The organism is Algoriphagus sp. (assembly GCF_029254265.1).
Lineage (GTDB): Bacteria > Bacteroidota > Bacteroidia > Cytophagales > Cyclobacteriaceae > Algoriphagus.
Genome location: NZ_JAQWXX010000090.1, coordinates 1 through 57,671, shown reverse-complemented (window position 1 = coordinate 57,671; position 57,671 = coordinate 1). Strand labels below are relative to the sequence as shown.

Below are 57,671 nucleotides of genomic sequence, written 5' to 3'. Positions count from 1 at the left end.
ATGCCAAGCGACTCCAAAATCACAATATCGAAGCTGATATTGATTTTTGTTTGACTTTGGACTTATTTGGTTTAATCGGAATTGTCCAAAACGATGTTTTGAAAGGGATTGAAGTATAAAAAAACAAGCAAACTGACTTTTGTCAGGAATTGATACAGGAAATGACTTTATTATTGTCTTGAAATAAAATTTAAAGACAATGATCCAAAAACATCAATTAATCGAAGAATTTCCAGAGCACGCTGATAGAATCCATGAATTGAAAGAGAAGAACTCTCATTTCAAAAAATTATTTGACGAATACGATGATCTCGATCATGAAATCTATCGAATAGAAACTGATTCTGAGCCAGCATCAGATGAAACGCTTAATAAACTCCGTGCTGAGCGGGTGAAGTTGAAAGACGAACTTTATCAAATGCTATTAACCCTATAAAAAATGAGCCTGAGGATCTCCTCAGGCCCATTTTTTTATTTCCTCACTCTTCTCGCGCCCATCTAAATAGGTAGATATTTTAAAACTTATTAAAGCCCGACCTTAAAATTTAGGCTTTCAAAGTGCCTCCATTTTGATTCTTATTTCTTTGCCAAAGGTCTGAGCTCCACTTTTCTGAAAAATATCTCCGCACCCTCAGATTGAATTTGAATGCGACCTCTACTTGGTTTCACATTGGATGCATGATTTACCAATATTCCATTGAGGTATATCGTAATCTCGTCTCCATCAACAATACATTCCACTTTATTCCACTCACCCACCGGTTTCTCCACGTCCTGAGAACCTCGAAAATCAATCACATCTTTCCAGTTTGGATCACGTCCATACCAATTGATCCGGCCGCGATTTATAGTTGCGAGTTCACCTTTGGGTTGAAAAACATAAGAACTTCCCTGCTTTTCCGGTGCTACCGGACTCGTAATGCTAAAATTTTCACTTCCATCTCCGACCACAATAAAATCGCCAGTTCCACCCTCAATCAGCTGGCATTCGATGGAATGCATCCAGATCCCATCCGATGCCCCATCCTCTCCAATTGAATGCAAGAGAATTCCAGAATCGCGGGCATTTTCCAATCTCGGAGCAAAGGTTTTTCCACCCAATTTGAACTCTACTATTAGCCGATAATTCTCATATTCCTCATTGGAAGTAATTCCTCCCCATTCCTCTCCAGAAATCCTGATCATTCCATTCTGGACAGTGAATACATTTTTCGGATCAATATCCCTTACTCGATTTTGCACAAAAGTGTACCAGCCATCGAGGTTTCTACCATTAAAAAGAATGACCTTATTTTTAACATATGTGTTTGATCTGCCTTGAGAAAAGACCACCGAAGTCACAATCAACAAAATCGATAAGAGAACAACTTTTTTCATTTGGAATTTTTGGTTTGAAAGGAAAAGTCAATTACTGTATTAAGTAGGGAGAGTTTTTTGATTCATAGTTACTACTTCACTAAAATTCCACCATCAATTGGATATGCCGAACCGGTAATCCAAGATGCCTCGTCGGAAACCAGAAACAAAGCCAAAGACGCAATATCTTCTGGGCGTCCAAGGCGTTTCATAAGTGTATTATTGGCAGTTTGCTGCACGATGCTGTCAGGATCTTCAAAGGCTTTGGCAGAATCCCAGATCAAAGGAGTATCGACAGGACCTGGACAAATCGTATTGACCCGGATTGTTGGCCCGTAATCCAACGCCATTTCTTTAACCAATGCCACCAAAGCAGCTTTGCTTGCGCAATAGGCGGCATGGTTGGGAAAGCTTTTAAACGCTGCTATTGAACTATTGGCAAGGATTACCCCTTTACCATTTTTTTGCATCTCAGGTATCGCAAATCTGCTCAGATAAAATACAGAATTCAGATTTGCGCCTATGGTTTCATTCCATTCTTCAAAGGAAATATCCGTCACCGATCCCAATCCTAACTTTCCGGCATTAGTCACGACGATATCAAGTTTCCCAAAATTATGAATCGCTTCTCTGACGAGCGTTTCGTTTACAGCTATTTGAGAAATATCTCCTGCAACAAAAACGGCTTTTCCTCCTTGCTGGATTAGATTTTTTTCCAATTCCTTCCCTCGGAACTCATCGCGACCGCTTAAAATTACGGAAGCTCCCTCTTGGACAAATCTTTCTGCTGTGGCTTTTCCCATTCCACTAGTAGCTCCGGTTATGATGGCTGTTTTTCCCTGCAATCTCATTTTTTGGCATTTATTTAGAATTGACTTTTTATTTTGAAGTCGTATGTTAATACCAGCATTATCTTCTTGCTGATATATCTAGTTTAAATGTTTATCCGCTTTTTTAACGCTAGATAGAAATAGCCCTCAGAAAATCAGGGTAAGACCTGAATTTGGTCAGCATCGGTCATCGGTCTTCCGTCTAGAAAAGCAATGAACATAAGGTTGCCGGCATCATTGCGCATAATCATATTAATTTACTTCAGTTTCTCATTATTCTTATGTCTATCAATATCCCGGATATTTTTCTTTTCAAAGTTTTTTTTCATTGCTTCCGTAAGATCCACTCCAGTCTGATTCGCTAAACATATCAGCACCCAAAGTACGTCAGCCATTTCATCTCCGAGGTCTTTCCCCTTATCAGATTCTTTAAAAGATTGCTCACCATAGGTGCGGGACATGATCCGTGCAAGCTCACCTACTTCCTCCATCAAAATCGTCATATTGGTGAGTTCGTTGAAGTATCGAACGCCCACTGTTTTAATCCATTCATCCACTTGAGCCTGCGCTTCGGCTAATGTTATTTCCTTATTCATTTTGTGATTTTTCAAATCAAATTTATCCTAATATCTTCTCTATAGCTTTTAAAAGTGATTCAATTTCCGATTTCGAATTGTAAATATGAGTGGATACCCTGATCGCATTCACCCCACTTTCGGGAACTTGACGGATCCTGAATCCATTTTTTGCCAGTTCATTTCCCAGCTCTTTAAAATCCTTTAATTCAGATTTAAAAGAAATCATGGCAATTCGGGATTCTTTTTCAGCAGGCGTCAAGATTTGAATCTTAGAACCCAAATCCTGAAGACCGAGATATAAATACTCATTTAAATCCTTAATTCTAGCTTCCACTTTATCCTTTCCGATTTCCAAATGATATTTCGCAGCGGCAGCAGCACCCACATATAGTGCCCGACTTTGTGTCCCATAATCATAGCGATGTGCAGTTGGATTCAAACCATAAAGTGCCGGTGGATTACTCGTCATATCCCAACCGTCATCCGAATAGCCACCAACTTGAATCGCTTGAAGTTCATCGAGTAGTTCTTTTTTCACATACAAAAACCCCGTCCCAACTGGCCCTAGTAACCACTTATGAAAACAGCCTGCATAAAAATCACAACCCAATTCTGAAATATTCAAGTTAAAAGTTCCTGCTCCATGTGCTCCATCAATAGCAGAATAAATCCCTTTCGACCTGGCTAAATCAGCAATTTCCTTAATTGGAAAAACCACTCCGGTAGTACAAGTCACGTGAGGAACTGCAATCACGCGGGTCTTAGTATTGATCAGATTTTTGATTGCTTCAAGATTTTTCGCTTGTGTGTCCTGAGGCTCAAAGGTCTTGATGATGATCCCATCAAGCTTAGCTCTATTCAGCCAAGGGAGTCCATTCCCGACATGTTCATGAGTGGTAAGAATAACTTCATCGCCTTTATTCAGCGGAAGTCCCCAAACCATGATGTTTATCCCTTCAGTAGTATTATGTGTCAGGCTGAGTTCATCAGTCTCGACTCCTAAAAAACCTGCAAGTTGAGCTCTCTCCTGATCAAAGTGGCCATATTCCCCTGAGCTATTGATTTCTTCCAAACAGGCATTCATTGCTTGACTGACAGCATATGGTGCTGGTCCGAATGTTCCATTATTTAGGTAAACTCTTTTTCGAGTTAATGGAAAGCCATTTCGGATTTCTTCCCAGAAATCAGCTTCAGATAACGTATGATCAATCTTTGACTTCGAAAAAGCAGCTGATGAATTGCCAATAAACATCCCAGAAGCAAGAAAACTTGCACTTAGCTTTCGCAGAAACCGTCTTCGGTTAGACATGATTATTTGTTATTTGGGAATATCAATTGATCCTTTAATACTTCAATAGTGAGTTTCAAATTACGACTAGTACCTAGATTTCCGATGGTAAATTCATGAAAAATTTAGATTAAATTGATTTTTATAATAACCCGTTTTGTGCGCAAACAATGAAAACCAAAAACGCTAATCACTTAAAATTCTTTCTATTGATCGGGGTTTTCTTTGGGAATATATGTTCCCCTTTTGCACAACAGATAAATGACGAGCTTCCAAATGTGGTTCTACTCTTAGGCGATGACCATGGCTGGGATGAAACCGGCTACAATGGACATCCTTATCTGAAAACTCCAGTTTTGGATGAGTTGGCAGAGGTAGGGGTTCGTATGAATCGCTTCTATTCCGCATCCCCAGTTTGCTCACCTACACGTGGAAGTATTTTGACGGGGAGGCATCCTAACCGCTACGGAACTTTTACTCCGGGCTATTCGATTCGCCCAGAAGAAATAAGTATTGCTTCCTTGATGCAGCAAAAAGGATATGCAACTGCGCATTTTGGAAAATGGCATCTAGGTCCAGTAAAAGCAGAATCACCGACCAACCCTGGAGCGATGGGCTTTGACGAATGGCTTTCACACGATAATTTCTTTGAGCTGAACCCCTATTTATCAAAAAACGGAGCGGATCCAGAACTATTCGAGGGAGAGAGTTCGGAAATCTTAGTACGGGAGGCCATGGACTTTATTGAAAAAGCAAAGGCGGCAGGAAAACCATTTTTTGTGGTGATTTGGTATGGTTCTCCTCATGAACCCTATAGTGGATTACCGGAGGATATGGCGCTTTACTCTAATTTACCGGAGACATTTGCAACTAAGGAAGTTCGGCTAACTTCCAACGAAACAGGACTGCCTGTCACCAGACTTCAAAGAGATGTATTGCAGGAGCGATTTGCCGAAATCACTGCAATGGACCGAAGTATAGGAGAATTAAGAAATTATCTTGACGCCAAAGAACTCAAGTCAAACACCTTATTATGGTATTTTGGAGACAATGGCACTCCACAAGAAGCAAATGCAACCGTTCCCTTCCGGGAGCAAAAAGGGAGTATTTACGAAGGGGGAATCCGGGTGCCGAGTGTTTTGGAATGGCCCGCAGGTCTCCCATCTGCACTAGAAAGTAATGTGATTATGAATAGTGAAGATGTCTTTCCAACGCTAGCTTTCCTCATTGGAGAGGAATTACCAAATCGACCCATCGACGGAATCAATCTTATGCCTTTCCTTTCCGGAGAAAAGCTGGAAAGGCCCAGTCCAATGATGTTTTGGAATGGCAGTCCAAGAGATTTGCCACTTAAGGATCAGAAACCTTATTTGGATCCAAAGCTGCAAGAAGGCACCTCTCCTATGGTCAAATTGATGAATGGAAAGGCTACTCGTGATTTTAGAAACTATATTCAAACTGATATTATTACCTCAGATTTCCAAGGGGATCGGGCGATTATCGACAATCGATACAAATTGGTTTTAACCGAAAGCAAAAGTGGGGAAACCCAATTCGAATTGTTTGATTTGCTGCAAGATCCCGCGGAAACAAACGATCTAAAAGAACTTTATCCAGAACTCACTAAAAAGATGAACAATCAGCTTCGCATTTGGCAAGAATCTGTCTTAAACAGTTTATTGGGAAATGATTACAAAATGAATAAATGAAAGCACTCCTCTATGAATCCTTCCAATCCCAACCCATCATTACCCAAGTTCCTGATCCAAGTCCAAGCAAATCGGGAGTAGTCATCGATGTAAAAGCCACCGGACTTTGCCGATCTGATTGGCATGGTTGGATGGGTCATGATGAAGACATTGAGCTTCCTCATGTTCCCGGACATGAATTTGCAGGAATAATCCAGGCTGTCGGTAGTGAAGTGAAAAATTGGAAAGTAGGCGATCGAGTCACTGTTCCTTTTGTTTCAGGATGCGGCAAGTGTCCGGAATGTGCATCTGGAAATCATCAGGTTTGCGACGATCAGTTTCAGCCAGGATTTACACATTGGGGTTCTTTTGCGGAATTTGTTGCCATCGATCGGGCAGATATTAATTTGGTAATGCTTCCGGAAACCATGACTTTCCAAACTGCGGCAAGCCTAGGCTGTAGATTTGCGACCTCATTTCGAGCTGTAGTAGATCAAGGGAAAGTAATAGGCGGCCAATGGGTTGCCATTCACGGATGCGGTGGAGTCGGACTTTCGGCGATTATGATTGCAAATGCTCTAGGAGCTCAGGTTATTGCAATTGATATTGACCAAGAGAAATTGAAATTGGCCCGAAAAATCGGAGCGGTAGCCACGATTGATGCCAGCAATTCGAATGTGATAGAAGTGGTTCGGGAAATTTCCAAAGGTGGAGTCCATGTATCGGTTGATGCACTTGGAAGCCCAGTGACCCTTTTCAATTCTGTGTCTTGTCTGCGAAAGCGTGGAAAACATATTCAAGTAGGCCTTTTACTTGCCGATCAAAAAAACAGTGCAATCCCAATGAATTTGGTGCTTTCCAAAGAATTAGAAATCTATGGAAGTCATGGAATGCAGGCGTGGCGATATCCCGAGATGGTTCAAATGATTACAGCGGGAAAAATGAACCCGAAATTATTGATTGGCAATTCCATAACTCTGGAGGCAGCAGCAATTGCTTTAACAGAAATGAATGAATTTCGGGGACAGGGATTGACAATAATTGATCAATTTTAACTCAAGAAATCATGTACAAAAAAGCCTCATCTGTGGAAGAATACTTCAGTTGGCAAACGGAAGCCAATCAACAAAAACTTCAATCTATCCGAGAGACGATCTCAGCAGCCCTACCGGAGGCAAAAGAGGTGATAAGTTATCATATGCCAGCATTTAAGACTACCGAGATATTGGTCTATTATGCTGCGATGAAAAATCACATTGGATTTTATCCCAAAGCCGAAGCAATTATTGAATTCAAAAAAGAACTAGCAACGTACAACACCTCAAAAGGGACCATTCAATTCCCATTGGACCAACCCCTCCCTTTGGATTTGATCAGAGACATTGCAATTTTTAGAAATGAGCGGGTGAAAATTCAGAAATCTAATATTTAAGTCAACTCAAAAACACGATCAATTTTAAAAAAATAAAAGCAGAGTACCTTTGGTAATTAATGGGACATCATGAATAATCACTACAGGACAATCACCTGAATTTAAACATTTTATATCGGAAGATATTATATTTAATAGCCCTGAAAGGGCTTCATAACAAAGCAACGGTCGCCATGCCGTTGTTTTTGGATAAATAGATTTCATTTTTAAAGCCCTGAAGGGGCGTAATACTATGGGGCAATCACTCGTTAAAAATTATGTGCACATCATTTTTAGCACCAAAAACAGGCAGCCATTCATCAGTCAAACATATGAAGATGAACTCTTTAAATACCTAGGTGGAGTTTGCAAATCCTTAGACTGTACGCCTATTCAAGTTGGGGGCTATTTAGACCATGTCCATATTCTTTGCCTCCTGAATAAAAATATAACCATAGTGAAATTACTAGAGGAATTAAAAACGAGTTCTTCCAAATGGATGAAAACTCGAGCAAACGAATTGAGTAATTTTTATTGGCAAGATGGGTACGGCGCATTTTCGGTAAACCCAAGTCAGGTCGATACTGTTACTAACTATATTCAAAAACAGCGGGAACATCATGATCGTAAATCGTTCCAAGATGAGTACCTCGCTTTTTTGAAAAAATATAGGATTGATTTTGATGAGAGATATGTATGGGGTTGATTTGCTTTTTGGATTACGCCCTTTCAGGGCTGGGAAATTATTGCTCGAACAATTCGATGGGTTTCACCCATCGCTAAATATTTAGCCCTTTCAGGGCAATAGCATGGGGGATATTCATTTCTGAGTCAAAGGTCTGTTTCCTTTGGGAAACCACTATAATCACTCAATAGATTTCAACTCAAAAACACGATCCACTGCCTTAGGAACATCTTCCGAATAATGACTTACGTAAATCAAAGTGATACTGGTGAGTTCACAGATTTTCTGGATGGTTTCTTTGAAAAGCTTACGCTGATATTCATCCATTCCCTGTGAAGCCTCGTCGAGGATCAATATTTTGGGCTGTTTGATCAGTGCTCGGGCAAGTAAAGTCCAGCGTTGATTTTCCAAGGAAAGTCTGCTGATTGGGATATTTGCAAAAGATTCCAACTGAAAAAGTTTCATCCAAGATTCGGCTAATGCTTCTTGTTCTGCAGATACTTTTTTGAACAATCCCATGGTGTCAAAAAGGCCGGACAGAATAACTTTTCTGCAAGTTTGATTGGCAGGGAAGAACCGACTGAGCTCCGGAGCGACAAAACCTGTAGGCCGTTTCACATCCCAAATGCTTTCCCCAGTCCCTCTTTTCCTTCCAAAAAGCCAAAGATTCTGAGCATAGGCTTGAGGGTTTTCCCCTATTAATAGACTAATCAAGGTTGATTTTCCACTTCCATTTTTACCCCGAAGCAGCCATCGCTCTCCTAATTTCACTTCCCAGTTGAGATTTTTCAGAATCTGCTTTTCACCGTATTTGATAGAGAGGTTTTCCATGCGAATTACCTCAGGATTTCCACTTAATCTTTTTGACAGAAGAGATGCCAAAAGCTCCCAATCAAATGAAAAGTTTTGCTCCTGCTTACCAATAAGATGAAATTCTGAAACCGCCCAGCTTTTTTCAATCCCTGAATTAGTCAACCTCGCTACATGAGTGATTCCTTCGGGGATTTCATTTGACGAAGTAGTCAATATTATATGTACCCCTTTCGAGATGATCACTTTTAAAATCTCTCCAAATTCTTGCCTACTTTTCACATCCAAGCCAGTCATTGGTTGATCCATCAAGTAAACCCTTGGCTGCCGCATCAAGCCTACGGCTATGGCTAAGCGACGAGTTTCACCATTGGAAAGCTTCAATAATGATTTATCCAGCAGAGCCTCGAGCCTGAGTAAGATCGAAACATTCTCTAAATTCCATGGGCCGGAAATTTTAGGTTGAACTTCACTCAAGATCTCTCGAACAGTTGCTGCTTCCTCGGATTCTGAAGAATTGAATCGCTGCTGAAAATAGAAGTTTTGAAGATTGGATCGGTTCCGGAATTCATATCGCTGAGATACATAGGCGATCAAATCACGAAAGCTATGAACCGCTCCTTCTTTCTGTTTTTCAGCTAAATAGCTCGCTGCAAATGGCCGTGTAATCAGGCCAGAAGAAATCACTGTATTACCTCGAATGGTCTCCAAAAAAGCTGTGAGCGATGTGCCGGAGTCTCCTGTAATTGCCCAATGCGTTCCTTTTTCCCAATCAAAAATCAGATCTTCAAAAGTATGAGTCCCCTTGAAAAGCACATGGGCCTGAGAAATTTGGATAAGTAAGTCGTACAAGAAAAAGCGTGAATCAGATGAATTCTCAACTTAGTGAAAAAATCATTTTCTATCCTTACTATCGATCAGAATTGTCACCGGCCCGTCATTGATCAGGCTTACTTTCATATCTGCTCCGAATTCTCCGGTTCCAATGTTTTTTCCAAGTTCCTCCTGAAGTGCAAGGATCATTTTCTCGTAAAGTGGGACTGCAATTTCAGGTCTAGCAGCTTTAATATAGGAAGGTCGATTTCCTTTTTTAGTACTTGCATGAAGGGTAAACTGGGAGATTAATAGAATCTCAGCACCTACATCAATCAGGCTTTTATTCATGACCTCATTTTCATCCGGGAAAATCCGAAGGTTTACGATTTTTTTAGAGAGCCAAGAAATATCCTCTTCCGTATCCGCTTCCTCTATTCCAACGAGCACAAGCAATCCAACCCCGATTTCAGATTTGATTTTTCCTTCAATTTTCACCGAGGCTTCAGATACACGTTGAATTACTACTATCATTTACTTAAATCTTGCATTTCGGATGATAAAACAATTTCTACAGACTTTGAAACAGGCTGAAGTGCTTTTTTCACCATTGCCTTGGCGACTTGATAGTCATAAATAGGCCGGCCATTTTTCCAGAGTTTAAACCATACCAATGGCTTCATGAATATTTTTGCAATTTCTTCCCCAAGCCTGAATTCATTCCTATTACCTAACAAAAGTGACGGCCTAAAAATACCCAAATAATCAAATTGAATACTTTTTAAGTCCTCTTCAGTCTTCCCTTTGACACTATTATAAAACACTTTTGAATTGGGGTCAGCTCCAAGTGCTGAGACCAGAAGAAATTTTGTTGCACCCATTTTCTTGACGAAATGACCAAATTGGAAAACCATATCATGGTCAATCTTAAAAAATTTTTCCTTGGACCCCGCTTGTTTGATGGTCGTCCCGAGCGCACAAAATCCATGTACTTCTGCCTTTTTTTCGTTTAAAAAAGCTCTTACTTGATGATTCTCTCCTCCCAAGTCTTCTTCAGATAGTTTCGAATCCAAATCCCATGTAGAAATCATATTCATGTCACCGGAGATTTGGATCAACTTTCCATGTTTTAAAGAAAGTTTCCTTCTACCAACACTCAGAACATAATCATAAGCTGGATTCTGCAACAATTGGTGCATCAACTGCATGCCAACTAGACCGGATGTACCTGAAAGAATCGCGATTTTCATAGATCGAAGATAGACTTAAACAAATCCATTAACTCACTTTCCAAGGATCGATTTTTATCTTTTGCATACCACAAATGTGTTCCCTCGGAAAACTCCTTTGAAGATATACCCATAGGGTCCAGTTTATAAGCCTTTAATCGATCTTGAAGATATTTGGGTCTAGGCCCCCAAGTTCCTAAATCCTCTAGTTTATCACTTAAGACAATCAGTTTTGGGATTGATCTGGCTCCTTCGGTCAGATAAGCATCCATTAGATCTGGATTTTCATCTCTCAGAACCAGTTTCAACTGAATATTTGGATTCAAGTCTGCAAGCTTTGAAATATAGGGGATACTCTGTGCAGCATCTCCACACCATGCTTCAGTGATTACCAGAAAGACTATTGGAATAGAAATCGACTTGATCATTTCTTCCATTTCGGATGAAATCTTGGCAGTCTTATCCCATCGATTCATCCGTTTTACATTCATTCTGGTATATTCCAGATATCCCTCTGTTTGAATAGGTCCTGTGGTTTTATTCTGAGATAATAGCTTGTCGATCATTTCCCGATATTCCGAATACGATTGGCTACTTTCTAGCAGTGACGGGGTAATTAATTTTAATTGTTGGTCCAGCATTTTTTTAACTTTTATCAGACCGGAACAGACTCTTTTAGATTTCGGTTCTCTCCCACTCCAAAAATTCCTGAACTTCATCTTTTACTTTAGCATATATCGCCAAGACGACAGAAAAATCATCAGCAAATCCAATAAATCCCAAGAAGTCAGGCACTATATCAATAGGAGAAACAAAATAAATTAACCCTAACAAAACTAAACCAAGGGTACTTCCTGCCATTTTATGGGAACCATTAAAGTGTGCTTTAGTCATTCGAATGAAAACTGAAACGGGCTCTATCAACTTTGCAACTGTAGGATGATGGCCTAACCTTTCAATCTTTTTTCCCACACCTGAGATCAAGGCACGAACTTTTTCCTCCTGTCTGGCAAGATTTTCCACTTGCTTTCCAAACATAGATTTTGCCTTTTCAAGCAATTCTGTAGCGTTGCTCTTGATGATTTTCATGATTAGAAGTAGATATTAACCTCAGACTTGACTTGCTTTAATGCATATAGAACTGAATCATTTTGCCTATCGAGCGATTGTGAAAAGATGGCTTTTGCTAAGTCTATTCCTTTACCTTCTCCATCGAGTTCTTGTCTACTCAAATTAATAATGGTCGTAACTTCCTCAACGGCTCTTTTGACAGCCTCCCAAGTTTCCTCTGAAAAGTAAACTTGCTGGGAAAAATTATGATTAAACTCTTCTCTGACTTCGGTCATCAACTGCGCATACAGTTCATTTACAGTATATGAAGCAGGGTTAGACCTTCTTACCAGATTGTTAGGAGTAATCCGCTCCAGAAATAGACAAAGTCTCTCTGCGGCCTGAAGTCGAATCGGTAAAATCACCTCCGTGTTTTTCGTTTTTAATTCTACGATCATTTTTTCCTTTTCTTTCGAAAGAAAAGAAACAACTACCAAGTACATCCCATAAAGGACAATACCGGCAGGGAGCAATATTTTCAATAAATCAACGAGATAGTCCATTTGATAATTTTATACTCGAATTTGCACAATTAATTGACGCTAGAAAATAAAGCAGCTTGTAAATTTGAATTCTAAACGAACCAAATTTCCCAAGATTTCATTTCTTCATCATGATTATCCCCATAAAAATCACTCCAAAAGCCGAATCCGAGATTAAAAACATCATGGCAAACAAAAGTATTCCGGCTGATTACCATCTTAGAGTGGGTGTCAAAGGAGGAGGTTGCGGTGGGATGTCGTATGCATTGGGATTTGACAAACCAAAAGCTGAAGACCAAAAGTTTGATATCGAAGGAATCCCCGTATTGATAGAGAAAAGACATTATATGTTTTTGATGGGAATGCAGATTGATTTTTTTGAAGGAGATGAGGCTCGTGGATTCACATTTGTCAATCCAGATATTCCCAAAAGACACGATCAAGAATAATTTATTATTTTCATAGTGACCTAACCCTTTTAACTATGAAAACTTTCCTCCTCTCGGTATTATTTCTATTTTCTATATCACTGGCACAAGCACAAGTAAAGAAACTGAGAGAAGGTCAAAATCCCGGAACCGGTAACTTAAGTCAACTTGCATGGCTAATTGGCTATTGGACTGGGGAAGAATTTGGAGGGCAATGTGAAGAAGTTTGGATGCCAGAGATAGATGGAAATATGATTGGCACTTTTCGATTTTGGTCTGAGGAGAAATTGATTTTTACAGAGTTTATGAATCTGGTCCAAGAGGGAGATACTTTTTCTCTGAAGTTGAAACACTATAATCCTGATTTGTCGGGTTGGGAAGCCGATGGAGAATGGACTATTTTTAGACTAGTAGAAGTGAGAGAAAATAGTGTTTTGTTTGATGGATTGACGATGATCAGAACAGGTGATGAAATCAAACTTCATCTCGCCTTGACCGAAAATGGAGTGGAGACCATCGAGGAACTAACCTATCGAAGAGGCTCTCTTTGATTTTTAAAGACCTTCAAATCCCGGCTTCACATTCTCCCAAAAGTCATCTAGCCCAATAATTCTTGGTTTAAAAAAGGAGATAATTTCTGGCCAGTCTTTTTCATCCATGACATTTACTTGGGGAAGAATCTTCTCAATCTTACTGATAGGTTGTCCAAATTCATTGGGGGAAAGCAGTTTCCATTCCCATTCTTCATTCAGACTATTTAGGAAGAGTTTTTTCAGCTGAACAAATTGATCAAAGTACAATTCCTGTAGCTCTGTATCTGCATGGCATATTTCTATTCCTATAGAAGCAAAATCTCTTTCTGCTTTCATCCGAAAATAGATATTCCGAATATTAGTTTTATAATTTGGCCAATTAACCCGGAATCCTGAAGCACTGGGCACTGGCTTCATATATTGACCAAATTTGATCCAAAATTCCTTTCGGATGCGGGAAGTTTCTGCCCGATTGTACATGGTTAATAGGACTCGTGGCTATCTGATGGCAAAACCAGGATGATTTCACCTGAATTTTTGAAATCTGGATTTAAAGAATCCAATTGATCTTGTGTAACAGTATGGATATTCAAAATTTTCAAATCCGGAAACTCCCTTTTCAAATACCACAGAATCCCTTCTCCGTCTTTAGAGTGATATGAACCATTGATGTGTAAGATCTTTTTCCCTGCAGAAATAGCTGGAAAAAGTGATTCGGCCATCGTTACGTCTTTTAATGCCTGTGCCTGAACCATAAAGTCTGAATTCATAGGACCTCCATGCATCATATCTTTCATGGCAACATACCCAGGCATAGTCATATCTATCTCAATAGGTAATTGAGCCAAATATGATTTTGCTTCAAGACTTAAGCTATCTAAAGATGTAATGCCTGATCTGCTCACTAATGAAGCATATTTCCTTGGGACATTACTTGCGATGAATTTCAGATGATGATCTTTGGCAAATTGCATCAGCGGACGATAATCAGTTTTATAATTATTCCAAAGCTTTGCCTCTGTTTCAAAATTCTTTTCGGTCATTTTCCCCGCAAACCATTCATCGATATTGATTTGATCATCCCGCTCAAAAAACTCAGCCGCTACAACCAATTCAGGGTTATTTGCCGCCATACCTTTTAAAATCTGTAACTGCAGCCAATGTGCAAGGCTATTATTATGCAATTCACCAAAAAATGTAATATCGGCTTTCTTGGTACTTTTGAGTACATCCTGAAAATCTAACTTCTTCCCTTCATTCGAAAAAAACTGGTACGCTTCACCTTGACCTAGAGCAATTAAACAGAATGAAAAATTAGAAAAAGCTATAAATGAAGCAATCAGAATGATTTTTATCAACTTAGGCATAATCTTCTGGGTATTGAATTTGAACAGCAGAAAATTTCACCAACCCACCTAATGAAGGATGGTGTTTTTTCAGAGTAATCTTTATGTTTTTCACGTCGGGATAAACTTTCAAAATATCCTCCACGATTAGGTGACCAAGATGCTCAAGCAACTTCACTTTTACCTCCATCCGTGCCTTGATCAGCTGGTAAAGCTTTGCATAATCTACCGTATATTTCAGCTCATCCTTTTTCATGGCTTCCGAAAAATCTGTCGTCAGTTCCAGATCAAGTGTAAAGCGATTACCGAGGATTGATTCTTCGGGGTAAGCTCCATGATAAGCATGAAATTCTATCCCCTCAAGTGTGACCTTCCCCATTAGTCGAATTGATCAAAAAAGGACCCAGATTCATTTTTGAGATCCTCTGGTTTCTTTTTCTGAATTTCCTCAGGGTTACTTTCTTCTGCTTTAGGAATTTCTTTCTCCTTAATCTCCACCTCGGCAACCTCTTCTTGAATCTCCTCTATCGCTACTGATTCCTCTATAGCAATTTCTTCAATTTCCACTTCAGATTTCACTTCTATAGATTCTTCTTCTACTGGAATCTCCATATCAGGTGAATTATCATGGATCTCGAGATCCAATTCTTCTTCGATTATTTCCATTTCCGCTAGAGGATCTGATTCATCGATTATAGGTGCAACAAACTCATTGCTTACCTCTGGTGCCAGATTAGCTAGATTCGCAAAGGTGAAGGCTTGTGATCTACTAAGCTCTTCGATCGCTCTTTGATGTGCTTTGGCATCGATACGAGAAAAATGAGCTTCTGATAGGTCGATTTGATTTAGTGCATCTTGAGCAATTCGTTTAAGGCTTTTCACCATAGCTTCCCTTTGTTCAGCCAATCCTTCATAGGATCTTACCAAACCCTGCATACTCTCTCTAAGCTCAACGATTGTCTCTTTGGCTTTTGTTTCCGCAGCAGAAATAATAGTAGCTGCATCTTGCTCAGCGATTTGCCTCGCAGAAGCTAGGATTTTATTAGCATGATTTGTTGCAGATTCTGCTGACTGGTTAGCTTCGGCTATAATCAGATCTGCAGCCTCATTTGCTTCTTCTATGATTGATGCTCCTGTATCTTCGGCAGTTTTAAGGGTTCTGAAAAGCGAATCTTCTACATCTTTCAGGCGCTTAGCCTCTGCTTCAGTATTTTGGAGTTTGGTTTTCAAGTCCATATTCTCCTTATGAAGCGCATCTACCACCTCACTGATCTCCTCTAAAAACGAACTAACTTCTTTCTTTTCAAAACCTCTAAATCCGGTTTCAAATGACTTTTGCCTAATAGCTGCTGGTGTGATCTTCATGGGTTAATTATCTGAAATTTGCCAAATAGATATACTTCGGTCATCGGAGACAGAGATGATATTTCCCTGATAAGTACTCCAGACCACTTTATTTATCGAAGTGCCATGTCCGGCATTTCTTGCTTTGTCGATTACTTTTAGGAGTTTTTGTTCGGCCACATCCCATATCTTCATGGATTTATCCATAGAGCAGGAAACGAAAAGTTTTCCGTCTTCCTTGAAAGATATGTAATTAATGGCATACATGTGAGCCACAATATTCTGGATTTGGTTGTAATTAGAAGTATCCCAAAACTTCAATTGAGCATCTCTACCACCACTTATCAGCAAGTCCTCACTGGGAGTATAGCTTAGCGCAAATACTGAATTGGTATGAGCTGCGAGATTTACAATAGGCTGAAAATCATTTGCCATGTCCAAGATTTTGATAGAGTGATCACTTAGTCCCACTGCAAGATGTTTTTTATCAGTAGCAACGGCAAAGACACGAATACTTTTTGAGCTTAATTTAATATGCTTGCGAATAGCTCTTTTTTCGATATCGACTATGGTTAGGACACCGTCCCCAGTACCCACATACACTTCGTTTCCAATTATTTTGATATCAAAAATTGCCTGATCAGTAAGCTTTAGAGACCAGATTTCAACATTATCATTGAGGTCGATTACGTGAATCCCCTCAAAGTTATGCCCTATAAAAAGCAAATTCCTGACATGATCAATCGCAAGTGCATAAACAGAATTATTCAACTTGGCGATCAATTTACCATCTTTTGGAAAATCAAGATCCCATTCTACCACCATTCCATCTCCTGAGCCTGTATAAAAAAAACGAGGGTCAGTTCCTTCCGTTAAAGCGTAAATGCAATCGTTGTGACCGATTAGCGTATGTAATTTATTAACTTCAATTTTTCCCATATATTGCTGCGAGACTAAGGTTACCCTTTTGGCCGATGCAAACAAAAATAGAAAAAATTGACTCTTACTCAGCCTTGGCCATCAAGATAATTGAATCACATGAAGTCGAGGATTTAGATTTTTTGAGTTTTCGGGAAAAATTAGCCTATTCAAACATCTCTCATCCTGAAAAACGAAAAGAATGGGCATCTTCAAGAAAAGCTATTTTTGACGCACTGCAATCTTTACATATTCCATATCCTGGATTTTTTAAAGATGAGCATGGGAAGTCTCAATCAATGAACGGATCCGGATTTGTATCCTTGACTCATACTTCGGGATATGCTGCTGCGATCTACCACAGAAATACACCAGTGGGAATTGACATGGACCACATTCGAGAAAAAATTCTACGAATAGGATTTAGATTTCTAGATTCGTCAGAGCTCGATTACCTTGAAAAAGATCCATTACATTATACTATAGCTTGGTCAGCCAAAGAATCTATTTTTAAATGTCAGGGAAAAAAAGGAGTGTCATTTAGAGAAAATATTTTATTGGAACCATTTGATTCAAAAGCTACTACAATCAAAGGCAAAATACGAGGAACGGATTTTGCAGACCATCACTATCAGGTCAATGTTCGGGTTATTGATCAAACTGTGCTCACTTACACTACTTGGTAATATGAAATCGAGCATGTCTCGAGCGGCACACGCAGGGATCATTATCCGTTAGGCGAGATTCCAAATGGCCATTATGAATAAATTGTAATCCTATGAAAAAGCAAATTTCCCTCTTCTTTTCCTTTATCCTATCTCTCTCACTTTCAGCACAGACGCTTCCAGAGATATCACTCACTGATGCTGTCACCGGTGGCACGGTAGAAGTTACCAGCAAATCCGGAGATAAAGGATTGGTAATTATTTTTCATTCCTTAGGCTGCCCTTTTGCGAAAATGTATGAGTCACGGCTCAAAGATTTAAGAGTTCGATTTCAGAGTCAAGGGATCAATATTATTCTAGTAAACCCAGAAATTGGAAAAAGTCCTGAAGAGCAAACCCCTCTAAAGAACTTTATTGATCAAAGTGGAATCAATACTGCTTATTTGATCGATGATAAACAGGAATTGACTAAGCTTTTTCAGATTTCTAAAATACCGGAAGTAGTTTTGCTAACGAAGGGGGCAGATGGTTATTCAGTTCGATATAAAGGAGCAATTGATAATAATCCACAAGCAGAATCAAGCGTCTCAGACCGCTATTTGGAGCGTGCAATGAATCAAGTATTACGTGGAGAAGATCCAACACCTGCCCAAGTCAGAGCTGTGGGATGTAATATTCGAACTTTCTAAGACTCCAGAAGTGCTATAAGGTCCCGAACTTCCTCCACTTTATCTTGCTCCCCTAATTTTTCAAAAGCTTGCCCCAAATTTCGGAGCATTCTTAGAATTATAGCTAAGTGTGAGCAAGGCTCAAAATACTCATCACGAGGTTCGATTTTCAAATGCTCTAAATAATTTGAAACATCTTTTCGACCAAAAATCAGCCCTTTATTGAAGGCATTGATGTAAAAATTATAATCTTCAGATTTGTATGTAAGAACAAACAGATTTGGAAGATTCACTCCATAGATGGGAAGTCCAAGTTTTCTTGCGACCAATAAATAAATAGAGCATAGCGTCAGTGGATTTCCGCGTTTGGAGTCCAAAACCGAAGAAAGCATACTATTCGCAGGGGAATGAAAGTTTTTGGTATTCGCAGAAAAACGAAGCGTGTTGAAAAGAACATTATTGATAATCCTTACTTGATCGTAGGGAGGAAGATCGTTTTTAAAAGCTGTCCAAACCTCAAAGTAGATTTGATGCATATCTGCATTTAGCTTTTCAAACTCAATGTCTGGATATTGATAAGTGTTAATAATCCAAAGTCCTGCAAGTAAATCCCGATCCTCTGTATTTTTCCAATCTTCTAATCTTTGCTTTAATTGCGAAAGCTGAAGATCATGTACAAGCTCCTCGATTTCCTTTTGAATTTCCGGATTGAAACTATTTTCCCATTTTTTTTCCAAAAATGGAATAATCTCAGTACCCAAGGAAAGAATCCTATCCCGCACATGTGTCCGAACCTCAAAGTCGGAATCATCAAGTAACGATACCAATGCATTCAATTCACTGGAAGTCAAATCACTCATAGGTATGGGCTTTGCTATGCATTTTAAATCGTAAATAATTTACAAAAAATTACTTAAGTCTGGATGACACCAACATTAAACCGCTCGCTAATCGGAGCATGATTGGCAGCTTCTATTCCCATACTTATTACTTTTCGGGTTTCCCTAGGATCAATCACTCCATCTACCCAAAGTCGAGAAGCTGCATAGAAAGGGCTCAATTCCTCGTTGTACTTATCAGTTATCTCATCCAAAAGGATTTTTTCATCTTCAGGGGAAATTACCTGACCTTTCTTTTTCAAGGAAGCCACTTTTATCTGGAGCAATGTTTTCGCGGATGAAGCACCAGACATTACTGCCATTTGAGCGGTAGGCCAGGAATAAATCAATCGAGGGTCATAGGCTTTACCACACATAGCATAATTACCTGCTCCATAAGAGTTACCAAGAACGATAGTGAATTTTGGTACAACTGAATTCGCCATCGCATTGACCATTTTTGCACCGTCTTTGATAATCCCTCCATGTTCGGCTTTGCTGCCCACCATAAATCCACTTACATCCTGAAGAAATAACAGCGGGATTTTTCGCTGATTGCAATTCATAATAAATCGTGCTGCTTTATCTGCAGAGTCTGAGTAAATCACACCCCCCATTTGCATTTCGCCCTTAGCGGTTTTGACTATTTTACGTTGATTAGCAACGATTCCTACAGCCCAGCCATCTATTCGGGCTGTACCACAGATCAGCGTTTTCCCATAGTCTTTTTTATACTCATCGAGCTCTCCGCCATCGACCAAACCACTGATCACCTCATTCATATCATAAGGTTTGACTCGTTCCATTGGGAAAATCTCAATTAGCTTCTCAGGTGAAATAGAAGGTTCTTTCGGCTCAGCTCTATCAAAACCTGCAGTCTGATTATGTCCGAGTTTTTCGAATATTTTCCTGATCTCATCAAGACATTCTTGATCCGAATCGTATTTATTGTCAGTAACGCCAGAAATCTCGCAGTGAGTAGTAGCGCCTCCAAGGGTTTCATTGTCAACAGACTCTCCTATTGCCGCTTTCACTAAATATGAACCCGCCAAAAAAATAGAGCCAGTCTTATCGACAATCATGGCCTCATCGGACATAATAGGCAAATAAGCTCCCCCTGCAACGCAGCTGCCCATAATTGCGGCAATCTGTACAATCCCCATTGCAGACATCTTTGCATTGTTTCGGAATTGTCTCCCAAAATGTTCTTTGTCGGGAAAAATCTCATTTTGCATCGGAAGAAAAACCCCAGCACTATCCACAAGATAGATTATTGGTAAATGATTCTCCATTGCTATCTCCTGAGCACGGAGATTCTTTTTGGCGGTCATAGGAAACCAAGCTCCAGCTTTGACAGTGGCATCATTTGCAACTATCACACACATTCTATTCTTTACGTACCCAATTCCTGTCACTACTCCTGCAGAAGGGCATCCACCCTCCTCTTCATACATTCCATCTGCAGCGAAAGCACCAACTTCCAAAAATCTCGAACCTTCATCAATAAGATAATTTATTCTCTCCCTCGCAGTCAGTTTTCCTTTTTCATGCTCTTTTTTGATTCGGCTCAATCCTCCTCCCAACTTCACTTGATCATACTTAGTCTGGAGGTTTTGTAAAAGTTGCTCCATCGTTTTGGGTTTTTGGGTATTATTTGGGTTCATAGTTTTTATTCAGTTCTTATTTTCAAACTCTATTAATCTTCAAAGAGTTTGGCTTTGAAGATAAACAAAAGCCCTTTCTCAGAAGGAAAAAGGGCTAAATGATTCTAAATAATGTATTTATTATTTTGATTCAATTGCTTCTTTATAATCACGAATTGATCTATAAATCGCTGAAGCCATGTACTCTTTTCCAGCTTCACTCATTAAGAATCGCTCCTCTTCGGAATTGGACAGGAATCCAAGTTCTACCAATACTGAAGGCATAGATGGAGTCCAAAGCACATAAAAAGGGCCTTGTTTTACACCTCTGCTTTTTCTCCCGACACGATCCCGGAATTGTGTTTCAATCTGATCTGCAAGGGAAACGGAGTTTTCGAAGTGTACCTTGGACATCAAATTAAACATCATGTAAGACTCTGGAGAGGAAGGATCAAATCCTTCGTAGTTTTCTTCATAATTATCTTCCAATAGAATTACAGAGTTTTCTCGCTTGACAATATCAAAATTGGCTTCAAAATGTTTAGTACCCATCACAAATGTCTCGGTTCCAAAAGCCGACTTATTAGGAGCCGAATTAGAATGAATGGAAACAAAAAGGTCAGCTTTATTATTATTTGCAATTTGAGGTCGTTCTTTTAAGGAAGGAAAACTATCATCTTTACGAGTGTACACCACTTCCACATCAGGCATATTTTCTTTGATATACTTACCTACTAGAAGGGTTACGGCAAGATTGATGTCTTTCTCCTTTGACCTAGAGCCAAGATTTCCGGGATCTTTTCCACCGTGACCAGCATCCAAAACGATTTTTTTCATCCTAAATGCAGGCATCATCGTTTCGTTAGGAATATATCCACCAAATATGAAAGGCGTTAATAAAACTAAAGTCAGAAGAAATTTTTTGTTTTTGGACCGTACCATGAGGGCAATAAAATTAACTTTACACGAAATTTCACTCAAATTAAATAAAGCGTAGGCAGCAGTGCAGAATCTAAGGCTCTTTTTATTTTCCTTTTTTGGGCTAATACTCCTCACGCATTTTGCGAACGCACAAGACCCTGTCAAGTCGAGAAGGGAGCGCCCAATTACTTTTCCGGACACTCTGGTCTCACAACCAACCCCAAGGAATCTCGGAGACACCCTCTCCATTCCTGCTGATACTCTTCCGATCTCTGACTCGACAAAAATTGTGCCTAGGAATGGAATAGAAACAGATATTACCTATTTCGCTGAAGATTCCATAGTTGCAGATTTCCCAAATAACAAACTCATCCTTTATAAAGAGGCTTGGTTTGAATATGGGGATATGCGATTGGATGCGGATTATATTTTGATCGACTGGGAAAAATCAGAAATCTACGCCAGCGGACAAGCTGATAGTCTGGGTAATATCTCCGGAAATCCCTTTTTCAAACAAGGAGGGACTGAGTATGAAGTTCGCAAGGAAATGCGCTACAATTTCAAAACTCAAAAAGCAATCATCAAAGATGTAGTCACAGAACAGCAGGACGGGATATTACGAGGTGAAACGATCAAAAAAACCGAAGATGGTAGTATATACCTTGATCATGGGTATTACACCACCTGTAAACTCACCAAACCACATTGGCATATCTCTTCCAATAAGATCAAATCTATTCAGGGAAAACAAGTGGTATCAGGCCCATTCAACTTGTATTTCAATGGAATCCCTACTCCATTGGGTTTACCTTTTGGAATTATTCCAGATACCCCGGAGGAAAAAGCTTCAGGAATAATCTTTCCTAGCTATGGTCAAGAGCAAAAACGGGGTATTTTCCTAAGGGATTTTGGATATTACTTTGCGATCAATGATTATCTCCATACAAGAATTGCAGGTGATATATATTCCAATGGTGGCTGGGGTGTCAAATCACAAACGGTTTATAAAAAGCGTTACCGATATAGTGGATCTATGAACGTGGACTTTCAAAAATTCGTATCGCCTGAAACTGATCTGGAACCCGTCAATTACAACACATTCAGGATTGCTTGGTCACATAATCCAGAAAGCCGAGGCAACAGTAGATTCTCTGCTTCAGTAAACGCGGGTAGTACGAGTTATTTTAATAACATCATCAATCCGAACAGTTTTCAAAATAATGTCACTTCGGATCTCCAGTCTAACATCAACTACACTAAGACCTTCACTGGTACACCGTTTACGATGTCAGCCAGTATGAGACATTCTCAAAGTGTGCAAACTGGAGAGGTAAATTTGAGTTTACCTTCAATGAATGTGGCAATGAATAGACAGAGCCCTTTCAAAAATGTGAAATTTGAACCGCTAAAGACATTCAATATAGCGTACACTTTTAACCTCCAAAACTCAATCACTAACAGAATTACTCCTGATTTAGGTGTGGGAGGAGATCTTTCAGGGGCTCCACAGGCACCGGAACTGGTTCCTTTTACACCTGCAAACTTTAGCACTTTACTTCAAAATGCTAACAATGGTGCTCAACACCGAATTCCGATTAGCTCAAATTTTAGAGTCTTCAAACATTTTACTGCAACAGGATCCGTCAACTTTACTGAGCTTTGGTATCTACAGCGATTGAACTATTATTACAATCCAGCTCAAGAAAGAGTGGATAAAATTGTAGAGGATGGATTTAATAGGGTGACTTATTACAACAGCTCTTTTAATCTGAATACCAACGTTTATGGGTTTTATAATTTTAAAAAGGGTAAAATACAGACTATAAGACAGCTTTTTACCCCCTCGATAGGATTCAACTTCACGCCGGATTTTTCAGATCCCCGATTAGGATATTATCAAGAAGTACAAATCAATGAAGAAGGAGATACTCGCTTATTTTCAAGACAGCAAGGATTTATTTACAGTGGTGCTCCTCTGGGAGAATCAAGAGCGATGACTTTCAATCTAAGAAGTGTTTTGGAAGCAAAAGTGCTTTCAGAATCTGATTCCACGGAAGCGACAACCAAGAAAGTCCCTTTGATGGAAAGTATTGATTTCAATACCAGCTACAATTTCGCAGCAGACTCCTTTCAATTAGCGCCATTTTCCATCAGTGCACGTACAAGCTTCTTCGAAAGAAGAGTATCTGTTAACCTACGAAGTACTATAGATCCTTACGCAGTAGCAACTTTCACCAATAGCAGCGGACAAGAAGTCACTCGAACCATCAATGAATTTGCCTGGAAAAATGGACAGGGTATTGGAGCAATCCGGAATGCAAGCTTGAACCTCAATGCTTCGATCAATCCGAATAGTTCGCAGTCTCAAGGGGAAGTGCGAGATGAATTGACAAACCAATTTTTGAATGAGGGTGGACGGATGAATCAATTTGTTGAAAGTGAAATCAATCGAATTGCCACAGACCCGAGTCAATATATTGATTGGAATGTTCCTTGGAATTTGACTTTTGGCTATAATTTATCTTATAACAAACAACCGAGTGGCAATAAAAATGTCACCCAGACCATCAATATGAGCGGGGATGTGTCGATTTCTGAAAAATGGAAAATCAATTTCAACACTGGGTATGATGCCCAAACTAAGGAATTGACTCAAACAATGATCGGAATCGCAAGAGATCTGCATTGCTGGCAAATGAATGTCAACTGGGTGCCATTTGGACGATTCACTTCTTATAATATCGACATCCGAGTCAAATCCAGCATCCTACAAGATCTGAAAGTATCTCGAAGAAGATCATTCTTTGATAATTAAGAGATGGGGAATCTAAGATATTAGATGTCAGATTTAAAGCAAATCATAAATCTAATATCATAAATCTAAAACCCTTAAACTCTAGATCTGCTTAGCGGCATCGTCATGCATCTAGGCCCACCCAAGCCTCTTGAGAGTTCTGAAGAAGGGATTTCCAAAACCTCCACTCCCATTTGCCGAAGTGCTCTATTCGTATGGATATTTCTATTGTAAGAAATCACACGACGGGGTCCAATGGCGAACACATTTGCTCCATCAAACCATTGCTCACGCATTGCATAATCAGGATTCCCGTCTGCAGTATGCAGAATTTCCAAATGAGGAATTTCCCGCTCCAGAATTGTCAAAAGGGATTCCTTTAAAACATCTCGCTTAATGATCACTTTATCCTCTCGGATTTCTTTCAAAGTATAGAGTGAGGTCTGTAAAACCGAATTCAATGCATCAGGATAAGTAAGCGCCAAATTTTCATCTAAAATCGTAAATACAGTGTCTAAATGCATGTATTGACGCTTTTGAGGAAGATGTACTTCATATACTCGCTCGACTGTTCCTTCGCCTAGTAAAGCTTTGGCAGCATGATAAATAGCCTTTTCATCCGTTCGCTCCGAGTTACCAATGGCTACGGCTTTGTTGGATAAAATAATTATATCTCCACCTTCTATACTTGGGGGACTGTGCATCCCTTCAGCAGGATAGAGCTTATTGATGTTCTCTTTAAAATCGGGATGATTTTCAAAAATGGTACGAAGCAAATCCGCTTCCCGTTGACGACCTTCCATTTTCATACTTGAAAAAATAATTCCGCCAGGTGTCACCGCCATTGGATCTCGCTGGAAATATAAATTTGGGCATGGGGAAATTGCAAAAGCATAATCCATCAATTCTCCCGAGTTCAGATTGGGAATTTTTCGCTTCAACTCATGAATTTTCAATCCTCCTGTGAGAATCCCCGCACATTCGGCGGTAGAATATCGCTCCAATATCGCCTCTGCCAAATGCGATAGTCCAGATCTCCGGAGAGAATCCCGCATGAGATTCAGAAGGATTTGCTCATCATATAAGACTCGAATCAACAATTCACGAAGTTGATACACCATCGCCCCTGTGGATGTTTTGATTAGGTTAGAAAAAGTATCATGCTCTTTCTGAAGAGCTTCCAAATAAGGCACATCATCAAAAAGCAAAAACTCTTTATTATATGGAGTCAGTCTATCGATTTCCTTTCCGGGACGGTGCATCAAAACCGCCTTGAGTGTTCCAAATTCTGAATTGAGTCTAAGATTCATTTGATTAAAGAATTTTCATGAATTAAAACTATAAATTATCATTTTTTCAATGATAATACCAGTTAATACGAAAATTGATAAAGTTTATTTTTTATCGGAATTTATAAATTCAACAAGCATTAGGGTGAATCATCGTTTATTTTTGAACCAATATTCTTTAAAACCTTAACCTTCCTAAAAGACTTAGCCCAAATTCAACCCTATCAAAAGATTTACAAACCAATCTTGACTTATCCTTTTTCTCCTACCTTACGTAAGAATTGCAGGACTTATTATAGTTCCTAATCACCCTTTGCTAATCAATCCATGTTCAAAAGAATCACTCAAGTCTTTTCCCTATCAATTTATCTTATCCTAACCAGTTGCGCGACAGTCACTCAGATTACAGATGGCATGTCCCAATCCATTCTAACTCCATCTTCCACAGAAATCAACTCAGCCTTGAAGGAGGCTTTGGAACAAGCTACTGGAATCAGTACCGAACGGCTACACCTGAAAGATGGTTACTTAAGTAATCTGGATGTAAAAATCCTATTTCCTCCAGAGGCCAAACAAATCGAATCTACACTTCGATCTTTGGGGCTTGGATCTATGGTCGATCAAGTGATAGTCAGTGTGAACCGTGCTGCGGAAGATGCTGCTATTGAAGCGAAACCGATCTTTGAAAGCGCGATCAAACAAATGAGTATTCAGGATGTCAAAAACATTCTTCTAGGCGAAAATAATGCAGCTACGCAGTATTTTGCCAAAACCACCAGCGATAGTCTGACCGCCAAATTCTCCCCAATCATCGAAACGAGCTTGAAGAAGGTAGATGCCACCAAATATTGGGAGGATGCGACTACCCGCTACAATAAGGTTCCATTTGTAAAAAAGGTGAATACAGATTTGACTGGCTATGTCACGCAAAAAGCGATCGATGGACTTTTTATAGAAATCGCCAAAGAGGAACTAAAAATCAGAGAGCAAGTCACCGCTAGAAAATCAGCCTTACTTCAAAAAGTCTTTGGATATGCGGAAAAGGAGAGGAAGTAGTTTGGGACAGGTTCACTAAAACCTTAAACTTTGTAAAATAAAAAAACCGAGCCTTTCAGCCCGCTTTTTCTATTTATGTTTAATTAATATCAATCTAAAAGCGACACTGTAATCGAATCACCTTCTTTGGTCACTTTTGCCACTCCTTTGCCAGTCAGGCCTTTCATCGCCACATCCCACTTCTTTCCGCTAAGTCCTGCTTTTTCTTTTAAGAGACCTATAGCAACTGGAGATTCCAATTTCAAAAGTTCGAAAATCCCTTTCTCTTCCTCCGACATCTCCACCTGCTTTTTCTCAGGTCTCATTTGAGGGAAAAAAAGTACTTCCTGAATCGTGGTTTTATTGGTCAAAAGCATGGTTAATCGATCGATTCCAATTCCCAATCCTGATGTAGGAGGCATTCCGTATTCCAAAGATCTCAAGAAATCTTCATCCATTGCCATCGCTTCGTCGTCTCCTCTTGCTGCCAGTTTCAACTGATCCTCAAATCGCTCGCGTTGATCGATAGGATCGTTTAATTCTGTATATGCATTTGCGATTTCCTTGCCGTTTACAAACAGCTCAAATCGCTCTACCAAGCCCGGCTCGGTTCTATGCTTTTTCGCCAAAGGCGTCATTTCGATAGGATAGTCCGTGATATAAGTTGGCTGAATTAGGTTTGCCTCCACTTTTGCACCAAAGATCTCATCGATCAACTTCCCTCTTCCCATGGTATCATCAACTTCGATGGCAAGTTGCTTGCAAACTCCACGAAGTCCTGCCTCATCCAGTTCGCTGACATCAATTCCTGCATATTCCTTGATGGAATCATACATGGTCAACCTTCTGTAAGGCCCGGCGAAATTAATCAGCTTATCCCCTACAGCAATTTCAGTTTTGCCATGGATTTTTTCAGTCACTTGCTCGATCAATTCCTCCACCATTTCCATCATCCAGATATAGTCTTTGTAGGCTACATAGATTTCCATGGAAGTAAATTCTGGATTGTGGGTACGATCCATGCCTTCGTTTCGGAACATTTTTCCAAACTCATACACGCCGTCAAAACCACCAACGATCAATCGCTTAAGATATAGCTCATTCGCAATTCGCAAGAAAAGCGGCATATCCAAGGTGTTGTGATGTGTCCCAAAAGGTCGAGCTGCTGCACCGCCGTGAACTGCCTGCAAAATTGGGGTCTCCACTTCAAGCCAGCCATGATCGTCAAAGTAGCGACGCATTTGACTGATGATTTTAGAGCGGGTAATGAAAGTGTTTTTTACCTCTGGGTTCACTGTCAAATCCACGTATCGCTGACGATAACGCATTTCCGGATCGGTAAACCCATCATGTACATTCCCTTCTTCATCTCGCTTAACAATCGGAAGTGGCTTCACAGATTTGGACAAAACTATCATCTCTGTCACGTGAAGTGATATTTCACCAGTTTGGGTTGTAAAAATATATCCTTTCAAACCCAAGAAATCACCTATTCCCAAGAGCTTTTTGAACACTGTATTATAAAGAGTTTTATCTTCTCCAGGACAGATATCATCTCGACGAATGTAAAACTGAAGTCTTCCGCTCGCATCCTGAATCTCCCCAAACGAAGCCGAACCCATAATTCTTCTACTCATCAACCGACCAGCAATCTTGATGTCTTTGTAATCAGTCTTTCTGTTTTCGTAGTTGCGATGAATATCATCCGCAGTCACATTGATTGGAAAAGCGGGAGCAGGATAAGGGTTGATTCCTAGCTTCATCAACTCTTCCCTGTCTTTACGTCTTTCTAATTCCTGTTCGCTTAAAACTTGCATGTTTATTCTATTTTTTCAAGGTCCAAAAGCCCCTAAGTTATCTTTAAATTAGTTACCACCACCCTAATACTGTCAACTGCTAACTCTTTCCTATCTCCTGTCGCCTGTTCACCGCTGACTGATTACTACCTACTGTTTACTGCTGACTGCCCACTGTTTACTGCCCACTATTTTTCCTCCTTTTCATCTCTCGCTTGATCAGTTCAAACTCCCGACTACTTTGCCCTGCAATGCTGCTATTTTCCGCTGCCCTACGAGTAAGATAGGGCATCACTTTTTCCACTGGACCATAAGGCACATACTTCACAACTCTGAAACCTGCTTTCGCGAGGTTAAAGGAAATATTATCACTCATTCCATATAATTGGGAAAAGAAAACTCGATCAGAATTCGGGTCAATTCCTTGTTTATTGATCAGCTGGGTCAAAAGCAAATTGCTTTGTTCATTATGTGATCCTGAAACCAAATAGCACCCATTTTCTAATGCATATTCCAAAGCAAGATTATAATCCCGATCTGTCGCAGCCTTATTAGGTTGGATTGGACTTGGATATCCCAATTCCTCGGCTCTCTCCCGCTCTTTTTCCATATAGGCTCCACGCACCGGCTTTGCTCCGAAGAAATAGCCTTTAGCCTTAGCGGTTTCATTCGCTTTCTTTAATCGCTCCAGTGAATCATGTCGATACATCTGGAAGGTATTATAGACCACACAGCGCTCACCATTGTATCTCTCCATCGCTTCATAAGCCAAGTCATCGATCACGTTTTGAAACCAAGATTCTTCGGCATCTACCAAAATCTTGAGACCAAGGTCATGCGCTGCCTTGCAAAGTCGATTTACTCGAGCTTTGGTTCGATCAAAAGCGCTGTTTTCTTCTTTAGTTAGAGCTTCTCCAGCCTGGATTTTCTCCATTATGTGGTAATCTCCTAGTCCAGTAACCTTAAAAACCCCAAAAGGCATGTAATCCGTCTTGGCAGATTCTACCATGGTCTGATAGATTTCCTCTGTAGTCTTTTCAAAACTCTGCTCGTCCCCTTTTCCTTCTACTGAAAGATCCAAAATGCTTTCGATCCCAAAAGATTCAAGCTTTTTGCATGCTTCAATCGTCTCCGCAATGGTTTCCCCTCCACAGAAGTGTCCAAACATGGTTTGCTTCATCAATCCTTTAATCGGAAGGCCCAATTTGAAAGAGATATTGGTCAATGCGATACCGAGATCTGAAACAAACTTATTGTTCAGCAAGGCAAAAACCAGGTAAACTTTCCGGAGTTCTGCATCGGATTTGGAAGCAAAAGCTACTTCCATGTTTTCAAAAGAAATATTGGATTTTACAGGCATTTATGGCAAATAAAGTTGCAAAGATATCAAAAAAACAGCTTCAGCTTAGGTTTTGTTATGATAATTGAAAAAGATGAAAGCGGTTTATTTCATGTGTTTATATTTTGATTTTTAATGGTCACATGGAATGCCGTAGATAATCATCCCCCTATGTGAGAAGTTCCTTCTTGTGGGCATTTCATCATTTGAATTAGAAGATTTTTTATAATTCATTCATATGTATGAACTCTAGAAATTATCCGCAAAGCTTAATCTTTTTAAAAGACTAGTTACCAAAAACTGCAAACCAAACTTTATTGCTCAGCAGATCATTAGGCAAACCAATAAAAATTTTGAAATTTATTTTTCAGAATTAATAAACAGTTTTTGAAATTAAAACAGAATTATAATCTGTTTAAAGTAATTATTTTTACTTATTTAGATAAAAATCAAAGAATAGCCCTTGGAATTATTGAATTGATAAAGAAGATGGCAAAAAATAATTTTGTTTTTAAAAAGTCCCCTCCTATTTTTGAGACATGTTATTCACAGCCGTAATTTATTTTACCTTCTTTTACTTTTACTTTCGAAGCCAAAATCGAATCGGAGCTGTGTATTGTCTAGCCAAAAACTAAAAGAAAATATAAACACAAAAGCCCGGTTCGAAAGACCCGGGCTTTTTTCATTTAAAGCTCAGTACCATGAAAGCACACAAACAAATTAAAGATTGGGGATTAGGATTGACCAGCCCTTTGATTATTGCAGGGCCTTGTTCTGCAGAAACTCCAGAGCAAATCGAACAGATCTGCAAAGAGATGAAAGAAGAAAATATGGTTCCTCAACTTTTCAGAGCTGGAATCTGGAAGCCAAGAACAAGACCAGGATCTTTTGAAGGTGTTGGAGAAGAAGGATTAAAATGGATGGAGATTGTACGCCATCACTTGAATATTCCAATCACTACCGAAGTTGGAAATGCAGCGCACGTAGAATTGGCATTGAAACATAAAGTCGATGTACTTTGGGTAGGAGCCCGAACTACTGTCAACCCATTTGCAGTTCAGGAAATTGCAGAAGCACTCAGAGGAGTGGACATTCCCGTAATGGTGAAAAACCCAATGAACCCGGATCTTGATTTGTGGATTGGAGCTTTGGAGCGTTTTCATGCTGTAGGAATTGATAAAATCGCTGCAATTCATCGTGGCTTCTCAGATGCCTATGATAAGCGCTTCAGAAACAAGCCAAACTGGTCTATGCCAATTCACTTGAAGCGGGTCTGGACTGGAATGGAAGTTATTAACGACCCTTCTCATATCGTAGGAAAAAGAGATGGTTTGCTTGAAGTTGCTCAGCGTGCGATGAACTTCGGTTTGGATGGATTGATGATTGAGACACACCATGATCCGGACAAAGCTTGGTCTGATGCGAAACAACAAGTAACTCCAGCAGCACTAAAAGAAATGATCAATTCGATTGATTTCAAGGAGCCTTTGGAAAGCATGAAGCCTGACGAAAGACTTCAGGATTTGAGAAGAGCTGTGGACCATATGGATGACCAATTACTCGATATTCTTCAGGAACGTTTTGCCATTATTGATCAAATCGGTTCACATAAGCGTGAGCATCATTTGACCGTATTTCAATCTGACAGATGGAAAGAAGTAATGGAAAGCAGAACTCAAAAGGGCGTAAATAAACAGCTGAGCGAAAAATTCATGAAGGAGTTACTTTATTGTATTCACGAAGAATCAGTAAAGCGTCAAGAAAAACAACTTCGTGAGGCTAGTCCTATAAAAAAATAATTGCAACATACTGAGCTAGTAAAGGCAAAGAGGAGCTTTCTCCGCTCTTCTTTGCCTAATTTTCGACTATCTTGGCTTCAGTAAAATTACAGTCCTTGTGAATCCGATCTACTTTTCAGACCAGCCGGCAGAAGACCTGCATTCGCTTTTATCGCGATTGAGTTTTTCTCAACTTTTTATTCTTGTTGATTCTAATACCCAAATTCATTGTCTTCCAATTATAGAAAAAGTTCTCCCCGATACTGCCAGCTTCTTTGTAGTTCAGCCTGGTGAAAACAATAAGACCATTGCCACCTGTATGGAAATCTGGGCTGCAATGACTGGTGCAGCTTTGGACAGAAAAGCGCTTGTTCTCAATTTAGGGGGTGGTGTTTTGGGAGATATGGGAGGTTTTTGTGCAAGTATTTACAAGCGAGGAATTCGATTCATCAATATCCCAACTACTTTACTTTCTCAGGTTGATGCCAGTGTGGGCGGTAAATTAGGAGTGGATTTTGAGGGGTTAAAAAATCATTTGGGTGTATTTAATGAGCCTGAAACAGTTCTGATTTCACAAATATTTCTTTCAACACTACCAAAGAATGAACTTCGGTCCGGTTTTGCAGAGATTATCAAGCATGGACTGATTCAGGACAAGGGTTATTTTGAAAGTTTAAATTTCAAAAATTGGGAAGACTCAGATTGGAAAGAGTTAATCAGACACTCCATTGCGATCAAAACCGAAGTGGTAACCTCAGATCCAAAAGAAGCAGGACTTCGCAAAATCTTGAATTTTGGGCATACGATCGGGCATGCTTTTGAGACATTTTACCTTAATGGAGAAAAACATCTGCTACACGGAGAAGCAATCGCAGCTGGCATGATTTGCGAGGCTTGGCTTTCGCAGGAGAAACTTGGCCTTTCTGGAGAAGAATTAGCTGAAATAGAAGCCGTTTTTTTTTCCATTTATGGCAAAATTAAAATTGAAGAATCTGAAATAGAATCATTACTGGACCTTTGCCTTCAGGACAAAAAGAATGAAGGAAATAGCCTCTTATTTTCACTTTTGAAAGAAATTGGAGACTGCCAATACAACATCCCGATTACTCGTCAAGAGATTCGAGAGGCCATTTTATACTACCAAAGTCGCTAACTTATCACCTTATTTTCTTTGAAAACCGATACCATGGAAATCCTTCGCCTTGCGCAGCAATCCTATTTTGATACCATTTCGATCCCTTTACCATCATCTAAAAGTGAATCCAATCGCGTTTTGGTTATCGATGCGTTGACAGATGGAGAAAATCGCATTTCCAATCTTGCTGAAGCTAGAGATACTCAGACCATGATTGGTTTGCTGAAAAAAAATCCTCCGGTTTATGATGTATTGGATGCAGGTACGACGATGCGATTTCTGACTGCTTTTGCAGCGGTGACACAGCAAAATAAAGTCATGACAGGAACAGCAAGAATGTGTCAACGACCTATAGGAATCCTAGTCGATGCACTACGGGAAATCGGTGCTGAAATTCACTACTTGAACCTTGAAGGCTATCCTCCTTTGGCTATTCATGGCCTGAAAGAGCAAGTCAATCATAAAGTTAAAATCCGTGGGGATGTCTCCAGTCAGTACATTTCCGCCATGTTAATGATTGCTCCATTGTTACCTAAAGGTCTGGAATTAGAACTCGAGGGAAAGGTAGGAAGCCAGACTTATATTGAAATGACGCTGGAATTGATGGCTCAATTTGGTATTAAATACACCTGGAAAGCGAACAAAATTGAAATACTTCATCAAGCCTATACTCCTACCTCCTTTGCTGTGGAAAGTGATTGGTCTGGCGCGAGTTACTGGTTCAGCCTACTTGCATGCGCTGATTCAGGCACATTTTTCCTAGAGGGATTAAAAGAAAATAGCCTTCAAGGAGATTCTAAAATCACGGAAATCATGGATTTCCTTGGCATCAAATCCACTTTTAAAAATGGTGGGGTTTTACTTCAAAAAAAGGCTGTAACTGGGTTAAAGGAATGGGATTTCACACATTGCCCAGATCTGGCCCAGACGGTAGCAGTGACTTGTGCAATCTTGGGACAAAACTCGATTTTCACTGGATTAGAGAGTTTGAGGATTAAGGAAACAGATCGAATCTATGCGCTTCAGCAAGAACTGGCAAAGTTTAATGCCGAGCTTAAAGAAATTGAACCCAATGTTTTTCAGGTGATCCCTTCTGTCACAATGCCACATCAAGTTCAGATTCATACCTACGAGGATCATCGAATGGCCATGGCATTTATGCCTTTGGTTACCAAGACTGAGGTTCATTTTGAAGACCCATCAGTGGTCAATAAGTCTTATCCAAGTTTCTGGAAACATTGCAATTTGGCAGGTATTCAAACTGAAAAATCAGCATGAGCGAGTTTAAAGTAGCGATCCAAGGGATCCCTGGTTCATTTCATCATCAAGTTGCCCTCCGGTATTTTGGAAATGATGCGGAGCTCCTGACTTTCAACACCTTTGAGCCGGTGGCAAAAGCCGTAGCAATGGGTGAAGCTAAATTTGGAGTGATGGCAATTGAAAACTCCATCGCAGGAGCAATACTGCCAAATTATGATTTGATTGATCGCTATGAACTGAATATCAGAGATGAATATTATTTGCCTATTGCCCATCAGTTTATGGCTTTACCCGGGCAGAAAATCGAGGATATCCATTCGGTTGCATCTCATCCCATGGCACTGCTTCAGTGCAAAACATTTCTTGCTAAATATCCCCACATTATCCAAAAAGAAGACATAGACACTGCGTCGGTAGCAAAACGAATTTCGGAGCAGAAACTGAAAGGTACTGCTGCAATTGCCAGTGAAATCGCTGCTGAGATTTATGGTTTGGAGATTTTAGCAAAGGACATTCAAACGGTAAAAGACAATTTCACCCGATTTATCATTTTACAAAAAGAGAAAACAGAAACACTTTACACCGCAAATAAAGCTTCTTTCAAAATCACAATTAAAAATCAAGCTGGCGGATTGGCTAAACTATTAACCATGTTGTTTGAAAAAGGTCTGGATCTAAGCAAGATCCAATCGATCCCAGTAATCGATAAGCCTTGGGAATATGCATTTTTTATGGATGCAGAATTTAAAAATTATGCTTCATTTCAAGAAGCAATGGAATTATGTCAACTTAATTTCGGTGAGGTAAAAATTTTCGGAGAATATTTGAGCAGAAAGCAATGAAGGGATATGCAGATCGTGTAAGCACGGTAGAAGAGTATTATTTTTCGGCAAAGCTCCGAGAAGTAAATCAAATGATTGCAGATGGCAAACTTGTCATCAATTTAGGTATTGGAAGTCCCGATCTATCTCCTGATCGATCAGTTATCGAAGCTTTGCGAAGCACTGCTGAAAATCAAAAAGCTCACGGCTATCAGAATTATCAAGGAATCCCGGAATTACGAATAGCTATGGCAGAGTTTTACATGCGCGAATATGGGGTACAACTTAACCCCGCAAAGGAAATCCTGCCTTTAATGGGCTCAAAGGAAGGAATCATGCATCTAAGTATGACTTTTCTAAACCCAGGAGATCAGGTGTTGATCCCTGACCCTGGCTACCCTACCTATGCTTCTGTCTCTAAGCTGCTCGGTGCAGTTCCCCTCTATTACAGTTTGGATCTTGAAAAAAAAGGTAGGCCAAATTTGGAGGAATTGGAAAAATCAGATCTGTCAAAAGTAAAAATCATGTGGATCAATTATCCGCATATGCCCACCGGAGCGACCGGAAGCATTCAGATTTTACAGGACTTGGTAGCCTTCGCAAAACGACATGACATTATCTTGCTTCATGACAATCCTTATAGCCATATCCTGAATCCTGAACCAATTAGCATTTTATCCATTCCGGGGGCAAAGGAAGTAGCCTTAGAATTGAATTCCCTAAGCAAGACATTCAACATGCCCGGCTGGCGTGTAGGAATGCTTTCCGGCCGAGAGGACTGGATCGCAGCCGTCGTCAAGGTGAAAAGCAATATGGATTCGGGCATGTTTCTCGGGATCCAAAAAGGGGCGATTGCAGCTCTGAATTTGGGAAAAAGTTGGTTTACCGAATTGGACGAAAATTATCAAAACCGTAGAAAGCTTGTCTGGAAGCTTGCAGAAAAACTCGGTTTAAGCTTTTCCAAGGACAACGCCGGATTATTTGTATGGTGCAAAGTGCCAAATGGAAAAACGGCCGAGGCAATGGTAGATGAGCTTTTATATGAAAAAAACATCTTTATCACTCCAGGAAAAATCTTTGGTGCGGCGGGAGAGGATTATATCAGAATTTCACTTTGCATGCCCGAGTTTAAAATATTGGAAGCTATTAATCGAATCAAATCATAATCGACTATGAAGAAAATACACATCATTGGACTAGGGCTTTTGGGAGGATCTTTTGGTCTCGCTGCCAGAAGAAAATTCCCTGAATTGAAAGTAACTGGTTCCGATATCTCCGAACAAAATCAAAAAGATGCGCTGACTCTGGGAATTATTACCGAAGTAAAAGAAAACCCGGATTCGGACACTGATATCGTAATTCTGGCGACACCTGCAGATACGATGGGTGATCTATTAACTAAAACACTTGATCAAATCGGAGAAGAAACCTTGGTAATTGACCTTGGATCAACTAAATCTAAGCTTTGTATTCAAGTTTCCAATCATCCAAAGCGAGCACAATATTTAGCTGGACACCCAATTGCCGGGACAGAATATTCCGGGCCTAAAGCTGCTTTTGCTGATCTATTAGATCGAAAGGTGATGATTCTGTGCGAAATGGAAAAAACAGATTTACACCTTAAAGAAAAGGCCTATTCTCTATTTGACGCATTGAATTTGAAGCTTCGATTTATGGATCCGGAGGAGCATGATCGTCATTTGGCATTTGTTTCTCATTTGTCCCATATATCTTCATTTATGTTGGGGAAAACGGTTTTGCAAAAAATGGCTGATGATAAAAACATCTTCGACATGGCAGGATCTGGCTTCGCTTCCACCGTGCGATTGGCAAAATCCAGTCCTGCGATGTGGGCTCCTATTCTTACCGAAAACAAAGACAATATTTTGGCAGCCCTTGATGGATATATCGCAAACCTTGCTGATATCCGTGCAAAAGTTGCTGAAAGTGATGGAGCCTCGATTTATTCAGATTTATCAGATATTAATAAGATCCGGGACATTTTGGATTTGGGAAAATAAAAGTCAAAGCGATAGTTTTCTAAAGAGTCTCAGCTTTTTAAGACTTGATTTTAGAGATTTAGATCAAAAAAACCACGGTATATCCGTGGTTTTTTTTGTAATGGGTTACCATTTTTTAGTACTTTGATCTAAAATCCTATTCACCTATGAAATCGACTATTTTCCTCTTCGTTTTAGTTTTTTCCTTAAGCTCCTGTGGTAAAAAAGGAGGATGGAAAACTTTAGACACCTCAAATGAAGCGTCTCCAAGACATGAAAATTCCTTTGTAGAATTAGACGGCAAGTTCTATGCATTGGGTGGCCGTACAGATCGGCCAGTTGAAGAATTTGATCCCAAAACTAACACTTGGAAGAAATTGGCAGATTCTCCAATGAATTTTCACCACTTCCAGGCCTTAGCCTTCGAGGGAGAAATCTATGTGATCGGAGCTTTATCAGGACCCTATCCACATGAGAAACCAATAGAAAATTTCTTGATTTTCAACCCAAAAACAAATACTTGGCGAGAAGGCCCAAAGATTCCTGCGGATAGACTTCGTGGTTCAGTAGGAGTTTTTTCCAGAGAAGGGAAGATCTACTTGGTTTGTGGAATCATTGATGGGCATTGGGACGGTCATGTGGCTTGGTTTGATGAATATGACCCAAAAACTGACACCTGGAAAGTCTTACCTGATGCACCAAGGCCCCGAGATCACTTCGGTGCAGCAATGGTTGGAGATCGAGCATATGTAGCAGGAGGCAGAACTTCTCATGCGGCTATTGACAAAGTGTTAGAGTTGACAATTTCAGAAGTAGATTATTATGATTTCAATACCGGCACATGGCATACAGAAAAAAACGGATTGCCGACATTGAGAGGTGGTAGTTCTTCAATTGGACATAATGAGTTTTTGGTAGTGATTAATGGGGAAAGTAGTACCCAAGAACTTTCCCACTCAGAAGTAGAGGTGTTGAATACCAAAACAGGTGAATGGACCAATCTGCCCGATTTAAATGAGGGTAGACATGGGACTGGCGTGATTTATTTCCAAGGTAAATTGTATGTAGCTGCTGGATCGGCCGAACGATATGGTGGGCCAGAACTAAGTGATATTGAAGCCTTAGAATGGAAATAGTGTATAACTTCTTAATCAGAAAGATTATTAAATCGGATTTTAATTTTTTTTAAGACCTCTGATTTCCTAATTCTGATAACTCAACTAAGTCTGGCTTCACTTTTGAACAGTTATAATTGAAAATAAACACAATTATTATGAAACATACCTTAACAGCTCTATTGATTTTAGTGAGTTTTGTAGCTTTTGCTCAAGAGGATTTTAATATCCCTTTAATTGAAATTGAAGGTGTATCCATGCGCAAAGTCGCTTCTGATGAAGCAACATTCACGATAAATCTAGAAGAAAAGTCCATGAAAGTCGTATCTGCTGTGGAAGTCCTTAATCGAAAGACTAAGAATCTTGCAGATGCTTTGAAAAAGGCAAAAATCAAAGATTATAAATTAATAGCAGATAATTATTCAGTAGACATCAATCGCATTTACCGAAGTGGAGTTTCGAGAGATAGTGGGTACGTTGCACGACAGAGTTTGAGAATAGTTACAGGAAGCAAGAATGAGGATCTTCAAAAGATCGTCGAATCCATCCAAGAGGCAGGCGACATGAGTTTTAATCTGCACTTCCAGGTATCAGAGGCAACCAGGAATTCGCTTGAAGATGCTATGCTAGTAGAAGCTTTGAAAAACGCCGAAAGTAAAGCCCTATTAATTGCCCAAACTTTGGGAATTAAAACGATACGTGTTCACCGAGTTTCCTTAGATACTCCGCAGCAAGTGTATCCAAAAATGGAAATGATGCGAACTATGGCTGATAGTCCATCAGAAGTAATGATTGCACCTGACGATCAAACTTTGTTACGCAAAGTATATGTGAAGTATACGTATTGATAGTTTCTAAAATCAAGAATTTAGACCTCGGTAGATTATTCTATCGGGGTTTTTTATTTGAAAGTCATGCTGAAAAAGCCAAAGCACTGATTGAAAATTTGAAGTCATTAAACAATTTTACCTTCACTCAACTCGATTGGTCTACTGGGTTAATCTTGATAAGCAAGATTTCATAAGGAGATCAAATGAAATCTTTTTTTATCATTTTAGAAATTGAGATATTGAAACTCTATTCGATCTGAACAACGAATCCCTACCCTATGATGAGTACGCTGGAAGATTTATTAAAGCAGGAATTCCAATATCAAAACCCCAAACTCAAACTTCTAGCTGGATACTTTAATCTCAACTACTTGGTAAGTGATGGGGAGGGAAAATCTATCCTAAAAACTTACCCTTTCGACGCTGAGTACGCAGATATTTTAGATGCAGAAAATGAAATTTTACTTCAGCTTTCAGCATATCTGACTTCAGGGATTCCAACGCCAATTCCATCAGCGGAAAAACAATATCTTTTGCAGAAAGAACTAGAAGGAAAACCGAGCCTATTTCGAATGCTTAGCTTTCTCGAAGGGGATTTCCTTGGTTCAATTGCAGCATCAAAAACTACTTATGAGTCATTAGGAAGCTTTTTGGCTGAATTAGATTTGGGTTTAGGTAAATGCAAAAATTACGTATTAAGATCTCGGCAATTGGATTGGGATATTCAATACTTAGCACTCAACAAACCTTTAATTGCTTCGATCGAATCTGCTATAGACCGAAGTTTAGTCAGGTATTTTTTCCTGCAATTTGAAGAGCAAGTAGCTCCAATTCTACCCCAACTTCGAAAGCAACTAATCCATGGAGATGCTAACGAATGGAATATCCTTACCAAAGACGGACATGTTAATGGCATTATTGACTTTGGCGATTGCACTTATTCGCCATTGATTAATGAGGTTGCAATTGCGCTGACTTACATCATCTATGACAAAGAAAAACCCTTGGATTGGGTAGCTGACTTTCTGAAAGCTTATCACCAAAAGCTTCCATTAGAAGCTCAGGAACTCGAAATCCTCTATTATCTTATTGCGGCTAGACTTTGTATTTCGGTCTGCCAATCTGCTCAATCCAGAAAAGTGAATCCCGAAAACAGCTATGCCACTATCAGTGAAAAGGCAGCTTGGGCTACACTTCGAAAATGGATTGCAATTAGCCCACTAGGTGCTACCAATGAATTCAAGAAGGTAGTAAATCTTCCTGTTTCAAAATTCATCCCAATTGAAACCCAACTTGAGCGTAGGTATCAGTCCATTTCGCCTATTCTTTCTGTCAGCTACAAAAACCCAATTGCAATCACCTCTGCGGCTTTTCAATACATGTATGATGATCGAGGAAATGCAATCCTCGATGCCTACAACAATATCCCACACGTGGGACATTCTCACCCAAAAGTGGTAGCTGCTGGTCAGAGGCAAATGGCAAAACTCAACACGAATACCCGATACATCTATGATTCTTTGGCAGAATATGCTGAAAAGCTCTTAGCCAAATTCCCTCCAAGCTTAAGTAAAGTCTACTTTGTCAACTCAGGTTCTGCTGCAAGTGACCTCGCCATGCGAATAGCAACTGCGCATACCAAAAGTCAAAATTACATGGTCATGGAGCATGGCTATCATGGAAATACTCAGATTTCGATCGATATCAGCGACTATAAATTCAGCAACAAAAAGGGCATCGGACAAAAGCCAAATATTTTAAAAGCTGCTATCCCAGACACCTATTTAGGAAAATATAAAAACGATGACGGCTCAGCAGGAGCAGCTTATGCAAAAGATGCCATTGCCCAACTAGAAACATTTGATGGAAAAATTGGAGCTTTTATCGCCGAACCAATTGTTGGATGCGGCGGACAAGTTCCTTTAGCAAAAGGCTATCTCCAAGCACTCTATCCAGCAATTCGAGCTCAGGGTGGCATTTGCATCAGCGACGAAGTGCAGACAGGTTTTGGGCGGGTTGGAACACATTTTTGGGGCTATGAAGTTCAGGGAGTCATACCAGATATGGTAGTCCTGGGAAAGCCGATGGGCAATGGCCACCCAATGGGGGCAGTCGTTTGTACTGAAGAAATCGCTGAATCCTTCGGCAAGGGAGTGGAATTTTTTAGTTCATTTGGTGGAAATCCGGTTTCCTGCGAGATCGGTATTGCGGTTTTGGACGTGATTGAGGAAGAAGGATTGCAAGAAAATGCTCGAATCGTTGGGAATTACTATCTCGAGCTATTCAGAGAATTACAGAAAAATCATTCGTGTATAGGTGATGTCCGAGGTTCGGGCTTATTCCTTGGAGTTGAGTTAGTAAAACCTGGAACCACTGAGCCAGATACAGCCTTGGCCTCTCGAATCAAAAATGAATTACGAAATCGGAATATCTTGATCAGCACTGATGGACCACATGATAATGTCTTAAAGACTAAGCCTCCACTTTGTTTTTCAAAGGAAAATGCTGCTGAAGTCGTTCGAAACATCAGAGATATTCTAAATAGAATAGTTTAAAAAAATCGATTTGACAGTTCTGAATCCGCACCATTTTAGATCAGCGGTTCTTTATCTACAAAACAAATTGGGATATTGGAATTCAAAATATTCCAAACTGACATGAAACCTACTCTAAAGCTATTTTCTATTCTCTTAATCAGTATCGGATTTTCATGTACCGAATCCAATCCAAATGTGGGCACTTCGGAAATCACCAAATGGCCTGAGGGTAAAATAGGAGCAATTTCCGTCACCTATGATGATGGCATCATCAATCAGTTCACGATTGGCAAACCAATCATGGATAGCCTCGGACTTCCTGCGACTTTTTACATTATCACAGGGAAAGTAGAAGGTTCAGGTAAGGGAAAGTTTATTGGTAGGGACCCAAAAGAAATCATTCGAGAAACAGCAAGCTCAAAAACAGATTCCAGTAATTTCTTCGAACGGGCATCCCTTATTGCCTTTACTGGTACAACCGAAGCCGAAGATTATCATGCGAGAGCCGGATCATTATTTGAATCGGGAAAAATCCAGGAAGCCTACAGCCTAATCGATGAAGGATACGAAAAGATCAGGGCTGGGAAAATGGTGAATACTGGAGAAGTCATTTTTCACAATAATGCAGAAGATACCACTTCATGGGAGCAATATAAATCCTATGCTGCTCAAGGTCATGAGATTGCGTCCCATACTGTCACCCATGCCCGACTAGCGGTATTAGATGAAGTCAATATGCTTTATGAATTGGAGCAAAGTAAAGCTGATTTGCTAAAGTTCCTTGGAGAAGAATCCATCTTTTCTGCAGAAGGACCTTATGGGACAGAGAATGAGCGTGTCATGGAATATGCGCACAAGATCTATCCTTCCCTGCGAAATCGAATGCCGGAAACTTGGCTGGAAGAAATCAACCGAGGTAGCAAAGCTCAACCTGGCGATTCCGAAAAAGAATATGTACAATGGCAAAGAGGAATTCTCACCCGCCATTCTTTTGAAGATATGAAAAGCTGGATCGATACAACCTTGAATCATGACAATATCTGGCTGGTATTAGTAATCCATGGAGTGGAAAACCTAGGCTGGGAACCTAAAACTCGTGATGAATTAAAGGAGTATTTCTCGTTTATGAAATCCACAGAAGATCAAATTTGGATCGAAACGTTCCGGGATGTCACCAAATACGTCCGCGCTCGTCAAAACACAAGAGTGGAAAGTCGCTTTGAAAATGGTAAAATCACCATCTCGCTTAATTCGGATCTTGATCCACTCCTCTATACTGTCCCACTAACGATTAAAACCTATATTCCGGAAGACTGGACACAGGCTAAAAGCAGTGATCAAAAAACTCTCACTATTCAAGAAGATGAAAAAGGGAAATATGTTTTAACGCCTTTGTCCTTAGCTGAAACCCAAACCTTTATCACCAATTGAAAATAACGAGGCAATGCTAACTAGTCAAAAACACCTCTTTAACCTCGATCCCGGCGTCCATTACCTTAACAATGCCTATCGAGGTCCTCAGCTTAAATCCTCAGAAGAAGCTGGGATTGCTTCGATCATCCAACAGCGAAATCCCATTCAGTTAAAACCAACTGATTTCTTTGAGGGGGTAGATTCAGTTCGAAAGCTTTTTGGTCAATTGGTCAATTGCGAGTCTTCCGACGTGGCGGTCATTCCATCCACTTCCTATGGATTTTCTTCTGTTTTGACTAATCTTAAACCGAAAGCTAGAGGGAAAGCGATCGTCGTTCAAGACGAATTTCCAAGTGGCTATTTCTCCATTGCACGCTGGGCAAAAGAAAATCAAGCTACAATCGAAACGATTGCTCCAGATTCAACATCGGCTTCCAAAGGTGAATCTTGGAATTCTGCTTTGTTGGAGGCGATTGACGAGAAAACTTCTGTAGTCTTGATTTCTTCAATTCACTGGATGAGTGGGGTGAAATATGACCTAGAAGCAATTGGTGCAAAATGCCAGAAAATGGGTGCCGTGTTCATTGTGGATGGGACCCAATCCGTCGGTGCGATGCCAATAGATGTGAAGGCCTGTCAAATTGATGCCTTAATCTGCGCTACTTACAAATGGCTACTTGGCCCCTATTCACTTTCTTTAGCATATATCGGTGAAAAATTTCACAATGGAATTCCTCTAGAAGAGTCATGGATGAATCGGGTCAATGCCAGAGATTTTGGGAGATTATCCGAATATGAGGCTGAATACATTTCTGGGGCAGCGAGATACACTGTCGGTGAAGCAGCGAATTTTGTCTTAATGCCCATGCTTAAAGCCAGCTTAATGCAAATCTTAAAATGGACTCCAAGTGCAATTCAAAAGTATTCCAGCTCACTTAATCTACCATTAATTGACTTTATTTCTCGCATCGGTGGACAGACAGAACCTGAACCATATTTAGCAGAACATCTTTTTGCTCCCCTCTTACCAAAAAACATCAACACTGCAGATTTAAAACAAGAACTTGAAGCAAACCAAATTTACGTTTCAACAAGAGGCGAATACCTCCGGGTTTCAATCAATGTGTTTAATGAAAAGGAAGACATCTCCGCACTAATGCACGTTATCGAACAGCACCTTTAATCCGTATAGGAATTAAACCCCTATTGCTATGAAAGCTCAAATCTATACCCAATACGGTCCGCCTTCAGTCATCAGATTCGCTGAAATCGCTAAACCCAATGTTGGCAAGTCCGATGTGCTGATTCAAGTCAAAGCAGCAACAGTAAATCGAACAGATTCAGGTTTCAGAAGTGCTGAATATTTTGTCAGTAGATTTTTTTCTGGACTTTTCCGTCCAAATCAACCTGTTTTAGGATGCGAGTTTGCTGGAGTGGTATCAGAAATCGGAAGCGAAGTGTCCAAGTTCAAAGTAGGAGATCGGGTTTTTGGTTTTGATGATGAGGGCTTTGGAGCACATGCTGAATTCAAAGTCATCGATGAAAACAAAGGCATAACTACCATTCCCGAAGGATTGGATTTTGAAACTGCAGCGGCTTTAAGTGAGGGCTCCCACTATGCTCTAGGCAATATCCGAGCTGCAAATGTGCTGGCAGACCAGCACGTGCTCGTAATAGGCGGCACAGGCGCAATTGGCTCAGCTGCCATACAATTGATCAAAGGAATCGGAGCAAAAGTCACTGCTGTCTGCCCCGGAGCACATATGAATACAGTCAGGAATCTCGGAGCAGATCGAGTGGTTAACTTCCAAACTGAAGATTTTACCCAAACTGAAGAGCGCTATGAATTTATTTTTGATGCGGTTGGAAAGAGTAGGTTTTCGATTTGTAAACCTCTGTTAAAAGAAAAAGGAATCTATATTTCTACTGAATTAGGACCTCGATTGGAAAACATCTTTTTGGCTATAAAACATAAATTCACCTCAGGTAAAAAATTACTTTTCCCAATTCCGACATTTTCTCAGGAAGATCTCATTTTTTTAAAAACTCAATATGAAAAAGGTCTCTTTAAACCTTTGATTGATCGGGTGTATGATTTTGACCAACTCGTAGAAGCCTATACTTATGTAGGGACCGGGCAAAAAATCGGTAATGTGATTCTTCGAATCAGCTAGAAATTTTAGAAAAAAATTGGATAACGATTTATGCTCCTAAAATCAAGAAACTATCATAAACATCAAAAAAGTCAAGATTCCAATTACCAGTCCTAGAATGAAAACATTATAGGCATGACGAAGTAAGTTGTATTTTTTATTAAGAACCTTGCCTTGGTAGTAAAGTGAGATCCCCATGTGTTCGTGGATTTCGGCTTTGGATGGAAGGATCCGTTCGATTTCTTCCAAATATTCATCTAATGTGTAGGTAGAACTTTCTCCAAAAAAAAGCATACTTGACTTCGGTTTTTGAGCTGAAGGGGGAGTTTTGCCCATAATCTTTGGTTTTGCAGCTTGAACAGCTAAAATAGTTGAAGTCAAGCAAGTTGAAAGTAAAAGCAAAATCGGGATGAGTGTGAGGGGGTTCTTAATGTCCAGACCGTGAGAAATAGAACCGTAACCAATAATAGCGATGGTGGAAGAAATCACTAATGCATTGATGCTTATTATGATATTTGCCTTGTTATCCGCAATCTGTAGCAGATTACAATTATTCTTAAAAGTCACTCTAAAAAATGTCTGACGCTCGCGTTCAGTTTTTTCTTTTTTTACTTTGATCACTTCTTCTTCCATAGGTGGATTTTTTCAAATCTTAATTTAAAGAATAATTTCCCTAAAAATAGAACCTTTCAACTTGGTATCAATAGGAATACCCATGAGAAATTTCTAAACAAATAATCTTCAAAGCTGAACAAAATCCTTGTAAACTCAGAATTCATCCAGTTTTTGGTCCAAACTTCAAAAAGTTAGAAGTAATCCAATTCATTTTAAATAAATTGAAGAATGGATTTTTTAAAACTAATTGTAATAAAACAAATCATATCATGAGTAATCTTAAAAAAGAAGAAATTAATCAGGAGGTTTTTGACCTTTATGATGCCTATGCGCATAACCGTATCGATCGTAGAACTTTCGTGGAGAAACTGTCCGTGTATGCAGTTGGAGGGATCACAGTAGCTTCATTGATGAGTGCAATGATGCCTGATTATGTGAGTACAAGGACTATTTCGGAAGACGATGAGCGATTGAGTTCAGAATATGTGATGTATAATTCTCCTAAAGGAGGGGGAGAGATCAAAGGGCTTCTTTCGATTCCTGCTGATAAAAAAGGAAAGGTTCCTGGAGTGGTGGTTGTTCACGAAAACAGAGGGCTTAATCCATACATTGAAGACGTAGGAAGAAGAGCAGCGGTAGCTGGCTTTATTTCTATCGCACCAGATGCTTTGACACCACTTGGTGGATATCCCGGTAATGACGATGATGGTAGAGCTATGCAATCCAAGAGAAATCGAGATGAAATGCTCGAAGATTTTATTGCAGCATATGAGTATCTTAAAAATCATCCGGATTGTAGCGGTGAAGTAGGAGTAGTTGGATTCTGCTTCGGCGGATGGATTTCCAATATGATGGCTGTTCGGATCCCTGAATTAGGAGCTGCTGTACCTTATTATGGAGGTCAACCAACCGCCGAGGAAGCCGCAAAAATCAAGGCTCCATTAATGCTTCATTATGCAGGACTTGATGAACGTGTTAATGCAGGTTGGCCAGCATACGAAGCAGCTTTAAAGGCAAATGGGGTTGAAAATACAGCCTATTTTTACCCGGAGACTAATCATGGTTTTCACAATAATACGACCTCTAGGTATGATGAAGCTGCTGCAAATCTTTCTTGGGAGCGAACCATCAGTTTTTTTAAAGAAAAATTAAAGTGATAGAATCAAAGGTTTAAACTTTAATCTAAAACATAGCGGAAGAAAAATTCATGGATTTCATAGATTATTACAAGGCACTTGGAATAGCAAAAACGGCAACTCCTGATGAAATCAAGAAAGCCTATAGAAAGCTAGCCAGAAAATATCATCCCGATGTTAATCCCGATGACAAAGAGGCGGAGCGAAAATTCAAAGAAATTAATGAGGCAAATGAAGTCCTAAGCAATCCTGAGAATCGTGCCAAGTACGATAAGTATGGCAAAGATTGGAAGCATGGTGAAGAATATGAACGTCAACAGCAACAGCATAGAAAGAGTCAAGGCAGATCAGGCCAGGGACAAGGTTTTTCCGGAGGCGGATATTCGCAAAGCGACTTTTCCGATTATTTCGAATCCATGTTTGGCGGTGGAGGATCAGGCTATAAGCAAGGCGGCAGAAGTGTAAAATTCAAAGGGCAAGACCTGAACGCAGAATTACACCTCAACTTGAGGGATGTCTATAAAGACTTCCCTCAAGTTTTGGATGTAAATGGCAACAAAATCAGATTGACTATAGCTGCCGGTATTGAGAATGGGCAAACCATAAAAATCCCAGGCAAAGGTGGTCAGGGAGTTAATGGTGGTCCAAATGGAGACTTGTACATTAAAATCCACCTTGAAAATACAACCGAATTTCACCGAATGGGGAATAATCTTCACAAAAACGTTGAGCTTGACTTATACACTGCTATGCTTGGTGGAGAACTGGTGACAGATACTTTTGACGGAAAGGTAAAACTGAAAATCGCTCCTGAAACCCAAAATGGAGATAAAGTAAGATTGAAAGGCAAAGGCTTCCCTGTTTATAAGAAAAAAGGTGAATTTGGAGATTTGATTCTCACTTACTCCATTTCACTTCCCAAAAATCTAACAGAAAAAGAGCGGGAATTATTCAAAGAACTAAAAAACCTAAGATAATATGGAAGAGCAGAAATTAATCTTGGTAGAAACGGTTTGCACCCATTATCAACTTCAATTCTCTTTTATCGAGCAATTGGAGGAAGTTGGTCTGATCTCATTGGTGAGGGAAAATGAAGTGGTGTTTATCTCGGAAGAAAAAGTATCTGATCTTGAAAAAGTGCTTCGCCTTCATGAGGAGCTAAATGTCAATCTGGAAGGAATTGACATTATCCTGAATCTGCTGAATAAAGTAGGAAGTTTACAGTCTGAATTAGATGAAGCAAAAAAGAAGTTGCAATGGTATTCGGGAGAACTTTAAGTAGTTCTCCCAATACGTATGACTAATAATAATACCTCCTCAAAGCACTAATAGACCGTGCTCTCGAAGTATTTCCCACACTTCGGATGAGGTCAATTCTTCAAAATCCCCAAATTCTTCTTCATAACTTTCCCGGATAGGTCTGATCGTTTTTAGGCTTTCCTGATAGGAAACCTCCTGAAGTAAACCAAGTACCCATTCTGCCAATTCCGTTGGGATTTCCATGGCAAAATCTTCTTTCTTTCCTGAAAAAACCAAATCAGCAAAACCGGCATTTTCTCCTTCCAAAAGTTCTGGCTCCTCTCCAATCCAAATAATTCGTTTTTGATCTTTATAGGAAATGGCCTCCTCTTTTTCCAATTCTTTTAAAATGTAAGTATTGGAGACAGATGGATTTGGAACCTTGGAATCAAACCAATCTCGAAGCGGAATATCAAATCCGACCCCATGCATGTAATTGAACAGCGACTTCCGTAGCCCTTCGCCAAATAGTTCATGATCTCCCCCTGTAGGATCTTCATGTTGTAGCTCATTATTGGCAAAACTTCCCTCCGTGCTCATGATTCTTACCGAAAAATCTTTTGGATTCAAACCCACTGGACTATGAGCTGTCATCGCAAAACGATGCCAAAAGCCGGATTGTAATACGCCCGATTCAAATAACTGGCGAACCATTTCCAGTGAGTCAATTGTCTCTTGAGCAGTTTGGGTGGGAAAACCGTACATCAAGTAGGCATGAACCATAATCCCAGACTGGGTAAAATGATTCGTGACTCTGGCAACTTGACCGACAGTAACACCCTTTTTGATTAATTCTAAAAGTCGATCTGAGGCTACTTCCAAACCACCGGAAACGGCGATGCAACCTGAGGCTCGAAGTAAGCGGCAAAGATCTGCGGTAAAACTACTTTCAAAGCGAATATTTGTCCACCAAACCACCGTCAGGCCTCTTCTCAAAATCTCAATCGCCAAGTCCCGCATCAAAGCCGGAGGTGCTGCTTCATCTACAAAATGAAAGCCGTTCTGGCCTGTCTGAGCCATGATTTCTTCAATGCGATCACATAATATCTCTGCATTGATTGGTTCGTACCGACCGATATAATCAAGTGAGATGTCACAGAATGTACATTTACCCCAGTAGCAGCCATGTGCTAGCGTCAGCTTATTCCAGCGCCCATCAGACCAAAGCCGATGCATGGGGTTGGCGATTTCTATAACTGAAAGGTAATCGCGAAGAAAGAGATCAGAATAATCCGGTGTCCCGGTATCTCGCTGCGAAATATCTTTAACTGAAGAATTATTTAGAAATTTCACTTCCGAATCAAGCCTGACAAACGTACGCTTCAATTCATGGATTGGTCTTTTACCCTCCAAATACTCCAAAAGCAAACGAATCGGAGCTTCCCCGTCATCCAGAACAATAAAATCCACATAATCAAAAACCCGAGCTTCTTTGAGTGATCGGAGTTCTGTGTTTGGGTATCCCCCACCCATCCAGATCTTGATCTCCGGATAATGTTTCTTGATGTATTGTCCACACTTGAAAGCTCCATAAAGGTTTCCCGGAAAGGGAACAGAGAAAGCAATTGAAGTGGGCTGATAGCGCTCAATTTTCTTTTCTAATAAGTCGAGCATGATCTGATCAATCATTCCGGAAGGTTCTTGCAGCGCTTCTTCCATTTCATCAAAAGTGCTGGCTGACAATCCTAATCGCTCCGCATACCGACTAAATCCGAAATTTGGATCCACAACCTCTTTGATCAAATCACCCAAATCCTCCAAATAAAGGGTAGCGTAATAGCGTGCCTTGTCTCGAATCCCAAGAGTGCCAAATGCCCATTCTAAATCCTCCAATTGCTCAAAACGACTCGCTTCCGGAAGAAAATCCCCCTCAGATATGGTGTATGCAAGTGTTGGGTTTTTATCCTGAAGAAAGGCAATCACAGGATCAATAGTCTGAAGGTATTTCTTTCGAAGACGAAAAATCCGAGCTGAATTTTCAGACAATTCATCTAATTGCGCTTCCACAGTTTGGAAAACATCAGAAAGTCCCTTTTTTGAAAAAAGCTCCAAAATCATCTCAATCCCCAGATCCACTTGATTAGAAGCTACACCAAGTGTATTTAGGTACCCTTTGAGATAAGCCGTGGCGGGATATGGAGTATTCAGCTGTGTAAGCGGAGGCGTGATGAAGAGAACTTTATTTGTCAAAATCGGAGTTAGATTGGTATGGTAAAGTTCGGAAAGAATCATCAAAAGCTATCCAAACAACCCAAATAAAACCCTTAAAAGAATCTATTTAGGAATCTTAGAATAATTAATTAAGTAGATTTACTGAACAACAAGTACCAAGAATGAAAGAAAATAAATTCAATATTGCCGTCTTGATAGACGGTGACAACGCCCAAGCAAAACTGATTAAAGAGATTTTAGAGGAAGTTTCCAAATATGGAAAAGCTACTATAAGGAGGATTTATGGTGACTGGACTACTCCGCACATGAACAGCTGGAAAGAAGTCATCAACCAATATTCCTTCAACCCAATTCAGAAATTCTCCTACACCACAGGTAAAAACTCCACTGACAGTTCACTAATCATCGATGCAATGGATATTCTTCACAGTGACAGTGTGGATGGTTTTTGTATTGTTTCCAGTGACTCAGACTATACAGGCCTCGCAAAAAGAATCCGTGAAGAGGGAATGTTTGTCATGGGAATCGGAAGAAGATTAACCCCAAAAGCATTTGTCCAGTCTTGTGAGATTTTCACTTTTGCAGAAAATCTTATCCCAGAAGAAAAAGAAAAACGATCTAAATCTTCCGATAAATCAAGTAAATCACAACCCAAAAGGTCTACAACAAAATCTGAAGATGTCAATAAAGAGGAGCTTTTTAAGGAATCTCCGACATTGGATTTAGAATTAATTGACAAAGCATTTGAGATCGCCTCGGACGAAGAAGAGGAAATTCACATCGCTAAAATCGGAGCTTCTTTACGGAAAATCGACCCAAGTTTTGACCCTAGATCTTATGGCTACCGCAATCTTACAGAGCTTTTCAAAAGCCTAGATAAATACACTGTAATTCGAAATGAAGTTAATGGATTAAATTATCCATTGGTTAAATTGAAATAATCAAACAGAAACTCGAAATGGGATTGAAAATCATCATCACTGGAACGACAGGAATGGTAGGCGAAGGCGTAATGCTTCAATGCTTGGATAATCCGAAAGTTGAAAAAGTACTTTCAATTAGTCGAAAGCCAAATGGTCATTCGCATCCTAAACTTGAGGAATTGATTCATGCAGACTTTTCAGATTTGAGTGCAGTTGAAAATCAATTGGCTGGTTACGATGCCTGTTATTTCTGCGCAGGTATTTCTTCGGTAGGGATCAGCAAAGAAGAATACGAGCGAATCACCTATGATCTTACTTTGTCTTTTGCCAAAACTTTAGCTAAGTTAAATCCAAAAATGACCTTTACCTATGTTTCAGGACAAGGAACTGACAGTTCTGAAAAAGGAAGTTCACACTGGGCAAGAGTAAAAGGAAAAACTGAAAATGATTTACGAAAACTTCCTTTCAAACAAGTTTTCGCCTATCGCCCTGGCGTAATGAAACCTGTTGCAGCCAATTCCTTGCATATACTTTCCACATACAAATACTTTGGCTGGACCTACCCTATAGGCAGAAAACTATTTCCAAACGCATTCAATACCTTAGCAGAAGTTGGAGATTCTATGCTCAAAGTGACCCTGAAAGGGTATGATAAATTTATATTGAACGGTATAGAAATCACTGAAACTGCAAAACTTTAAATCCCGAGCTTTACATATACCTATGAAAAAACTTCTTCTTTCCATTGCACTCCTTGCTTCTTTAAATGCTTTTGCTCAGCAACCCAATCAAGCCAAAATTGAAGAGCTCACTGAAAGCCAATGGCAACATGGACTTTCGCTTTTGAATGAAATGGTGAGCATTCCAAACGATGCCTTTTACCCAGAGCAAATCGAGGTAAATATCGCTTGGTGCGAAAATCAATTTGACAAGAGAGGATATTCCACAGAGCGCTTAAAAACAAGCGGCATCCCACTTCTTTTGGTAGAAAAAAAACAACCTGGAGCTACCAAAACCACACTTTTCTATTTCCACGTAGATGGACAGGCTGTAGACCGAAGAAAATGGCTTCAGCCGGATCCCTATATTCCTGTCCTAAAAGCTCAGAATGCTAAAGGGGATTGGGAGATTATTCAGATGGAGAAATTGAAATCAGAATACAATCCAGATTGGAGAGTTTATGCCAGATCCAGCTCTGATGACAAAGGTCCAATCGCCATGTTTTTGACTGGTTGGGATGCTTTGGCAGAGGAAGGTATTTCTCCCAATTACAATGTGAAGATCATTCTAGACTTCGAGGAAGAACAAGGCTCGCCACTTTTGCCGAAGGCAGTGATCGACTACAAAGAAAAGCTCGCTGCTGATCTCATGCTGATCATGGATGGTCCAAGACATACCAGTAACGAACCGACCTTAAGCTACGGAGCCCGAGGCATCAGCGATATGACTCTCACTACTTATGGCCCTAAACTTCCACAGCACAGCGGGCATTATGGTAACTATGCTCCGAATCCAGGCTTTCTCTTGGCGCAATTGCTAGCTTCAATGAAAGATTCGGAAGGCAGAGTGACAATTCCAGGCTATTACGATGGCATCGAGTTTAATGAATCAGAGAAGGCAATATTTGATGCAGTGCCCGACGATGAAGCGGCAATCAATCAGCGACTTGGATTAGGAAGAACGGATCAAGTTGGGAAAAGCTATCAGGAAAGCATTCAATATCCTTCCCTGAATATCCGCGGAATGCGTTCAGCTTGGGTCGGCCCTGAAGCTCGCACAATTGTACCCGATGTGGCTTTGGCAGAATTGGATATTAGGCTTGTACCTGAGTCGGATCCAAACCGACTTTTTAGCTTGATCGAAAAGCATATTCAAGGGCAAGGATTCACAGTGCTCGATCATGATCCTACTGATGAGGAGCGGATGAAATATCCCAAAATCGTCAAGATGACCAAATCCATTTCCTATCAGGCATTTCGAACGCCGATGGATTCTGAAGCAGGAGCTTGGCTTCGCAAAGCAATGAATCGAGCTTATGGAAAAGATCCAGTTCAGATTCGAATTTCTGGAGGTTCAATTCCTATTTCTCCGTTTGTCGATGCTCTAGGGATTCCTGCAGTAACCATTCCAACAGTGAATGCTGATAATAATCAACATAGTCCAAATGAGAATTTGAGATTAGGAAACTACAAAGAAGGCATTTATGCAATCATATCTGTATTGACAGAACCGCTCAACTGATTTCGCTAGCTACAAGTTCTTTTTTGAAGCTATATAAAAAAGGCGCTTTGTGAGAACCTCCAGTAAACAGTTTTTCATGTCGATCTAAAATCCCTAAACCGAGTATTTTTCGCTGGAAATTTGCTCGGTTTTGCTTTTCTCCCATAATCGACTCATAGACTTGCTGCAGGTCTTTCATGGTAAAAAACTCAGGTAGCAGATTAAAACTTAGTAGCTTCTGGTCCAGATGAGTCCGAAGATGTTCGAGTGCCTTACTCACGATTAGATTGTGATCTTGCATTAAGGGGGGCAGTTCATCAAAATTATACCAATCAATCGAATCCGATAAAGCGTCTGGTTTTGGAATGACCGTTTCGTAGTTGATCAGAGCATAATAAGCCACCGTAACGAATCGACCGAGCATCCAATCATTATCTAATTTCAGACCTTGGCCATCAAGAATCTTCTTCATGATCGAAGGGTCGGAGCGCTCCAGTGACCCAAAAGTCTGGAATTGCTCTAAGTAAATTTTTTCTATCCCGGTACGCTCAGACACACCTGTTTTTACTGCTTTATCCAAGGGCTCATCCATCCGGATAAATCCGCCTGGAAGAGCAAAAGTCCCTGTATTCTGGTATTCTAAAACCAAGATTTTCAGCTTTTCACCAGCAAATCCAAAAATAACAGCGTCATAGGAAAGATTGGGAATATAGTCCTTTGAATCAAATGCCATGAACGAATCTATAAAAAATCAATTAAATAACTAGGAAAATTATTCTAAAGACGGTACTATTGTTTCAGGAAGAAACAATAAAGTCCAGTAAATGAATTTCAACCCAAGATCCCTACTCATCATTTTCTTTTCAGCTATTCTAGCATTACCGCATTTTTCAAAAGCTCAGCATCTCAATAGTATTGAAGTGAAAACTGAAATTACAAATGGCACTATTGCCGGCTATTACGACACCAAAACCAACATTAAAAAATACTTAGGAATCCCTTTTGCGAAGCCACCGGTAGGTGATTTAAGATGGAAAGCACCGCAACCATTGGAGAATTGGGATGGGGTTAAGGAAACTAAGAAATTTGGACCAAGAGCAGTTCAAGCTCCCATTTTTGGGGATATGGATTTCAAGTCTGATGGCATGAGTGAAGATTGTCTTTATCTAAATGTCTGGACACCGGCAACTCGAAATGACAAAAACCTCCCTGTTCTGGTTTATTTCTATGGAGGTGGATTCTCGGCAGGTGACGGTTCAGAACCTCGCTACAATGGTGAAGCAATGGCTCAGCAAGGCATTGTGGTAGTAACAGTAAATTATCGCTTGAATGTATTTGGCTTTTTGGCACATCCTGATTTAAGTGCAGAAACAGCTCACAAAGGTTCAGGGAATTATGGACTGATGGATCAGCACGCTTCACTCAAATGGGTGAAGGAAAATATTTCAGCTTTCGGTGGCGATCCTGACAAAGTAACCATTGCAGGAGAATCTGCTGGTTCAATTTCTGTCAGCTACCAAATGGCCTCTCCTCTTTCTAAAGGACTCATAGCCGGAGCAATTGGTGAATCAGGTGCTGGAATAAATCCCACTCTGGCACCTAACAAACTTGAAGATGCAGAGAAGATTGGAACTGATTTCATCACCCAAGCCGGATTTAATTCTATTGCCGAAATGCGAAAATTGAGTACGGCTGAAGTATATGAGATCTTTTTGGAATCAAAGCTTTTTGGTTTTCCAGTGACCATTGATGGATACTTCCTTCCTAAAACACTTCCGGAAATCTTCGAAGCTAAAGAGCAGGCAATGGTACCATTGCTGGCTGGATGGAATTCTGCCGAGATTCCAGGTATGGCTTTTATGCAGGGTCAACCTTATACTTCGGAAGCTTTCATTAAAAAGGTTCAAGAAACTTATCCAGAAGATTACGAGGAAGTTTTAACACTCCACCCTCATACTAATCCTCAAGAAGTAGAACGCTCTGCTACTGATCTTGCCGCAGATAGATTTATCGCTTATAGTACATGGAAATGGCTTGATCTCCATGCCAAGAATTCTGACCAGCCGGTGTATCGATACCTATACAGTAAACTTAGACCTCCTTTGAAAAACTCCAATTTGACTACAGGCTTGGCAGGAGGAACGGTTGAAGGCGGCCCAAAAATGCCTGAGCCTATCGGTGCTCCACATGCCTGCGAAATCGAATATGCTTTGGGGAATCTTCCATTGGTCGATGTATTTGCTTGGACTCCGGACGATTACAAAGTGTCCAAAACGTTTATGGGTTTCTTCGCTAATTTTATAAAAACCGGAAATCCAAACGGTGAAAACCTTCCGGAATGGAAGGCCATAAAAGTTACAGATTCGAATCCACCAGTGATGGACATCAATACCGAAAGCAAAATATTTCAAGCGACGGATACTCCTCGATACCAATTTCATGATCGCTTCTACGGAAACGATAAAAAATAGTGCCTGATTAAACTTAACACCGATTGAAAAAGGGAGTCGAAAGGCTTCCTTTTTTTTGGGTTTCAACTATCTTTAAGCAAACCCAACCCTTTGATCATGTTGAAACAAATAAATCGAATTGGAATTTTCCTGATCCTATTAGCATTTGTTGCTTGCTCGGAAAAGGAACCAGAAGCTTCTAAAAAACCAAATATACTTTTTGTATTCGTAGATGATCACGCTTTTCAAGCAATATCTGCCTATGAAAGCCGATTGAAAGATCTTGCTCCTACCCCAAATATCGATCGAATTGCTAAAAGCGGGATGCGGTTTAATCGGGCATATGTCACCAACTCGATCTGTGCACCATCAAGAGCCTCTGTATTGACTGGACTTCACTCACATGCAAATGGTCACCTTACCAATAATGACACTTTCGATGGAAGTCAAACCACTTTCCCAAAATTGCTCCAAGCAAACGGATATAATACTGCTATAATAGGAAAATGGCATTTAAAATCAGCTCCAACCGGTTTTGACTACTGGGATATTCTTCCCGGACAAGGCCATTATTATAATCCAGATTTTATCACGGCTACAGATACCACCATCGAAACCGGGTATGTGACAGAAATCATCACAGACAAAACACTCAATTGGCTAAAAAGTCAACAAGATTCAGGAAAGCCTTTTATGCTGATGATGCAGCACAAAGCTCCACATCGAGAGTGGGAAAAGGGCCCGAATCAACTCTCACTATATGAAGATGTGACTTTTCCTGAGCCTGATAATCTATTTGACGATTATGCCACTCGAACCTCCGCTGCTAGGGACCAGGATATGACTATCGACAAAACTATGGAGCTAAAATATGATCTTAAGATGTGGAGCAAAGCAGATTCTGCATCCGGAGTGTATCAGCGAACCTATGGTAGAATGAATCCAAGCCAACAAAAAGCATGGGATGCTGTTTATGATCCGCTTCGGGAAGATTTTGAAAAAGCCAATCTCAGTGGACAAGATCTGGTTCGCTGGAAATATCAGCGCTATATGCGAGACTATTTAGCTGTGATTCGAGCAGTAGATGAGAGTGTTGGGAAAGTCTTAGATTATCTAAAAGAAAATAATTTAGAGGACAACACCTTGGTAGTCTATACTTCTGATCAAGGATTTTATCTTGGAGAGCATGGCTGGTTTGACAAGCGATTTATGTACGAGGAAAGCTTCCGAACACCACTTTTAATGTCTTGGCCTGGGGTAATCCCATCGGGAACTACTTCGGACGCTTTGGTTTCCAATCTGGACTTTGCACAGACTTTTTTAGAAATCACCGAGACACCTGATCCGGGTACGATGCAGGGCCTAAGCCTCCTGCCAATAATGAAAGGTGAAAAACCTACTGACTGGCGAAAAAGTCTGTATTATGCCTATTTCGAATATCCTGGTGCTCACTCTGTGAAAAAGCATGAAGGAGCTTTCGATGGGCGTTTTAAGATTATCCATTTCTATGATTCCGACGAGTGGGAATTCTATGATTTACAAAGCGACCCAAAAGAAATGAACAATGTCTATTCTGCTCCTGAGATGCAAAACCAAGTGGTACGAATGCAAACGGAACTGAAGCGACTGAAGGAAGAATATCAGGTGAAGTAATGTGGAATATAAGATATCAGATTTAGGATTTATGAAATAGGATCTTGGATTTACGAATTACGATTTACGAGATGGTTGATGGCTTTTGTCTTCTTTTAAGACTTTGGCTTTCAGCCTTCTCATTTTAGACTCATTTGACAAGAAAGGGGCACAGGATCTGACCGCCTGTCATTCCCTGATATAGGTTGACCGTTTTAAAGCTACTTGAAAAATGCTAAAAACGGGAAAAAGGATCAATCCATACCGGAAGTATTCTGAAGAATTCAAGCGTAAATTGGTAGATG

At 40.1% G+C, this 57,671-nt stretch carries 56 protein-coding genes (1 of these 56 running past the window's edge); 32 read left to right on the top strand and 24 right to left on the bottom strand.

Annotation, left to right across the window (positions count from 1 at the left end; translation table 11 throughout):
- Together P8O16_RS13575 and P8O16_RS13570 are read left to right on the top strand one after the other, a co-directional pair.
- Positions 1–119, top strand: the end of a protein-coding gene (locus P8O16_RS13575; RefSeq protein WP_300315962.1) for a 2-phosphosulfolactate phosphatase. 592 nt of this gene lie to the left of the window's left edge; only the last 119 of its 711 coding nucleotides appear in the window; its start codon lies off the left edge, out of view; it ends in the stop codon at positions 117–119.
- 80 nt (positions 120–199) lie between these two features.
- On the top strand, positions 200–436 hold the full coding sequence (locus P8O16_RS13570) for a YdcH family protein (protein ID WP_300315960.1): 237 nt from the start codon (positions 200–202) through the stop codon (positions 434–436).
- 140 nt (positions 437–576) lie between these two features.
- Here P8O16_RS13570 and P8O16_RS13565 read toward each other — a convergent pair whose 3' ends face one another.
- The 4 genes from P8O16_RS13565 to P8O16_RS13550 all read right to left on the bottom strand — a co-directional run bounded on the left by P8O16_RS13565 (position 577) and on the right by P8O16_RS13550 (position 4,073).
- Positions 577–1,377: a DUF1080 domain-containing protein gene (locus tag P8O16_RS13565; RefSeq protein ID WP_300315958.1), complete on the bottom strand. Its 801-nt coding sequence runs from the start codon at positions 1,375–1,377 to the stop codon at positions 577–579.
- 71 nt (positions 1,378–1,448) lie between these two features.
- Positions 1,449–2,207, bottom strand: a complete 759-nt coding sequence (locus P8O16_RS13560) for an SDR family NAD(P)-dependent oxidoreductase (RefSeq protein ID WP_300315956.1) — start codon at positions 2,205–2,207, stop codon at positions 1,449–1,451.
- Between the two features lie 236 nt (positions 2,208–2,443).
- Complete coding sequence (locus P8O16_RS13555; RefSeq protein ID WP_300315954.1) at positions 2,444–2,782, bottom strand: nucleotide pyrophosphohydrolase; 339 nt, start codon at positions 2,780–2,782, stop codon at positions 2,444–2,446.
- Between the two features lie 22 nt (positions 2,783–2,804).
- A complete protein-coding gene (locus P8O16_RS13550) occupies positions 2,805–4,073 on the bottom strand; it encodes an aminotransferase class V-fold PLP-dependent enzyme (protein ID WP_300315952.1) in 1,269 nt (422 codons plus the stop codon).
- 149 nt (positions 4,074–4,222) lie between these two features.
- On the opposite strand from P8O16_RS13550, the gene P8O16_RS13545 reads away from it, so the two are divergent.
- From P8O16_RS13545 to tnpA, 4 genes are all read left to right on the top strand, one after another.
- Positions 4,223–5,761 carry a sulfatase-like hydrolase/transferase gene (locus tag P8O16_RS13545; protein WP_300315950.1) on the top strand — a complete coding sequence of 513 codons (1,539 nt, stop codon included), beginning with the start codon at positions 4,223–4,225 and terminating at the stop codon, positions 5,759–5,761.
- Positions 5,758–6,795, top strand: a complete 1,038-nt coding sequence (locus P8O16_RS13540) for a zinc-dependent alcohol dehydrogenase family protein (protein ID WP_300315948.1) — start codon at positions 5,758–5,760, stop codon at positions 6,793–6,795. The genes P8O16_RS13545 and P8O16_RS13540 overlap by 4 nt, the downstream gene beginning before the upstream one ends.
- 11 nt (positions 6,796–6,806) lie before the next feature.
- Positions 6,807–7,172, top strand: a complete 366-nt coding sequence (locus P8O16_RS13535) for a DUF1801 domain-containing protein (protein WP_300315945.1) — start codon at positions 6,807–6,809, stop codon at positions 7,170–7,172.
- A gap of 232 nt (positions 7,173–7,404) precedes the next feature.
- Entirely contained in the window at positions 7,405–7,857 is a 453-nt protein-coding gene (tnpA, locus tag P8O16_RS13530) for an IS200/IS605 family transposase (protein ID WP_300315942.1), read from the top strand.
- Between the two features lie 159 nt (positions 7,858–8,016).
- On the opposite strand, the gene P8O16_RS13525 is transcribed toward tnpA, so the two are convergent.
- From P8O16_RS13525 to P8O16_RS13500, 6 genes are read right to left on the bottom strand one after another with little or no spacing between them, the layout of a single operon-like run.
- Positions 8,017–9,498: an ATP-binding cassette domain-containing protein gene (locus P8O16_RS13525; RefSeq protein WP_300315939.1), complete on the bottom strand. Its 1,482-nt coding sequence runs from the start codon at positions 9,496–9,498 to the stop codon at positions 8,017–8,019.
- 42 nt (positions 9,499–9,540) lie between these two features.
- Complete coding sequence (gene dtd, locus P8O16_RS13520) at positions 9,541–9,993, bottom strand: D-aminoacyl-tRNA deacylase (RefSeq protein ID WP_300315936.1); 453 nt, start codon at positions 9,991–9,993, stop codon at positions 9,541–9,543.
- Positions 9,990–10,709: an oxidoreductase gene (locus P8O16_RS13515; RefSeq protein WP_300315933.1), complete on the bottom strand. Its 720-nt coding sequence runs from the start codon at positions 10,707–10,709 to the stop codon at positions 9,990–9,992. The genes dtd and P8O16_RS13515 overlap by 4 nt, the downstream gene beginning before the upstream one ends.
- On the bottom strand, positions 10,706–11,329 hold the full coding sequence (locus P8O16_RS13510; protein ID WP_300315930.1) for a thioredoxin family protein: 624 nt from the start codon (positions 11,327–11,329) through the stop codon (positions 10,706–10,708). Before P8O16_RS13510 ends, P8O16_RS13515 begins: the two co-directional genes overlap by 4 nt.
- 34 nt (positions 11,330–11,363) lie before the next feature.
- The gene (locus P8O16_RS13505) at positions 11,364–11,777 is read right to left on the bottom strand and encodes a DUF1232 domain-containing protein (RefSeq protein ID WP_300315927.1); all 414 of its coding nucleotides are present in this window, start codon (positions 11,775–11,777) and stop codon (positions 11,364–11,366) included.
- A gap of 2 nt (positions 11,778–11,779) precedes the next feature.
- On the bottom strand, positions 11,780–12,301 hold the full coding sequence (locus P8O16_RS13500; RefSeq protein WP_300315924.1) for a hypothetical protein: 522 nt from the start codon (positions 12,299–12,301) through the stop codon (positions 11,780–11,782).
- 110 nt (positions 12,302–12,411) lie between these two features.
- Here P8O16_RS13500 and P8O16_RS13495 point away from each other — a divergent pair, with 110 nt between their 5' ends.
- Both P8O16_RS13495 and P8O16_RS13490 read left to right on the top strand, forming a co-directional pair.
- Positions 12,412–12,729: an iron-sulfur cluster assembly accessory protein gene (locus P8O16_RS13495; protein ID WP_300315921.1), complete on the top strand. Its 318-nt coding sequence runs from the start codon at positions 12,412–12,414 to the stop codon at positions 12,727–12,729.
- Positions 12,730–12,764: 35 nt separating this feature from the next.
- Positions 12,765–13,259 carry a DUF6265 family protein gene (locus P8O16_RS13490; protein WP_300315918.1) on the top strand — a complete coding sequence of 165 codons (495 nt, stop codon included), beginning with the start codon at positions 12,765–12,767 and terminating at the stop codon, positions 13,257–13,259.
- A 3-nt stretch (positions 13,260–13,262) separates the two neighbouring features.
- Here the strand turns inward: P8O16_RS13490 and P8O16_RS13485 are convergent, their stop codons facing one another.
- From P8O16_RS13485 to P8O16_RS13465, 5 genes are read right to left on the bottom strand one after another with little or no spacing between them, the layout of a single operon-like run.
- Positions 13,263–13,721, bottom strand: coding sequence for a DUF4268 domain-containing protein (locus P8O16_RS13485; RefSeq protein ID WP_300315915.1), 459 nt, complete (start codon positions 13,719–13,721; stop codon positions 13,263–13,265).
- Between the two features lie 2 nt (positions 13,722–13,723).
- Positions 13,724–14,608: a ChaN family lipoprotein gene (locus P8O16_RS13480; RefSeq protein ID WP_300315912.1), complete on the bottom strand. Its 885-nt coding sequence runs from the start codon at positions 14,606–14,608 to the stop codon at positions 13,724–13,726.
- Positions 14,601–14,966, bottom strand: a complete 366-nt coding sequence (gene folB, locus P8O16_RS13475; RefSeq protein WP_300315909.1) for a dihydroneopterin aldolase — start codon at positions 14,964–14,966, stop codon at positions 14,601–14,603. The genes P8O16_RS13480 and folB overlap by 8 nt, the downstream gene beginning before the upstream one ends.
- Positions 14,966–15,952: a DivIVA domain-containing protein gene (locus P8O16_RS13470; protein ID WP_300315906.1), complete on the bottom strand. Its 987-nt coding sequence runs from the start codon at positions 15,950–15,952 to the stop codon at positions 14,966–14,968. The genes folB and P8O16_RS13470 overlap by 1 nt, the downstream gene beginning before the upstream one ends.
- A 3-nt stretch (positions 15,953–15,955) precedes the next feature.
- Complete coding sequence (locus tag P8O16_RS13465; protein ID WP_300315903.1) at positions 15,956–16,870, bottom strand: WD40 repeat domain-containing protein; 915 nt, start codon at positions 16,868–16,870, stop codon at positions 15,956–15,958.
- A gap of 35 nt (positions 16,871–16,905) precedes the next feature.
- Between P8O16_RS13465 and P8O16_RS13460 the strand changes: the two genes are divergently transcribed.
- Positions 16,906–17,535 (top strand): 4'-phosphopantetheinyl transferase superfamily protein, encoded by a 630-nt coding sequence (locus P8O16_RS13460; protein ID WP_300315901.1) that lies wholly within the window; start codon positions 16,906–16,908, stop codon positions 17,533–17,535.
- Between the two features lie 92 nt (positions 17,536–17,627).
- Positions 17,628–18,203 carry a redoxin domain-containing protein gene (locus P8O16_RS13455; RefSeq protein WP_300315899.1) on the top strand — a complete coding sequence of 192 codons (576 nt, stop codon included), beginning with the start codon at positions 17,628–17,630 and terminating at the stop codon, positions 18,201–18,203.
- Here the strand turns inward: P8O16_RS13455 and P8O16_RS13450 are convergent.
- The 3 genes from P8O16_RS13450 to P8O16_RS13440 all read right to left on the bottom strand — a co-directional run bounded on the left by P8O16_RS13450 (position 18,200) and on the right by P8O16_RS13440 (position 21,645).
- Entirely contained in the window at positions 18,200–19,042 is an 843-nt protein-coding gene (locus tag P8O16_RS13450; RefSeq protein ID WP_300315897.1) for a transglutaminase-like domain-containing protein, read from the bottom strand. The genes P8O16_RS13455 and P8O16_RS13450 overlap by 4 nt on opposite strands.
- Positions 19,043–19,095: 53 nt before the next feature.
- Positions 19,096–20,724, bottom strand: a complete 1,629-nt coding sequence (locus P8O16_RS13445) for an acyl-CoA carboxylase subunit beta (protein WP_300315895.1) — start codon at positions 20,722–20,724, stop codon at positions 19,096–19,098.
- A 120-nt stretch (positions 20,725–20,844) separates the two neighbouring features.
- Positions 20,845–21,645 (bottom strand): N-acetylmuramoyl-L-alanine amidase, encoded by an 801-nt coding sequence (locus P8O16_RS13440; RefSeq protein ID WP_300315893.1) that lies wholly within the window; start codon positions 21,643–21,645, stop codon positions 20,845–20,847.
- A gap of 61 nt (positions 21,646–21,706) precedes the next feature.
- Here P8O16_RS13440 and P8O16_RS13435 point away from each other — a divergent pair, with 61 nt between their 5' ends.
- Entirely contained in the window at positions 21,707–24,439 is a 2,733-nt protein-coding gene (locus P8O16_RS13435) for a putative LPS assembly protein LptD (protein ID WP_300315891.1), read from the top strand.
- Between the two features lie 74 nt (positions 24,440–24,513).
- Here P8O16_RS13435 and P8O16_RS13430 read toward each other — a convergent pair whose 3' ends face one another.
- Positions 24,514–25,728: an arginine deiminase family protein gene (locus tag P8O16_RS13430; RefSeq protein WP_300315888.1), complete on the bottom strand. Its 1,215-nt coding sequence runs from the start codon at positions 25,726–25,728 to the stop codon at positions 24,514–24,516.
- Between the two features lie 306 nt (positions 25,729–26,034).
- On the opposite strand from P8O16_RS13430, the gene P8O16_RS13425 reads away from it, so the two are divergent.
- Positions 26,035–26,763 carry a DUF4197 domain-containing protein gene (locus tag P8O16_RS13425; RefSeq protein ID WP_300315885.1) on the top strand — a complete coding sequence of 243 codons (729 nt, stop codon included), beginning with the start codon at positions 26,035–26,037 and terminating at the stop codon, positions 26,761–26,763.
- An 89-nt stretch (positions 26,764–26,852) separates the two neighbouring features.
- Here the strand turns inward: P8O16_RS13425 and lysS are convergent, their stop codons facing one another.
- Together lysS and P8O16_RS13415 are read right to left on the bottom strand one after the other, a co-directional pair.
- Positions 26,853–28,559 carry a lysine--tRNA ligase gene (gene lysS, locus P8O16_RS13420; RefSeq protein WP_300315882.1) on the bottom strand — a complete coding sequence of 569 codons (1,707 nt, stop codon included), beginning with the start codon at positions 28,557–28,559 and terminating at the stop codon, positions 26,853–26,855.
- 157 nt (positions 28,560–28,716) lie between these two features.
- Positions 28,717–29,898: a proline dehydrogenase family protein gene (locus tag P8O16_RS13415; RefSeq protein ID WP_300315879.1), complete on the bottom strand. Its 1,182-nt coding sequence runs from the start codon at positions 29,896–29,898 to the stop codon at positions 28,717–28,719.
- Positions 29,899–30,578: 680 nt separating this feature from the next.
- On the opposite strand from P8O16_RS13415, the gene P8O16_RS13410 reads away from it, so the two are divergent.
- From P8O16_RS13410 to P8O16_RS13355, 12 genes are all read left to right on the top strand, one after another.
- Complete coding sequence (locus P8O16_RS13410; protein ID WP_300315876.1) at positions 30,579–31,676, top strand: chorismate mutase; 1,098 nt, start codon at positions 30,579–30,581, stop codon at positions 31,674–31,676.
- 97 nt (positions 31,677–31,773) lie between these two features.
- On the top strand, positions 31,774–32,808 hold the full coding sequence (gene aroB, locus P8O16_RS13405; RefSeq protein ID WP_300315873.1) for a 3-dehydroquinate synthase: 1,035 nt from the start codon (positions 31,774–31,776) through the stop codon (positions 32,806–32,808).
- A gap of 33 nt (positions 32,809–32,841) precedes the next feature.
- Positions 32,842–34,068: a 3-phosphoshikimate 1-carboxyvinyltransferase gene (locus tag P8O16_RS13400; protein ID WP_300315870.1), complete on the top strand. Its 1,227-nt coding sequence runs from the start codon at positions 32,842–32,844 to the stop codon at positions 34,066–34,068.
- Positions 34,065–34,892, top strand: coding sequence for a prephenate dehydratase (locus P8O16_RS13395; protein ID WP_300315867.1), 828 nt, complete (start codon positions 34,065–34,067; stop codon positions 34,890–34,892). The genes P8O16_RS13400 and P8O16_RS13395 overlap by 4 nt, the downstream gene beginning before the upstream one ends.
- Entirely contained in the window at positions 34,889–36,037 is a 1,149-nt protein-coding gene (locus P8O16_RS13390) for an aminotransferase class I/II-fold pyridoxal phosphate-dependent enzyme (RefSeq protein WP_300315864.1), read from the top strand. Before P8O16_RS13395 ends, P8O16_RS13390 begins: the two co-directional genes overlap by 4 nt.
- Before the next feature lie 6 nt (positions 36,038–36,043).
- Entirely contained in the window at positions 36,044–36,892 is an 849-nt protein-coding gene (locus tag P8O16_RS13385; RefSeq protein WP_300315862.1) for a prephenate dehydrogenase, read from the top strand.
- A 146-nt stretch (positions 36,893–37,038) separates the two neighbouring features.
- Positions 37,039–38,007, top strand: a complete 969-nt coding sequence (locus tag P8O16_RS13380) for a kelch repeat-containing protein (RefSeq protein WP_300315860.1) — start codon at positions 37,039–37,041, stop codon at positions 38,005–38,007.
- Positions 38,008–38,144: 137 nt separating this feature from the next.
- Positions 38,145–38,834 carry an SIMPL domain-containing protein gene (locus P8O16_RS13375; RefSeq protein WP_300315857.1) on the top strand — a complete coding sequence of 230 codons (690 nt, stop codon included), beginning with the start codon at positions 38,145–38,147 and terminating at the stop codon, positions 38,832–38,834.
- A gap of 260 nt (positions 38,835–39,094) precedes the next feature.
- Complete coding sequence (locus P8O16_RS13370) at positions 39,095–41,371, top strand: aminotransferase class III-fold pyridoxal phosphate-dependent enzyme (RefSeq protein WP_300315854.1); 2,277 nt, start codon at positions 39,095–39,097, stop codon at positions 41,369–41,371.
- Positions 41,372–41,473: 102 nt separating this feature from the next.
- A complete protein-coding gene (locus P8O16_RS13365; RefSeq protein ID WP_300315851.1) occupies positions 41,474–42,784 on the top strand; it encodes a polysaccharide deacetylase family protein in 1,311 nt (436 codons plus the stop codon).
- Positions 42,785–42,797: 13 nt separating this feature from the next.
- Positions 42,798–43,949, top strand: coding sequence for an aminotransferase class V-fold PLP-dependent enzyme (locus tag P8O16_RS13360; protein WP_300315849.1), 1,152 nt, complete (start codon positions 42,798–42,800; stop codon positions 43,947–43,949).
- Between the two features lie 28 nt (positions 43,950–43,977).
- The gene (locus P8O16_RS13355) at positions 43,978–44,940 is read left to right on the top strand and encodes an NAD(P)-dependent alcohol dehydrogenase (RefSeq protein WP_300315846.1); all 963 of its coding nucleotides are present in this window, start codon (positions 43,978–43,980) and stop codon (positions 44,938–44,940) included.
- Between the two features lie 42 nt (positions 44,941–44,982).
- On the opposite strand, the gene P8O16_RS13350 is transcribed toward P8O16_RS13355, so the two are convergent.
- A complete protein-coding gene (locus P8O16_RS13350; protein WP_300315843.1) occupies positions 44,983–45,552 on the bottom strand; it encodes a Pycsar system effector family protein in 570 nt (189 codons plus the stop codon).
- A 251-nt stretch (positions 45,553–45,803) separates the two neighbouring features.
- Between P8O16_RS13350 and P8O16_RS13345 the strand changes: the two genes are divergently transcribed.
- Genes P8O16_RS13345 through P8O16_RS13335 form a run of 3 tightly spaced genes read left to right on the top strand, consistent with a single transcriptional unit; the run spans position 45,804 to position 47,948 of the window.
- On the top strand, positions 45,804–46,691 hold the full coding sequence (locus P8O16_RS13345) for a dienelactone hydrolase family protein (RefSeq protein ID WP_300315841.1): 888 nt from the start codon (positions 45,804–45,806) through the stop codon (positions 46,689–46,691).
- Between the two features lie 50 nt (positions 46,692–46,741).
- Positions 46,742–47,647 carry a J domain-containing protein gene (locus P8O16_RS13340; RefSeq protein ID WP_300315838.1) on the top strand — a complete coding sequence of 302 codons (906 nt, stop codon included), beginning with the start codon at positions 46,742–46,744 and terminating at the stop codon, positions 47,645–47,647.
- Between the two features lies 1 nt (position 47,648).
- A complete protein-coding gene (locus P8O16_RS13335; protein WP_300315835.1) occupies positions 47,649–47,948 on the top strand; it encodes a chaperone modulator CbpM in 300 nt (99 codons plus the stop codon).
- A gap of 39 nt (positions 47,949–47,987) precedes the next feature.
- Here P8O16_RS13335 and P8O16_RS13330 read toward each other — a convergent pair whose 3' ends face one another.
- Positions 47,988–50,201 (bottom strand): radical SAM protein, encoded by a 2,214-nt coding sequence (locus P8O16_RS13330; RefSeq protein WP_300315832.1) that lies wholly within the window; start codon positions 50,199–50,201, stop codon positions 47,988–47,990.
- Between the two features lie 101 nt (positions 50,202–50,302).
- On the opposite strand from P8O16_RS13330, the gene P8O16_RS13325 reads away from it, so the two are divergent.
- From P8O16_RS13325 to P8O16_RS13315, 3 genes are read left to right on the top strand one after another with little or no spacing between them, the layout of a single operon-like run.
- Entirely contained in the window at positions 50,303–51,082 is a 780-nt protein-coding gene (locus tag P8O16_RS13325) for an NYN domain-containing protein (protein ID WP_300315829.1), read from the top strand.
- 17 nt (positions 51,083–51,099) lie between these two features.
- Positions 51,100–51,765 carry an NAD-dependent epimerase/dehydratase family protein gene (locus tag P8O16_RS13320; RefSeq protein WP_300315826.1) on the top strand — a complete coding sequence of 222 codons (666 nt, stop codon included), beginning with the start codon at positions 51,100–51,102 and terminating at the stop codon, positions 51,763–51,765.
- A gap of 22 nt (positions 51,766–51,787) precedes the next feature.
- Positions 51,788–53,305, top strand: a complete 1,518-nt coding sequence (locus P8O16_RS13315; protein WP_300315823.1) for a M20/M25/M40 family metallo-hydrolase — start codon at positions 51,788–51,790, stop codon at positions 53,303–53,305.
- On the opposite strand, the gene P8O16_RS13310 is transcribed toward P8O16_RS13315, so the two are convergent.
- Positions 53,298–54,017: an NUDIX hydrolase gene (locus P8O16_RS13310; protein ID WP_300315820.1), complete on the bottom strand. Its 720-nt coding sequence runs from the start codon at positions 54,015–54,017 to the stop codon at positions 53,298–53,300. The genes P8O16_RS13315 and P8O16_RS13310 overlap by 8 nt on opposite strands.
- Before the next feature lie 91 nt (positions 54,018–54,108).
- Here P8O16_RS13310 and P8O16_RS13305 point away from each other — a divergent pair, with 91 nt between their 5' ends.
- Both P8O16_RS13305 and P8O16_RS13300 read left to right on the top strand, forming a co-directional pair.
- The gene (locus tag P8O16_RS13305; protein ID WP_300315817.1) at positions 54,109–55,755 is read left to right on the top strand and encodes a carboxylesterase family protein; all 1,647 of its coding nucleotides are present in this window, start codon (positions 54,109–54,111) and stop codon (positions 55,753–55,755) included.
- Positions 55,756–55,851: 96 nt separating this feature from the next.
- Positions 55,852–57,387, top strand: coding sequence for a sulfatase (locus P8O16_RS13300; RefSeq protein ID WP_300315814.1), 1,536 nt, complete (start codon positions 55,852–55,854; stop codon positions 57,385–57,387).
- Positions 57,388–57,671: the final 284 nt, after the last annotated feature.

Coding starts and splice junctions, on each gene's coding strand:
- P8O16_RS13570 (WP_300315960.1), top strand. CDS start 200: ATGATCCAAAAACATCAATTAATCGAAGAATTTCCAGAGCACGCTGAT.
- P8O16_RS13565 (WP_300315958.1), bottom strand. CDS start 1,377: ATGAAAAAAGTTGTTCTCTTATCGATTTTGTTGATTGTGACTTCGGTG.
- P8O16_RS13560 (WP_300315956.1), bottom strand. CDS start 2,207: ATGAGATTGCAGGGAAAAACAGCCATCATAACCGGAGCTACTAGTGGA.
- P8O16_RS13555 (WP_300315954.1), bottom strand. CDS start 2,782: ATGAATAAGGAAATAACATTAGCCGAAGCGCAGGCTCAAGTGGATGAA.
- P8O16_RS13550 (WP_300315952.1), bottom strand. CDS start 4,073: ATGTCTAACCGAAGACGGTTTCTGCGAAAGCTAAGTGCAAGTTTTCTT.
- P8O16_RS13545 (WP_300315950.1), top strand. CDS start 4,223: ATGAAAACCAAAAACGCTAATCACTTAAAATTCTTTCTATTGATCGGG.
- P8O16_RS13540 (WP_300315948.1), top strand. CDS start 5,758: ATGAAAGCACTCCTCTATGAATCCTTCCAATCCCAACCCATCATTACC.
- P8O16_RS13535 (WP_300315945.1), top strand. CDS start 6,807: ATGTACAAAAAAGCCTCATCTGTGGAAGAATACTTCAGTTGGCAAACG.
- tnpA (WP_300315942.1), top strand. CDS start 7,405: ATGGGGCAATCACTCGTTAAAAATTATGTGCACATCATTTTTAGCACC.
- dtd (WP_300315936.1), bottom strand. CDS start 9,993: ATGATAGTAGTAATTCAACGTGTATCTGAAGCCTCGGTGAAAATTGAA.
- P8O16_RS13515 (WP_300315933.1), bottom strand. CDS start 10,709: ATGAAAATCGCGATTCTTTCAGGTACATCCGGTCTAGTTGGCATGCAG.
- P8O16_RS13510 (WP_300315930.1), bottom strand. CDS start 11,329: ATGCTGGACCAACAATTAAAATTAATTACCCCGTCACTGCTAGAAAGT.
- P8O16_RS13505 (WP_300315927.1), bottom strand. CDS start 11,777: ATGAAAATCATCAAGAGCAACGCTACAGAATTGCTTGAAAAGGCAAAA.
- P8O16_RS13500 (WP_300315924.1), bottom strand. CDS start 12,301: ATGGACTATCTCGTTGATTTATTGAAAATATTGCTCCCTGCCGGTATT.
- P8O16_RS13495 (WP_300315921.1), top strand. CDS start 12,412: ATGATTATCCCCATAAAAATCACTCCAAAAGCCGAATCCGAGATTAAA.
- P8O16_RS13490 (WP_300315918.1), top strand. CDS start 12,765: ATGAAAACTTTCCTCCTCTCGGTATTATTTCTATTTTCTATATCACTG.
- P8O16_RS13485 (WP_300315915.1), bottom strand. CDS start 13,721: ATGTACAATCGGGCAGAAACTTCCCGCATCCGAAAGGAATTTTGGATC.
- P8O16_RS13480 (WP_300315912.1), bottom strand. CDS start 14,608: ATGCCTAAGTTGATAAAAATCATTCTGATTGCTTCATTTATAGCTTTT.
- folB (WP_300315909.1), bottom strand. CDS start 14,966: ATGGGGAAGGTCACACTTGAGGGGATAGAATTTCATGCTTATCATGGA.
- P8O16_RS13470 (WP_300315906.1), bottom strand. CDS start 15,952: ATGAAGATCACACCAGCAGCTATTAGGCAAAAGTCATTTGAAACCGGA.
- P8O16_RS13465 (WP_300315903.1), bottom strand. CDS start 16,870: ATGGGAAAAATTGAAGTTAATAAATTACATACGCTAATCGGTCACAAC.
- P8O16_RS13460 (WP_300315901.1), top strand. CDS start 16,906: ATGCAAACAAAAATAGAAAAAATTGACTCTTACTCAGCCTTGGCCATC.
- P8O16_RS13455 (WP_300315899.1), top strand. CDS start 17,628: ATGAAAAAGCAAATTTCCCTCTTCTTTTCCTTTATCCTATCTCTCTCA.
- P8O16_RS13450 (WP_300315897.1), bottom strand. CDS start 19,042: ATGAGTGATTTGACTTCCAGTGAATTGAATGCATTGGTATCGTTACTT.
- P8O16_RS13445 (WP_300315895.1), bottom strand. CDS start 20,724: ATGAACCCAAATAATACCCAAAAACCCAAAACGATGGAGCAACTTTTA.
- P8O16_RS13440 (WP_300315893.1), bottom strand. CDS start 21,645: ATGGTACGGTCCAAAAACAAAAAATTTCTTCTGACTTTAGTTTTATTA.
- P8O16_RS13430 (WP_300315888.1), bottom strand. CDS start 25,728: ATGAATCTTAGACTCAATTCAGAATTTGGAACACTCAAGGCGGTTTTG.
- P8O16_RS13425 (WP_300315885.1), top strand. CDS start 26,035: ATGTTCAAAAGAATCACTCAAGTCTTTTCCCTATCAATTTATCTTATC.
- lysS (WP_300315882.1), bottom strand. CDS start 28,559: ATGCAAGTTTTAAGCGAACAGGAATTAGAAAGACGTAAAGACAGGGAA.
- P8O16_RS13415 (WP_300315879.1), bottom strand. CDS start 29,898: ATGCCTGTAAAATCCAATATTTCTTTTGAAAACATGGAAGTAGCTTTT.
- P8O16_RS13410 (WP_300315876.1), top strand. CDS start 30,579: ATGAAAGCACACAAACAAATTAAAGATTGGGGATTAGGATTGACCAGC.
- P8O16_RS13400 (WP_300315870.1), top strand. CDS start 32,842: ATGGAAATCCTTCGCCTTGCGCAGCAATCCTATTTTGATACCATTTCG.
- P8O16_RS13395 (WP_300315867.1), top strand. CDS start 34,065: ATGAGCGAGTTTAAAGTAGCGATCCAAGGGATCCCTGGTTCATTTCAT.
- P8O16_RS13390 (WP_300315864.1), top strand. CDS start 34,889: ATGAAGGGATATGCAGATCGTGTAAGCACGGTAGAAGAGTATTATTTT.
- P8O16_RS13385 (WP_300315862.1), top strand. CDS start 36,044: ATGAAGAAAATACACATCATTGGACTAGGGCTTTTGGGAGGATCTTTT.
- P8O16_RS13380 (WP_300315860.1), top strand. CDS start 37,039: ATGAAATCGACTATTTTCCTCTTCGTTTTAGTTTTTTCCTTAAGCTCC.
- P8O16_RS13375 (WP_300315857.1), top strand. CDS start 38,145: ATGAAACATACCTTAACAGCTCTATTGATTTTAGTGAGTTTTGTAGCT.
- P8O16_RS13370 (WP_300315854.1), top strand. CDS start 39,095: ATGATGAGTACGCTGGAAGATTTATTAAAGCAGGAATTCCAATATCAA.
- P8O16_RS13365 (WP_300315851.1), top strand. CDS start 41,474: ATGAAACCTACTCTAAAGCTATTTTCTATTCTCTTAATCAGTATCGGA.
- P8O16_RS13360 (WP_300315849.1), top strand. CDS start 42,798: ATGCTAACTAGTCAAAAACACCTCTTTAACCTCGATCCCGGCGTCCAT.
- P8O16_RS13355 (WP_300315846.1), top strand. CDS start 43,978: ATGAAAGCTCAAATCTATACCCAATACGGTCCGCCTTCAGTCATCAGA.
- P8O16_RS13350 (WP_300315843.1), bottom strand. CDS start 45,552: ATGGAAGAAGAAGTGATCAAAGTAAAAAAAGAAAAAACTGAACGCGAG.
- P8O16_RS13345 (WP_300315841.1), top strand. CDS start 45,804: ATGAGTAATCTTAAAAAAGAAGAAATTAATCAGGAGGTTTTTGACCTT.
- P8O16_RS13340 (WP_300315838.1), top strand. CDS start 46,742: ATGGATTTCATAGATTATTACAAGGCACTTGGAATAGCAAAAACGGCA.
- P8O16_RS13335 (WP_300315835.1), top strand. CDS start 47,649: ATGGAAGAGCAGAAATTAATCTTGGTAGAAACGGTTTGCACCCATTAT.
- P8O16_RS13330 (WP_300315832.1), bottom strand. CDS start 50,201: ATGATTCTTTCCGAACTTTACCATACCAATCTAACTCCGATTTTGACA.
- P8O16_RS13325 (WP_300315829.1), top strand. CDS start 50,303: ATGAAAGAAAATAAATTCAATATTGCCGTCTTGATAGACGGTGACAAC.
- P8O16_RS13320 (WP_300315826.1), top strand. CDS start 51,100: ATGGGATTGAAAATCATCATCACTGGAACGACAGGAATGGTAGGCGAA.
- P8O16_RS13315 (WP_300315823.1), top strand. CDS start 51,788: ATGAAAAAACTTCTTCTTTCCATTGCACTCCTTGCTTCTTTAAATGCT.
- P8O16_RS13310 (WP_300315820.1), bottom strand. CDS start 54,017: ATGGCATTTGATTCAAAGGACTATATTCCCAATCTTTCCTATGACGCT.
- P8O16_RS13305 (WP_300315817.1), top strand. CDS start 54,109: ATGAATTTCAACCCAAGATCCCTACTCATCATTTTCTTTTCAGCTATT.
- P8O16_RS13300 (WP_300315814.1), top strand. CDS start 55,852: ATGTTGAAACAAATAAATCGAATTGGAATTTTCCTGATCCTATTAGCA.